Consider the following 52,904-nt stretch of genomic DNA (forward strand, 5'->3'; position numbering starts at 1 on the left):
AGGAATTTCAGCCGCGCCGGCGTCGCATAGAAGAGATCGTTGACCTCCACGCGGGTGCCATGCGCGAGCGCGGCGGGCATGATCTCGGACTTCTCACCGCCCTCGACGGTAAGCGCCCAGGCATGCGGCTCGTTGGCATGCCGCGTGGTGATCGAGAGGCGCGCCACGGAGCCGATCGAGGGCAGCGCCTCGCCGCGGAAGCCGAGGGTACGGATCTGCAGAAGGTCCTCATCGTCGAGCTTGGAGGTGGCATGTCGCTCGACAGCGAGCGCCAGGTCCCTCCGGGTCATCCCGCTGCCGTCGTCGGTGATGCCAATCCGCCGCCGCCCGCCGGCATCGGTGAAGACGTCGATCCGGCTCGCGCCGGCATCGATGGCGTTCTCGACGAGTTCCTTGACCACGCTGGCCGGACGTTCGACCACCTCGCCGGCCGCGATGCGGTTGACGACCTGCTCTGGAAGCTGACGGACGGGCATGGAGCGACTCGAGGGGAGCGTTCGGGCGCTCAATTTAGCCCCGCCTGCGCGCAATTGCATGGGGCAAGTCCCGGATGCCCACATCCCGGTTGCTCCGGAACAGGCCCCTCAATCGTTCAAGCGACCGCCGCGTCCGGCCTTGACGTCGCTGCGACGCTTCTTGCCGTCCAGCCGGCGCTGTTTGGACGCGTAAGTCGGTCGCGTCGCGCGACGCGGTGTCGGCCGGATCATCGCCTCGGTCAGGATCGCAACGAGCCGGTCGACGGCGTCCTGCCGATTGCGCTCCTGGGTGCGGAAGCGCTGGGCGTGGATCACAATCACGCCGTCCTTGGTCATGCGCTGGCCGGCGACACGGGCGAGCCGGACCGCTGCATCTTCAGGGATGGTCAGCTTGCGCGTGTCGAAGCGCAACTGGGCAGAGGTGGAGACCTTGTTGACGTTCTGCCCGCCCGGGCCGGAGGCGCGGACAAAGCCGATCTCGATGTCGTCCTCGTCGATGACGAGATCGCGGGATATCCGCAGCATGATGGCACCATTGATGATCTCAGGACATATCGCGGAACGTCCATGTTCGGCAATGGTACTCTGGAAACGCAAATGGCCGGGCGAACCCGGCCATTTCAGGAAACGTGAGGTGACGTCAGTTCGACTTGGTAGCCGGTGCCGCGGCCGGCTGCGCGGCAGCCTGGGGCGCGCGGCCGACGACGACGGTCAGGAGGCCCTGGCTCCAGAGCCGCTTGGCGGCGGCCTTGGCGTCGTCGAGCGTCACCGCGTCGACAATGGCGTTGCGCTTCTCGATATAGTCGATCGGCAGCTTGTCCTGTTGATATTGCAGCAGCGCCTGTGCGAGCTTGGAGGAGGTATCCAACGCAAGCATCTGCGAGCCCTTGAGATAGGACTTGGCCTCGTCGAGCTCTTGCTGGGTCGGGCCCTCGTCGGCGATGCGACGCACTTCCTTCTCGATCGCGTCGATGGTGTCGCCGGCACGGTCCGCGCGGGTACCGGTGTTGCCGATGAAGACTGCCGAATGCTCCATCCAGAGCAGCGATTCGAACACGGAATAAGCAAGCCCGCGCTTCTCGCGGACCTCGCGATAGAGCCGCGAGGACAGGCCGCCGCCACCGAGGATGTGGTTGACGACATAGGCCGCCATGAAATTCGGATCGTCGCGCATCACGCCCGGTCCGCCGAAGGTGATGACGGTCTGCGGCACGTCGAGCGGCACGAAGGCGCGCTGCGGGGGCTTTGCGGCCTCGATGTCGGGGACCGGCACGAGATTGGCCTTGGCAGGCAAGGCACCAAACGTGTGATCGAGCAGCATGCCGAGCGTGGCCGGATCGACGTCGCCGACCACCGCTATCTTCAGCGTATCCTTGGCGAGGACGCGCCCGACATAATCCTTCATGTCGGCGACCGTGATCGTCGGCACGCTCTCGAGCGTCCCGTTGGTCTGCCGTCCATAGGGGTGATCGCCGAACGCCATCTCCAGGAATTTTTTGCTCGCAAGCGAGGTCGGGTTGGTGGTGTCGCGGCGCAGGCCCGAGATGACCTGCGAGCGGATGCGCTCGACGTCAACAGGGTCGAAATGCGGCGAGGTCAGTGAGGATCGCAACAGGTCGAAGGCTTCGTCCTTGTTGTCGCGCAGCATGCGCAAGCTGCCGCGGAAGGTGTCGCGGGTCGCGCTGAAGGAGAGCTCGATGGCACGGCGGTCGAGCCGCTCATGGAACGTCTTGGAATCGAGGTCGCCGGAGCCCTCGTCGAGAAGGTCGCCGACAAGATTGGCGACACCCGGCTTCTCCTTGGGATCCTGTGCGGAGCCACCCGCAAAGGAATATTCCATGGCGATCAGCGGCACGGTCGCGTCCTGGACGAACCACGCCTCGATGCCGCCGGGCGAGACCAGATGCTGGATCTTCGCAGCGGCCTGCGACGGCGAGATCGCGCCGAGAGCGAGTGCCGCACCGGTGACGAACGACAACACGAAATGGCGTGCGCGAAGGAAAGAATGGGTCACGAACGCTTCTCCTCGCGCTTGGCAGCGGTGCTGGTGTCCTTGATCAGATAGCCGGTCACCGAGCGCTTTTTCTCCAGCCATTTTTGCGCAGCTCCGCGGACCTGCTCGGCGGTGACGGCGCGAATGCGGTCGGGCCAGCTTCTGATATCCTCGATCGACAGGCCCGTGGTGAGTGCGCCGCCATACCAGCGCGCCAGCACGGCCTGGTTGTCCTGGGCGTAGATCGCTTCCGCAATCAGCTGGGTCTTGACCCGCTCGAGATCCTCGGCACGGATCGGATTCTGCGCAATATCGGCGATGACGCCATCGATCACTTGCTCGACCTCGGCAAAGCTGACACCCGACTTCGGCGAAGCCGAGATCGCGAACTGGGTCGGGTCGAGCGAGATGCTGGAATAGCTGGCGCTGGCGGAGACCGCGAGCGGCTTGTCGACGACGAGCGCGCGGTAGAGATAGGAGTTGCTGCCGCTCCCCATCAACTGCGCCAGGACGTCGAGCGCGGCACTCTCGCCGGCCGCGGCGGTGGTCGCCGAGGGCACCAGATAATAGCGGCGCAGGCTCGGCTGCTCGACGCGCGGGTCGGACAGCGTGACGGTGCGCGGCGCGACCGGTTCCGGCTCCTGCGGGCGGATGCGACGTGCAGGGATCGCCGGCTGCGACGGGATCGGGCCGAAATCGCGCTCGACCAGCGGGCGTACGTCGGCAGCCTCGACGTCGCCGGCGATTACCAGGATCGCGTTGTTCGGTGCGTAGAAGCGACGGTAGAAGGCGAGCGCGTCCTCGCGATTGAGCTTTTCGATCTCCTGATGCCAGCCGATCACCGGCCGGCCGTAGGGATGATTGAGATAGAGCGCGGCCATGATCTGTTCGTTGAGGCGCGCGTCGGGGCTGTTTGCGACGCGCATGTTGTACTCTTCGAGCACGACATCGCGTTCGGGCAGCACGTTCTCGTCCTTGAGGATCAGGCCGGTCATGCGATCGGCCTCAAACTCCATCATGGTCGGGAGCTGTTCTTTCGGGACGCGCTGGTAGTAGTCGGTGTAATCGACCGACGTCGAGGCATTCTCGTTGCCGCCGACGCGGAGCACGGTCTTGGAGAATTCGCCGATCGGATGTTTCTCGGTACCCTTGAACATGAGATGTTCGAGGAAGTGCGCGAGACCGGATTTGCCCGGCGTCTCGTCGGCCGAGCCCACCTTGTACCAGATCATCTCCGTGACAACGGGCGTGCGATGGTCCGGGATCACCACGACCTGGAGGCCGTTGCTGAGCGTGAAGCTGGCGGGCGGCGCGGACGTGACCGTCGTCTGGGCGAATGCGCTGCCGACCTCGAGGGCTGATGTCGAGAGGAGCGCGGCGAAGAGGCAGGCAATCGATCGGTGTGAGGACATCACGATCCTTGTGAAAGCCCGAACCCTCAAGTCCGGGCGTGAAAGCACGGCATGCTACACCGCGCGGCTTTGAGCTTCGGGTCACGAAGCAGAGAACGCCGTCGAGTTGTACTTAAGAATAAGTCATCTGCCGCATCCGGCCGACACCGGACGTTGCGGCGGTACACGCCTGCTTGCGACGGACAGGGAGCTTATTGCTCCTTTTCCTTCCCCGACATGACGTCGAAATAGGTCTTGCGTGTGGTATCTTCTCCGGAACCATAGGCATAGTTCGACGAAGGTGTCTGATATCCCGGCGGCGGCTCGACCAGCGATTGGCGCGGTGGCTCGCTGACGAACGGCTTGGACTCGGGCTTGCTACCCTTGAACATGTTCCACAGACCGCCGGTGTAACCGAGCTGGGCCGGGCTGAGTGTCGGGTTGGTGCCGTTGGTACCCGGCTGGACCGGGTCATTGCTGGCCTGCTGCGGGGCCGTCTTGTGGGCGTCCAACTCGGCTGGCGACAGCGGCCGCGCATCTTTCAGATATTGCGCGGCCTTGTTGCCCGCCTTCTTGCGCGCGGCGATGGCCTCCTTGCGGCGCTTCTCGTCGGGATCCTTCGGCCAGTTCGGTGCGTTCGCGGCGTCGGCACTGGCGGGCGGCGGCAGGTCGAGGCTCGGGTGGCACCACCAGCGGCGAGCGCTCGCGGTACTCGATGCCCTTCTTCTCCATGCCCTTGGCGCCGAGGCCCGACATCAAATTGTCGATGAGCTTCTCTTCGAAGGTCATGTCGTCGTCATCGTCATCGTCGCCGGCGCGGACCGGGCCCGCGGACATGACGAGACCAATGCCAAGTGCGACGGCTGACAATTTCAGCGCCAGCCAAAGTCCCCGCCGGGAGTCTCGACCCATCGAACCGCTGGTCTCGGAGCTGCGCATTCCTGTACCTGTTCCATATTGTGGCAGTCTTGAACCGTGCAAATGTTGGAGTAGCACGTCTTGTCGCGCCTCGCGCGACCGCCGCTCGCCAAGCAAGGTTCCGCCTCCGTTCCGTATCGACCGGGATCAGGGCGCTTTTGCGGCGGGTACCCCCAAGAAGGAATCATACAACAGGGCCGTCACACCAGCAACGATAGCCACGTCCGCGACGTTGAAGACGTACCAATCATAGGTATTTCCGGCGATTTCGATGTGGAACAGGGCGAAGTCGACCACCGCGCCGTAGGCCACGCGGTCGATGCCGTTGCCGATGGCGCCGCCGATGATCAGGCCCAGCGCGACCGTGGCGAGCCGGGTCTGCGACCGCGCCATCCAGATCGCCAGTGCAATCACCGCGACGACCTTCACTGCCATCAGTGCGATCTGTGCCGCATGGCTGTCGTTCTGCAGCCAGCCGAAGCTGATCCCGATATTCCAGGCCAGCACAAGGTCGAAGAAGGGGGTCACCTTCACCACGCCCTTGCGGGCGAGGTCGAAGCCGTTCAGCAGCCAGAGCTTCGAGGCCTGATCGGCCAGGAGGGTCAGCACGGCCGCGATGATGCCGGCGCGGAGCGGGGTCATGGCCGTTCGATCAGATGCTCGAGCCCAACGCTTTCCATTCGCGCAACGCCTGGGCATCGCGCGGAGTGACGTCGGGGTATTCAGCGTCCTCACCGACCATGGGCGAGATCTTCCAGGAGCGGGCGCATTTGGTGCCGACGGCCTTCTCCACTACGACCGCGACCCCCGGTACCCCGTCGAGACGGAACGCATCGGCCGGCGCCTCGCCCTCGCGCACCTCGTAATTCGAGGTGATGCAGATCTCGGCGAGATCGGTGTCGAACAACGTCGCCAGCACGTCGCGGTCGGCGACATAGATCACCGGCGAGGCCTCGAGCGAGGAGCCGATGTTCTTGGCGGCGCGTTCAAGCTCCAGCGCGCCGGTGACGACGCGGCGGACATTGCGGATGGTTTCCCATTTCGCGGCGAGGGTCTCGTCGCGTAGCTTATCGAGACCTTCCGGGAACAGCGTCAAATGCACCGACGCTTCCGCATCCGGCCTGTACATCCGCCAAGCTTCTTCCGCAGTGAAGCTCAGGACCGGCGCCAGCCATTTCAGGATTGAATTGCACAGCAGGTCGATCGTGGTCAGCGCCGCTTTGCGTGTCGCCGATGACGGTGGATCGCAATAGAGGGTGTCCTTGCGGATATCGAAGTAGAACGCCGAGAGTTCGCTGTTCATGAAGGCGGACAGCGTCGCGACCACGCTCTTGAAGTCGAACGTCTCGTAGGCCTTGCGGACAAGTTCGGCGCGAATGGCGAGTTCGTGCAGCATCAGCCGCTCGAGCTCGGGCATCGCGGCAGGCGCGACGGCCTCGGTCGGCTTGTAGTGATGAAGCGTGCCGAGCATCCAGCGCACGGTGTTGCGCAGCTTGCGGTAGGTCTCGACGGTGTTTTTCAGGATTTCGGGGCCGATGCGCTGGTCGTCGGTGTAGTCGCAGGACGCAACCCAAAGCCGCAGGATGTCGGCGCCGGATTCCTTGATGACGGACTGCGGTTCAATGGTGTTGCCGAGCGACTTCGACATCTTGCGGCCGTCCTCGGCCTGGGTGAAGCCGTGGGTCAGCACGATGTCGTAGGGCGCGCGGCCGCGCGTGCCGCAGCTCTCCAGCAACGAAGAGTGGAACCAGCCGCGATGCTGGTCCGAGCCTTCGAGATACATCACGGTATCGGTGCCGCCGTCGACCTTGCGTTTGATGCCGGCCAAGCCGGGAAATTGCACGGGGTCTTCGAGCACGAAGGCGTGGGTCGAGCCGGAATCGAACCAGACATCGAGAATGTCGTCGACCTTTTGCCAATCCTCGCCAGCACGCGGTCCAAGGAAGCGTTCGCGGGCACCTGTCGCATACCAGGCGTCCGCGCCTTCCTTCGCGAAGGCGTCGCCGATGCGGGTGTTGACGGCCTCATCCTGCAGGACCTCGGCCGAGCCGTCGCCCTTTTCGCGGACGAACACGGCGATCGGCACGCCCCAGGCGCGCTGGCGTGAGATCACCCAGTCGGGCCGGGCCTCGATCATGCCGTTGATGCGGTTCTCTCCCGACGGTGGCACCCACTGCGTCACCGAGATCGCGTGCAGTGCGCGGGCGCGCAGCGTGTCGCCGGACTTGGTCTTGCCGTTTGCGGCAATATCCTTGTCCATCGCGATGAACCATTGTGGCGTGTTGCGGAAGATCACCGGCTTCTTCGAGCGCCATGAGTGCGGATATTGGTGCTTGAGCCGGCCGCGCGCGAGCAACTTGCCGTTCTCCACGAGCGCCTTGATCACGGCCTCGTTGGCGTCGCCCTTCTCGCCCTTGTCGTTGATGACGCGCTTGCCCGTGAAGCCGGGTGCCTGGTCGGTATAGGCGCCGTTCTCGTCGACGGTATAGGGAATCGCGGTGTTGATGCCGCGGGCGTCGAGCTCCCGCGTATTCGCCATCCAGACGTCGAAGTCCTCACGGCCGTGACTGGGCGCGGTGTGCACGAAACCGGTGCCGGTGTCGTCGGTGACGTGGTCGCCGGACAGCAGCGGCACGATGAAGTCGTAGCCACCGGCGAGCCCCTTGAGCGGATGGGCGCATTCGATTGCGTCCATGGTGTCGCCTGGGATGTCGCGAACCTTCTCGAAAGCGGCCACGCGCGCCTGCTTGAACACCTCTTCAGCGAGCGCGTCGGCCAGGATCAGGAGATCGCCGGTCTTGGCCCAATTGTCCGCGGGCGCGTCGGTCACCTTGTAGAGGCCGTAGCCGATCTTCGGCGAGAACGAGATGGCGCGGTTGCCGGGCAGGGTCCAGGGTGTGGTGGTCCAGATCACGACGCTTGCTGTAGCGAGCGCGCCATGCGCGGGCGAGGTGACAGGGAATTTCACCCAGACCATGTCGGACGTGTAGTCCTCGTACTCGACTTCGGCCTCGGCGAGCGCAGTCTTTTCGATCACGCTCCACATCACCGGCTTGGACCCGCGATACAGCGTGCCGTTGGCCGCGAACTTCATCAGCTCGCGCGCGATCTGGGCTTCGGCCGGATAGTTCATGGTGGCGTAAGGATGAGCCCAGTCGCCGATCACGCCGAGACGCTTGAATTCCTCGCGCTGCACGTTGAGCCAGTGCGTGGCGTAGGCGCGGCACTCCTTCCGGAAATCGATCATCGCGGCGCTGTCGCGGAAGTCGGGCTTCTGCTTGCCCTTCTTGCGATAGTTCTCCTCCTCGACTTTCCATTCGATCGGCAGGCCGTGGCAGTCCCAGCCGGGCACATAGTTGGAATCGAAGCCGAGCATCTGCTGGCTCTTGGTGACGAGATCCTTGAGGATCTTGTTCAGCGCCGTGCCGATATGGATGTTGCCGTTGGCATAGGGCGGCCCGTCGTGCAGCACGAACTTGGCCCGGCCTTTCGCGCGGTCTCGCAGCTTTTCGTAGAGGCCGATCTCGTACCAGCGCTTGAGGATCTCCGGTTCGCGCTGGGGCAGGCCGGCACGCATCGGGAATTCGGTCTGCGGCAGGAACAGGGTCTTCGAATAGTCTTTGGCTTCGGACTTTGGGGACTTTTGCGGCTTTTCGGACATGAGGTTGACTGGCTCGGAATGGCGCGGGAACGGATGGCGATGCGGAATCGCGGGGTGAAACGACGAAATCCCGGTCTTGCGCCGAGCCTTGAGGCTCAGGCGGAAGCCGGGCTGCTAATCCCTATGATGCGCCGCGCAAACATGGGCTCTCCATAGCAGCCGAGCGGGGGAAGCGCAAAGGTCCGGCGGGCGGGCTTTGGGCCGCCCTTAATCGACGGTCCCGAGCCGCGGAAATGCGTCCGGGGCGGCCCCCAGCATCGCGCGGGCTCGGGCGGAATCGTCGTCCATCTGGCGGATCAGGGTGTCGATATCGTCGAACTTCAGCTCCTCGCGGATGAAGCCGATAAAGGCGCAGTCGAGAGCCTGCCCGTACAGGTCACCCCGGAAGTCGAACAGGAAGATTTCCAGCAGCGGCGCGCCGTTATCGAAGGTCGGGCGGCGACCGAAGCTCGCCACCCCGTTCAGGCGCTCAGGCCCGCGGCCGACCCGCACGGCGTAGATGCCGTGCTTCAGGCCGCAATTGGCATCGAGCCGGATGTTGGCGGTGGGATAGCCGAGGTCGCGGCCGCGTTTCTCGCCGTGGATGACCTCGCCGGTGATGAACCAGGGCGCGCCCAGCATGGTGGTGGCCTCGTCGACCTGCCCCTCGGCGAGCGCAATCCGGATGGCGCTGGAGGAGACCGGGCGCTCGTCGATGTCGACATGCGGCTGCACGTCGACCTCGATGCCGAGCCGGGGCGCGTCGTTGACCAGAAGGCTCGGTGAACCGACCCGTCCCTTGCCGAAATGGAAGTCGTATCCGACCGCAATCCCGCTGACGCCGAGACGTTCGATCAGGTCGTGGTGAATGAAATCCTGCGCGCTGGTCCCGGCGCGGGCCTTGTCGAAGGTCATGACCACGGCGCCGGCCAGTCCGGTCCCGGCCAGCAGCCGCAGCTTGGCCCGCTCGTCGGTCAGGCGAAATTGCGGGGTGTTGGGGCTGAAAAACCGGCGTGGATGCGGCTCGAAGGTCAGCGCCAGCGCAGGGCGGCCATGCGCCCGGCCCATTTCCAGGGCAGCGGTAATGACGGCCCGGTGGCCGAGATGGACCCCGTCGAAATTGCCCATGGCCACCACGGCCCCCTTGGGGATCGCGGATTCCGGCGTGGTATCGCGGATAACGGTAAATTGCGGGGCCATCAGGGGAATTCTCGAGCCGGCGGGACCGGCCGGGACCGTGGCTTGAGCCGGCCGATGAAGTCAAGCTGCAGAGGGCCGTCGCCTGGAACATGATTTCCGATCCGTCGCGGGCCGCCGCAGTTAACGCGCTGTTTAACGCCTTGGTGCTAGTGCTTGGGAGATGGAACTGAGGGCCCGGCCTGTCAGGTCCGATTTTGAATAGTCCTGGGTATGCGTTGGGGGAGTCGAGATGGCGGTTGATTTGTCGATGTCGGTTCTGGTGGTCGACGACTACAGCACCATGATCCGTATCATCAGGAATCTCCTGAAGCAGCTTGGCTTCGAGAATATCGACGATGCCAGCGACGGTTCGGCGGCGCTGAACAAGATGCGCGGCAAGAAGTACGGGCTCGTGATCTCCGATTGGAACATGGAGCCGATGACGGGTTACGACCTGCTGCGCGAAGTGCGGGCAGATCCCAACCTCGCCACCACGCCCTTCATCATGATCACGGCGGAATCCAAGACCGAGAACGTGATCGCGGCCAAGAAGGCCGGCGTGAACAACTACATCGTCAAGCCGTTCAACGCGGCGACGCTGAAGACCAAGATCGAGGCGGTTTTCCCTGATATGGCGAGCGCGTAAGCGCGCTTGACGCCATCAGCTGAATTTGAAAAGCCCGGGCTCGTCCCGGGCTTTTCCGCGCTGGAACGGTGACGGCCCGGCCGTTACCACTTCAATTCGCGCATCAGCGCCTTCGGCGGGTGGCCGAACAATTCCGTCACCGACTTCGGATCGAGCTGGTCGAGGCCCTCGAACTCCTCGGCATGAATGCCGCGCGTGACAAACAGGCAGTCGATGCCGAATTCGCGCGCGCCGGTCAGGTCGGTGCGGACGGAATCGCCGATCGCCAGCACTTTCTTGCGGTCGATCGGGTGCCCCTGGCGTTCGCCGGCGAGCGCCATCGCGCGTTCATAGATCGGCCGGTGGGGTTTGCCGTAGAAGATCACCTCGCCGCCGAGCTCGCGGTACAGCTCGGCAATCGCGCCGGCGCAATAGATCAGCCGGTCGCCGCGCTCCACCACGATGTCCGGGTTGGCGCAGACCAGTGTCAGCTGGCGCTCGCGGGCCTTCAGCATCATGCCGCGATAGTCTTCCGCAGTCTCGGTCTCGTCGTCATAGAGGCCGGTGCAGACGATGTAGTCGGCTTCTTCCAGTGGCGCAGTCGTCGCCCCGAGGCCGCGATAGATCGAGTTGTCGCGCTCGGGGCCGAGCCAGAACATCTTGCGGCCGGGATGCTCGGCGACATAGAGCCGCGTCAAATCGCCGGAGGAGACGATCGCGTCGTAGGTCTCGTCGGCGACGCCCAGCTTGCGCAATTGCCGCTGCACGGAGTCAGCCGGGCGCGGCGCATTGGTGATCAGGATCACCGTGCCGCCGCGGCTGCGATAGGTGTGCAGCGCCTCGCAGGCCTCCGGGAACGATTCCAGACCGTTATGGACGACGCCCCAGATGTCGCTGAGCACGACATCGACCCCGGCCACAAGCTCGCGCAGGCTCTGTGCGAAGTGCAGCGTGGTCATGATGCGCGCGGCCGATCAGATGCGGCGCGCGAGGGCTGCGTTGCCGGTGACGCGCGATGATGGCGGAGCGGCGGGCGTCGCAGCTGAAGCTGCGCTTGGGCTTGAAGTACCGGAGCCATTGGATCCCTGAATATCCTGCGCCTGGTTCGGCGCCGCTCCGCCGGTAGCAGATGCCCCCTCGGGCCGCAATGGCCGGGGTGGCGCGAACAGAAAGCCCTGGCCGAACCGCACGTCATAGTCGAGCAGATCGACCACTGCGCGCTCTCCCTCGATCCGCTCCGCGATCAAATCGATGCCGAAACGGCCGAGCAGGTCGGACAGGTCGGAGGGATGGATGTCCGAGCTCGAGGCTTGCCTGGGGTCAAGCAGGAGCGATGCCGGGACCTTGATGAAGCGCACGCCGCGATCGGCGAGCTCGCGCGGCTCGATCCTGAGGTCCGTGACATGGTCGATCGAAAAGCGGAAGCCGCGCTGCGCGAGGGCCGCGAGACTTTCGGTCTCGGCGGGGCCGAGGCCGCGGAAGGTCGCCTGCTTGAACTCCAGCACCAGCGACGGCGCCAGCGCCCGGTTGGCCTCGAGGAAATCCAGGCATTGCGCGAAGGTGGTGGAATTGCCGAGCGTCGAGGCCGCGACGTTGCAGAACACACCGACATCCTTGTTGCGCACCATCAGCCGGCGCAACACCTGGACACAGCGCAGCAACACCATGTTGTCGATGCGTCCGATCAGTCCGGAGGCTTCGGCGATGCTGATGAACTCTTCCGCCGCAATCAGCTGGTCGCGCTCGTCGCGGAGCCTGGTCACCGCCTCGTAGAAGCGGACCTTGCGCTGCGGCAGCGTCACCATCGGCTGGAGAAAGATGTCGATGCGGTTCTCGTCGATGGCGTTGCGCAGCGTCGCCAGCATCTGGGTCTGGTTACGGCCGTTGACGGTCTGAACGGCATTGGCTGGCCTGGTCTGGACCGCCGGCGGCGTCGGCCGGGGTGGCGGTGCCGCAAGCGGCGGAGGAGCGGCCGGCCGCTCCTCGAAGGGCGTGATCTGGTCGACGGGGGCTTCGCGCTCCAGCCGGGCGACCGGAGCGGGCGCGGGCGCCGGCGCTTGACCGGCCAGCATGTCCTCATGGGTCGATACCGTGGCGGCAAGCTGCCTGACCAGTCCACCGAGCTCGTTGATTTCGCCGATCACCGACTGGACACGATCGGAGTTGGTCGAATTGGACGAGGCGATGCGGCCTTCGATCGCGGCGAGCCGGCGCCCGAACTCGGCCACCTGGCGGGCAAGGTCGGCGGTGCCCCGCGACAGGTCGGCGATCTGCCCGCCGACGTCGCTGCGGTCGCGGAGCCGCATCGAGACTGCATTGTAGAGGATCAGGAAGGTCAGGGCAGTCAGCGCCACGATCGCGGATTCGGTTCCGTTGATGCCGGCGACCGAGTAGAGGACGAGCCCGAGCGAGGCTGCGACCAGAACCATGCAGAAGGCGATGAAGATCGTCGAAATACGAATCATGCCGCGCGCTACGCCTCAAGAGCTGATTGCCTCACCCGGGAAAACACGGGTCGCAATTCGCACCCGTCGCGCCTCATGCTCCCCCAAGCATGCATGACCTTAACATCATTGTTGATTCGAGGGGATAGCAGCCGCGGGCTCGCGTGGAGGTCGTCAGGACGGTGCGGCGGCGCCGACCGTGTCGGCCGAAACTGCCTCGCGGCTACCGAGAGGCCTGGGGCGTCCTGTGGTCGTGTCGCGCAGGGTCTGCCGTTCGATCTCCGAGTTCAGCTCGGCGCCGAACATGATCACGATCGCCGACATCCACATCCACGTCATCAAGCCGATCGCGGCGCCCAGCGAGCCGTAGGTGGCGCTGTAATTGGCGAAGGCCGAGAGATACCAGGACAGCAGCGCCGAGCCGGCGATCCAGAGCAGGGCGGCGGTCACGGCGCCGACACTCAGCCATTGCCAGCGCGGTTGGTCGCGGCTGGGTGCGAAGCGGTAGAGGATGGCAAGCGCCACCAGCAGGATGACGAGCAGCAGCGGCCAGCGGGCGAGCGCGACGATCAGCTTGCTCTCCGGCGCAAGGCCGAGATGATCGAGCGCAAGCGGGAAGGCGACGACGGCGGCCACCATCAGCAGCAGCGCGACGATGCCACCGACCGTGAAGCAGAGTGTAATCAGGTTGAGCTTGATGAAGCCGCGCTTCTCGCGCTCCTCATAAGCGACGTTGAGGGCGTCGAAGATCGCTTTAACCCCGGCATTGGCGCTCCAGATTGCGAGCGCAAGACCGAACAGGAAGGTGGCGCCAAGCGCCGTGTTGCCTTTCGATACGACGCGTCCGACCTGCTCCTGGACGATCTGGAAGGTGCCTTCGGGCAGCATCATCGCGAGCTTCTGGAGATTGTCAGTGATGGTCGCGGGATTGGCGAACAGGCCGTAGGATGAAACCAGTGCAGTCACGGCGGGAAAGATCGCGAGCAGCCCGAAGAAGACGACCCCACCGGCGGTCGCCAGCAGGCGATCGTCGCCGATGCGCTGATAGGTACGCCAGAAAATATCCTTCCAGCCCGCCCAGGGAATGGCGAACGGACTTTTCGACCGGCGCCCGTGCCCGGGCTGCGTCGCTGCGCCCGCCGGGCTCGTTTCAGGCGAATGTCCTTCGCTGTTGCGCTGGTCTTGAGGAGGCCGCGGCCGGATCAAGCCGGAATCCTGAAAGTAGCGTTCTGCGCTCAACACGAACACGGCTGTGGCGGCGACCAGGAGCCAGCTGTCGAGCTGCTGCTCGGTGTGCCGCGCACGCATGTCAGGCGTCCAATCCGTGGCGGGAGCGCCTTCGGCGCGCTGCCGTGACGCCCAACAGCCCGACGGCCGCGAGCATCAAGCCGAGTTGCACGGGGCGGTTGGCAAGAACTGTCGCAGTCCTGCCGTCCCGGCTGCGTTCTCCCGGCGCCAGCGGTACCAGAGGGATTGTCGTCGCGACCTCTTTCACGGCCTGCTTGACCGTTCCACGCGGGATCCGCGGCGTGGCGATCGCCACGCGCATCCGACTTGCAAGCGGCACGATCGGCTTGGTCCGGCGATGGATTTGAGCCATGGCCACTCCGGCACAGGCTGCGGCGAGCACCAGGAGCACCGCCGCCACGGCCCCAAAGCCCCAGAATTGTCCGTAACTGATAGCGATCCAGCGATACAGCGCGATCAGGCCGACAAAGAAGGTTGCGACCAAGAACAGCCCGGCCACCGCGAACAGCCCGGCCGCGACCGCGTAGGACGTGATCCGTCCAGTGGTCTGACTGGTGCGGTCACGCAGGTAAGATCGGGCCGCGCGCTTGAGATGGTTGATTTTCAGCGCCATACCGGCGCGCAGCAATTCGCCCGATGGCGCGAGCATGTGGACATCCTCCGACAGCGAAACATTCGTCGGGGGTGAACGTGGCGGAATTTGACTTGTTCCGGAGCGCTCGCTCGATCAGCCGAGATCGGCGGCCGCGATCCAGAATACCTCGCCCTCGGAATCTTCCGTGTCGAGCCAGAGCAGGGGCAGTTCCGGAAAGGCCTCGTCGACCAGCTCGCGGCCGCGGCCGATCTCGCAAAGCAGGCCGCCGTCCGGCGTCAGGTGATCGGGCGCGTCGCGCAGGATGCGCCTGATGACATCGAGACCGTCGGGGCCACCGTCGAAGGCAAGTCTGGGCTCGGCCCGGCATTCCGGCGGCAATGCCGCCATGCCTTCGGCGTCGACGTAAGGCGGGTTGGTGATGATCAGATCATATTTGTTGCCGCCGAGCGGCGCGAACAGATCACCGCGGTGCAGCGTGATCCGTTCATCCAGCCCATGTTCCCCGACATTGCGCGTGGCGACCTCGAGCGCCCCCTTGGAGACATCGACCGCGTCGACCTCGGCATTGGGGAAATGATACGCGGCGAGGATCGCGAGGCACCCTGAACCGGTGCAGAGATCGAGCACGCGCGCGACGGAGCTCGGATCGTCGATGAGCGAGCCGACCTCGCCGTCGCCGCCGAAATGGGAATCGAGCAGCTCGCCGATGAAGGAACGCGGAACGATGACGCGCTCGTCGACATAGAAAGGCAGGCCGCGCATGTAGATCTTGTTGACGAGATAGGCCGTCGGTTTGCGGGTGGTGATGCGCTGATGGACCAGATCGAGCAGGGCCCTGCCCTCCGCTACGGTGACGCGAGCTTGGGCAAAGCTCTCGAATTGCTCGGGATGCAGATGCAGCGCCTCGCAGACCAGGAAGATCGCCTCGGCGACCGGATCGGTCGTGCCATGGGCAAAGGCGAGTTTCGCTTCCACGAAACGGCTCACCGCATAGCGGACGAAATCGAGCAGCGAGACGAGCTCGCCGGGGCCGACCTTGGCGAGTTTGGGCGCGGCGCGGCCGCGCATGGGCTTCTTGGATGCTCTTGCCATCAGGATTTGGTCCAGCGTGCGGCGGCCTCGTCGTCACGCGCATGGGCCTCGACCCAGCCGGTGCCGGTGGCGCTCTCTTCCTTTTTCCAGAACGGGGCGCTGGTCTTGAGATAATCCATCAGGAACTCGGCCGCCTCGAATGCCGCCCGGCGGTGTTGCGAGGCGGTGAGCACCAGCACGATGTTCTGGCCGGGCACGAACCGCCCCACGCGATGGATGACGGTGACGCCGTTCAGCGGCCAGCGCGACAAGGCTTCGTCGACATGGCGCTTGATCTCTTCTTCCGCCATGCCGGGATAATGCTCGAGCGTGAGCGCGGCGATGTCAGAGCTATCCTCGTCGGCGCGGCAGATGCCGGAGAAGCTGACGACCGCGCCGATATCGGTGCGGCTATGGGTCAGGACCGCGATCTCGCGCGCGATGTCGAAATCGTCTTCCTGGATGCGGATGGCGACGGGGCAGCTGGCGACGGAAGAGGTCATGGCCTAGCCGCCGGTCATCGGCGGAAAGAATGCGATCTCGCGCGCGCCGGCGATGGCAGCGTCCGCCTTGACGTGGGCATGGTCGATCGCGGTGCGGATCACCTTCGGCTTCTCGAAGGCATAAGCGTAAGCCTCGCTCTGGCCCGACAGCCAGGTGATCAGCTCCGCGACGGTGCGCACCGTCGCGGGCGGCTCGATGGTCTCTTCGGCCTTGCCGACACGCTCGCGTACCCACGCGAAATACTTCACCTTCATCCTTCATCCTCCTTGATGAGGTGATGGATGCCGGCGCGGAAATAATCGTAGCCGGTGTACATGGTCAGGATTGCCGAGGCCCACAGCAGGATGAGGCCGATCAGCGAGACCACGGGGAGCACCTCGTCACCGGCGGGACCTGCGAGCAGGAAGCCGATGGCGACGAGCTGCACCGTCGTCTTCCACTTGGCGAGCTTGGTGACGGGCACGCTGACGCGGAGCGCCGCGAGGTATTCGCGCAGGCCCGAGACCAGGATCTCGCGGCAAAGGATCACGATGGCGGCCCATAGCGACCAGCCGTGGATGATGCCATCGGCCGCCAGCATCAGCAGGCAGGAGGCCACCAGCAGCTTGTCGGCTATCGGGTCGAGCATCCGGCCGAACGCCGATTGCTGATTCCAGATCCGCGCGTAATAGCCGTCGAGATAATCCGTCACCCCGGCGCCGATGAAGATGGCGACCGCGACCCAGCGCAGCCACAGCGGGTAGTCCATGATCGACTGCGCATAGATGCATCCGACCACGACCGGGATCGCGGCGATCCGGCCATAGGTCAGGATGTTCGGGAGGGACATCGCGCGGCTGGTCGTCCCTCGTGTCGTGGCGATGTTCATCCGTCCTACCAATACCGCTCAAGCCCGAAGGTCAACCGTCCGCGCCCAAATGGGGCACGGCATGCGACGACCATATGACTACGGCCCCTTTAGTTCACCCCGGCTGGGGATGGAAATAGTCGAATATCCTGCGGGCGCTTTCGGCGCTGACCCCAGGAACCTTGCCGAGATCGGCGATCGAGGCCCGTTCGATCTCCTTCAGGGTTCCGAAATGATGCAGCAAGGCACGTTTACGTGACGGGCCGATGCCCGCAATCTCCTGCAAGCCGGCCTCGCGGATGTCTTTCTTGCGCAACTTGCGGTGCGAGCCGATGACGAAGCGGTGGGCCTCGTCCCGCAGGCGCTGGATGAAATAGAGCACAGGGTCGCGCGGCTCCAGCTTGATCGCCTCGCGCTCGGGCATGAACAGGGTTTCGCGGCCGGCATCGCGGTCGGGACCCTTGGCGACCGACATCAGCGACACCTGGGTCAGCCCGAGATTTGCAAAGATCTCCCTGACGGCATTCAGTTGGCCGCGGCCGCCGTCGATGATCACGAGGTCGGGCCATTGCGGGAAATCGTCGTCCCTGGCCTTGTTGGCCGCGCCCTCGTCGGGCGGCTTGATCAGGCGCCTGAAGCGGCGCTCCAGCACCTCGCGCATCATGGCGAAGTCGTCGCCCGGCGTGATCCCTTCCGACTTGATGTTGAACTTGCGGTATTGGTTTTTGACGAACCCGTCGGGGCCGGCGACGATCATGGCACCCACCGCATTGGTGCCCTGGATGTGGCTGTTGTCGTAGACCTCGATGCGCTTGGGCGCGTGCGGCAGGCTCAGTGTCGTGGCGATGGCATCGAGCAGGCGGCTCTGGGTCGCGGTATCGGCGAGCTTGCGGCCAAGCGCTTCGCGCGCATTGGTCAGGGCGTGGGCGACGAGCTCTTTCTTCTCGCCGCGCTTGGGCGTGATGACCTCGACCTTGTGGCCCGCCTTGATCGCCAGCGCGTTGGCGAGAAGCTCCATCTCGTCGATCTCGTGCGAGAGCAGAATGGTCTTCGGCGGCGGCTTGTCGTCGTAGAACTGGGCGAGGAACGAGCCAAGCACCTCTTCCGGCGTATAGGTCTTCTCCGCGCGCGGGAAATAGGCGCGATTGCCCCAATTCTGTCCGGTGCGGAAGAAGAACACCTCGACGCAGGAGAAGCCGCCCTCCTGGTGGATGGCGAACACGTCGGCTTCCTCGACCGTCCGTGGATTGATGCCCTGCTGTGACTGGATCGCTGACAATGCCGCGAGGCGATCACGATAGAGCGCCGCGCGCTCGAATTCGAGCTCGCCGGAGGCCTTCTCCATCTCGCCGGCAAGCTCCTGCTTCACCGCATGGCTCTTGCCGGACAGGAAGTCGGTCGCCTCGCGCACCAGCGTCCCATAGCCTCCGAAGTCGATCTCGCGCGTGCAGGGGCCGGCGCAGCGGCGGATCTGGTGGAGCAGGCAGGGCCGGGTGCGGCTCTCGAAAAAGGAGTCCGTGCAGGAGCGGATCAGGAATGCGCGCTGCAAGGCCGTGATGGTGCGGTTGACGGCGCCGGCGGAGGCGAACGGGCCGAAATAGCGCCCGGCCCTGGTCTGCGCGCCGCGATGCTTCAAAATTTGCGGCGCCCAATGGTCGCCGGTGATCAGGATGTAGGGAAACGACTTGTCGTCGCGCAGCTGCACGTTGAAGCGCGGCCGCAGCTGCTTGATGAGGTTGGCTTCCAGCAGCAGCGCTTCGGTTTCGGTCGCGGTCGAGACGATCTCCACGGTCACCGTGGCCGCGATCATGCGCAGGATGCGCGCCGGTAGCGGCGCGCTCTGGCGCGCGTAGTTGGACAAGCGCTTTTTGACGTTCTTGGCCTTGCCGACATAGAGGACGTCGGCGTTCGCACTGAGCATGCGATAGACGCCGGGCGAGGTCGGCGCGAGCCGCACCGCGCGCTCGATCGCCTCATGACCCGTCGCCAGCGGCTCTTCGCCGATCGCGCCGCTCTCTTCCAGGATGTCAGGCAGCCGCGCATCGTCCTCGTCATCGCCGCCGGCGGTGGCGGGATCGAGGTCCGGGGGGGCCACCTCTTGGGCTGGGGCCTTGGTCGGAGCGGCCTGCTGCGAGGTGCGCGCGCGGGCGTCGTCCGGCTTGTCGGTGGAATCGTGAACCATGGAGCGAATTTAAGCGCTGGGGGGATCGATTTGAAGTTCCGGCCGGGCTGCCGCGCACAGGAAGGCGCGCAGTTCCCGGTAACGCTTCCTTAAGTCTGTTAACAGCGCGGTAACGGGTCTTAACAGGCCTTTAACTTAAAACTCTCGATAAATCCTACGCGAAAAAGTGGTGGTTCCGTAACCATGCAGCCTGGCTCCGTGCGGGCGGCGCGGGCCTCGCACCCGGTTACGGCAGTTGCGTTGGAGTGTGTGATGAAGGGGCTCATTGTGGGCGCAGCCGCATTGGTTGCAGCCGGCTGGACAGCTTCGGCCGCGGCCGCCGATCTCAGTTACGGGCAGCGTGCGCCCTATACCGTCAATCAGCCACTCAACGCATATAGCTGGGCCGGCCCGTATCTCGGCGCCAATCTCGGCTATGAATGGGGCTCGGTCGACAACAATCCCGCAAAGCCATCCGGATTCGTCGGCGGGGTGCAGGCCGGCTACAATTTCCAGAACGGCCCGTGGGTGTTTGGCGTCGAGGGCGACATCCAGGCCGCCGGTGCCGATGATACCTTCGCACCGTGGAAGTTTTCCAATCCCTGGTTCGGCACGCTGCGCGGACGCGCGGGCTATGCCTTCAGCAACGTGCTGGTCTACGGCACTGCCGGTCTCGCTTTCGGCGAGCTGCGCGCGCAGACCTTCGGCTGGACGGAGTCGCACACGACGGCCGGCTGGACTGCCGGGGTCGGCGCGGAAGTTGGCCTCGCGCCGAACTGGAGCGCGAAGCTCGAATATCTCTATGTCGATCTGTCGACCAGCCAGTTCGCAATTACAGGCGTGTCAAACGGCTACAGCGCCAGCATCGTGCGCGCAGGCGTCAACTATCACTTCTGATAGCGAAATAAGAAAATACCGGACCACAACCTCCCGGCCGCTTGCGGCCGGGACTTTTTTTTGCGCCAGCTTTGTTGGAGCAGGTGCCTTACGAAAGGATCACGAGATTGACCGCTTTCGGGCCCTTCCCCTTCTTGTCCGGTTCAACTTCGAACGTGATACGCTGTCCTTCGGCAAGGTCCTTCAGTCCCGCCCGCTCCACAGCAGTGATGTGAACGAAGACGTCGCGACCGCCGTCGTCCGGCTTGATAAAGCCGTAGCCGCGCTCGCCATTGAAGAACTTGACCGTTCCCGTATTGGCCATCGGGAAACTCCCCCTCATTGCTCCTCCGTCGCAAGCAGACACGCGTCGCGACATGACCGGGCATTACGAAGCCCGGGAGAGCTGGCCATCCTTGGGCAGACCCATCGGTCCGTCCGGATCTTTCTTAGGGCCTTCACTCCGCCGCAACCATTCGCGGAAGCGGAACGTAAAGCCAGTCACAGAAACAGCATAATACGGTTCTTTGCAGATTGACTACCGCTCCTGCATATTTTTCCCAAAGATCACGGTGCCTTACGTCGTGGGTACCTCCTAATTTACGCCTTGGGTACCTCTAATCGGAATCTGGCAGCTCCGCCTTGGCCGAGCGGCATTTCCAATTCGGGCAGAATCGTCTTGAGCTCGCTTTGCAGCGTGTACGGCGGATTGACGATCAGGAGCCCGGTCGAGGTGAGGGCGGCGCCGTCGGCCTGCGGCGCGACGCTGAATTCGAGGCGGAGACATTTCCCGGGAGTCTTTGCGGCAGCTGCGGTGCGAGCCACGAGTTGCGCCAGCGTGTCGGTGGCGCGCCGGCTCTTGGCGGGATACCAGATTACATAGATACCGGTCGGCCATTTCGCGAAGGCGGTGGAGAAGGCCTCGCCCAGCCGCTGGAACTCGTCTTTGGCCTCGAAGGGCGGATCGATCAGCACGAGCCCGCGCCGCTCCTTCGGCGGGACGAAAGCCGGCAGCGCCATCCAGCCGTCGAGATCGACCACGCGCGCCTGTTCGTCGCGCCGCAACGCGTCGATCAGCGTCTTGCGCGCCTTCGGCTCGAGCTCGCAGGCCACCAGCCGGTCCTGCGGCCGCATCAGCGCGCGCGCGATCAGCGGCGAGCCCGGGTAAGCCTTGAGCTCGCCCTTCGGGTTGAAGGCCCGGACGATGTCCGTGTACGGCTTGGTCAGCGCGACGCTCTCGTTCGAGAGGCGCGCCTGCATCAGTCGCGCGACGCCGGTCAGCCACTCGCCGCTGCGGCGCGCCTCGTCGCTGTCGAGATCATAGAGCCCGGCACCCGCATGGGTGTCGATGACGCGGAAGGCGGCTGGCTTGTCCTGCAGATAGGTCAGGATGCGTGCCAGCACGATGTGCTTGATGACGTCGGCAAAATTCCCGGCATGAAAGGCGTGGCGATAGTTCATGCAAGAGCACTACGCCACGCGGCGGCTTGAGCAAAGAGGCAAGCGCGAGTGTCCCGGACGCGTGGCAGCGTGCAACGCTGCTGCGCAGAGCCGGCTCCCAGGGGCTTGGGATTTCCCATGCAGCGCGGCCCGGCTCTGCAGCGCATCGTCGAAGAGAAACTGCGCTGCGTCGGGGCACGAATGCCTGATCTAACCGCCCCTGATCGGCGGCATCGTCACCTGGTCGCGGCGGCAGGAGCGGCGTTCGAGCTCCTCGCAGGCGCGGAACTGCAGGTCCTTGCTGAGGCAGATGCGGACTTCGGACAGCCGCGTCCGGTTGCAGGTGATCGAGATGGCCGCATTGCTCAAACCGGGATTGGCCTTGATGAAGGCTTCTTCCACCTCGCCAGGCGCCACCGTCTTGGCCTCCGACAGCTCGAGATATTCGGCCGGGATCTTGATCGCGGCGCGCGCCTTGCGAATGGTCTCGAAATAGGTGCGGTCGGTGAGCCCTGAGCAGGTGCCGTGCTTGTCCCATTCATTGAAGATCAATCCTGGCGCCGGCATCAAATCGAGCATCGAAGAGACGATGCTGCGGTTCAGCCGCGGCGACGGCCGCTGGCAATATTCCGGAAAGCCGCTCTCATATTGCGGCCAGAGCCCGTGAACCACGAAGGAATAAGGCCGTCCCTCGCACTGAATGTTGGAGCGCCCGCCGCCGCGGCCGCGCTCGGCCGCTTCCTCGCAGAAGGACGGCGACCACGACAGCGACAGCACGTAGAAGTCGAATTCACCGGGTGTGTTCTGTCGCTTGTCCTGCGCCTTTGCACCGTCGGCGAGCGAGATCAGCCCGGCGGCAAGGGTCAGGGGGAGGGTCAGCGAAATCACGAGACGGAAGAACGAATGCAATCTAAAATGAAACATGGTGACGCCCCTCAACTAGACTGTGCAGAAGCCTAGCAGGCAACGAGAACATTTCAAGAACAAAATTCCGGCGCCGGATGATCCCGTGGCTCGATGAGCCCGAATCAGGGCCTTCGGCTCAGGGCTTGGCTGCGCGGCAGGACGGGTTGTACGCCCAGTTGCGGTCGAGCCCGACCACGCACCATTCGACGCCCTGACCATATCCGGCAAAGCCGCCATCCTCGATGATCGAGAAGTGCACCCTGCGCACCTTGCCGTCAGTCAGCATGGCCTCGCCGGTGCAGAAGCGGCGCGGAATGTTGTCCGAAGCCCAGGGCCGGAAAGCGGTCTCGTGAACGTTGGCGAAGCCCGTGATTTGCAAGGGCGAATTCCAGAACGAGCTTTCCTTCTCCCAGAACTGGCTCGAGATCGTCGGCAGCGCCTTGTCGCATTCGGCGACATTGCCGTCATAGCGCGGCCCGCTCAGCCAGAAATTCAGCTCCAGCGGATTGGCGGCCTTGGCCTCGGTGAGCGACAGCGCCCCGAACACGAGGCCGAGAACGGCGGCAAAGCGAAGCGATTTCGGGGAGGTCGAGGCGCGCATGGGCAATCCAGACAGCATGATCTGCGAAGGTCAGACGGTGCCGCGAAGGGCGGGGGAGGTCAAGTGCAGCGCGGCAACACTCGGGCAGGAGTTGATCACAACGTCGCATTCGACAGGCCTTCGGTTCTTTCCACCGCCGCGCCGGCAACGTAAACTGCCGGCAATCAATTGGAGTGACGGGAATGCGAATCATTGCGGCCGCGGGCCTTCTTGCCTTGGGTATGATGGCGAGCCAGTCGGCGCGCGCCGACATCCTCCCGGTGCCGCCTTTCAAGGGCAACGACACCGGCGGCATCATCGCTTATTCGATGGCGACCCAGGTCGATGCGCGCCAGGTCGCGGTCGATCACTGCGCGCAGTACGGCAAGGTGGTGAAATTCCTCGCGGTGCAGGCCTATCAGGGCGGTTACATCTCGTTCGCCTGTCGTTGGGTGCCCTACGGCGCCGCCGATCGGCCGATCCGCACCCTCTACTGAGGCGTTTCGGAACGGCGAGCCTCGACATCTCAGCCGGGAGTTCTGCCATGACGCGCAAGCTTGCTTTGCTCGGATCAGTCGCTTGTCTCGTGCTGTCGGCGGGCAGCGCCGTCGCTGACGACCTGCCGGTGCGCAAGGCAGGCCTCTGGGAAATGAAAATGGTCAGGACCGGCTCTGCGATGCCGGAAATGACCATGCAGCATTGCACCGATGAGGCTGTCGACAAGGAGATGAGCAACAACATCTCGCCGATGGCCAAGCAGGTCTGCTCCAAGCAAGACGTCAAGAAGACGGCCACCGGCTATGTCAGCGATTCCGAGTGCAGCGTCGCCGGCATGTCCACGACCTCGCACGCCGAGATCACAGGCGACTTCAATTCGGCCTACACGGTGAAGACCTCGTCACATGCGCAGGGCGGTGCCGCCGGTACCGCAGGGCGCGACACCACCATGACGCTGGAGGCCAAATGGCTTGGCGCATGCAAGGCGGACCAGAAGCCCGGCGACATCGTGATGCCCGGCGGGTTCAAGATGAACGTGCGCGACGTCGACAAGCTGAAGGCGCTGCTGCCGAAGCAGTAGTCCCGGAAACCCGGTGCGCTCCTCGCCGCGTTCTTACTGGGATGCGACGGGCTTCGCTCGTGCTGAGCGAGGTGCGAAAGCTACACCGGTATCCGGACGCTCGCCCTCAATCCGCCCATCGGGCTGTCGCCCAGCGTGATGTCGCCGCCATGCAAGCGGGCGATGTCGCGGGCGATCGCGAGGCCTAAGCCCGTGCCGCCTTCGTCCTGGTTGCGGGCATTGTCGAGCCGCAGGAACGGCTTGAACACTTCCTCGCGCAAATGCACCGGGATACCCGGGCCGTCGTCGTCGACCGTCACAGTCAGATAGCGGTGATCGCGCTGGCCGGAGATGGCGATGGCCTTGCCATAGCGCGCGGCATTGGTGACGAGGTTGGCGAGGCAGCGCTTGAACGAGGCCGGCTTCACCGTCACCACGGGCAGGCCGCTGAATGTCACGGTCGCGGCATGGCCGTGGCGTTCGGCGTCGCTGCGCAGCTCCTCGAGCGCCTGCACCATGTCGGTCGGCTGCGACTGCTCGCCGGAATCGCCCCGGGCAAAGGCGAGGTAATCCTCCAGCATCATCGACATCTCGTCGACGTCCTTGCGCATGCCCTCGAGTTCGGGGTTGTCGCCGATCAGCGCCAGCTCGAGCTTGAAACGGGTGAGAATGGTGCGCAGATCGTGGCTGACGCCGGCGAGCATCGCGGTGCGCTGCTCCATCGCGCGTTCGATCCGCGACTTCATCTCGAGGAAGGCGCCCGCCGCGCGCCGCACTTCCCGCGCGCCGCGCGGCCTGAAGTTCGGCGCCTCGCGGCCCTTGCCGAAGCTTTCCGCTGCATCCGCAAGCCGCAGGATCGGCTTGATCTGGTTGCGCAGGAACAGCACCGACACGATCAGCAGGATCGACGACGTGCCGACCATCCAGAACAGGAAGATCTCCGAGTTCGAGGCATACGCGGCGCTGCGCTGCGCGAACACGCGCATCACGGCATCGTCGAGCTGGATGCGGATCTCGACGAGGTTGGAGCGGCCGACCGTGTCGATCCAGAACGAGCGTCCGATCTGGCGGCCCAGCTGCACCGACAGCGTCTGGTCGAGCAGCGAGAAGAACGGTTTTGGTCCGGGCGGCGGCATGTCGCCAGGCGGCAGGAAATCGACGGTGAGCTGCAGGCGCTGCAGGGCGATGCGGCGAATCTGCTCGCGGTCCTTGTCCTGTGGATAGCCCTTGTAGATGTCGATCAGCGCGGCGATGTCCTGCACCACGGCGGCCGAGAGGCGGCGCGTCACCGTGTTCCAGTGCCGCTCCATGAACACGAAGGCGACGACCGATTGCAGGATCACCATCGGCACGATCATGATGAGCAGGGCGCGCGCATAGAGGCCGGTCGGCATCCAGCCCTTGAATGCGTTGCCCATCCAGCCGTTGGCGCGCGAAACACGGCCGGCGGCGCTCTTCAGAAGCGTCAGGCCGGTATCGATCGTGCTCATCGGTCCTGCTTCACTCAAGGTCTACGGCGAGGCCACGAGCCGGTAGCCGATGCCGCGCACCGCCTGCAGGAACAGCGGATTGGCGGGATCGGTCTCGATCTTGCGCCTGAGGCGATTGATCTGGACGTCGACGGCGCGCTCGTTGACGCTGCCGTTGCCGGTCAGCGCGCTGCGCGGCACGGTCTCGCCCGGCGTCTCCGAGAGAATCCGCAGCATCTCGCGCTCGCGATCGGTGAGATGGATGACCTCCTCGCCCTGGCGCAATTCGCCGCGATCGAGATGATAGACGTAGGGACCGAACGCGATCTTCTCTACCGCCGCGGCCTGGACCGGCGGCGCGGCGCGTTTGAGGATGTTGTTGATGCGCAGCGCCAGCTCGCGCGGCTCGAACGGCTTTGCGACGTAATCGTCGGCGCCGATCTGGAGGCCCTCGATACGGGCCTCGGCCTCATGCCGCGCCGTCAGCATCACGATCGGCACCGAGGAGGATGTGCGGATGAACCGGGCGAGATCGAAGCCGGTCTCGCCGGGCATCATGACGTCGAGGATCAACAAGTCGAAATGCAGTCCCAGCAGCTTCGCGCGGGCATCGCCGGCACTCGCCGCGGTGGTGACGCGATAGCCTTCGGCCGAGAGAAAGCGCGACAGGAGATCGCGGATGCGGCGATCGTCGTCGACCAGCAGCAGATGCGGGGCGTCGTCGGCCGGTCGTGCCGGCGGGCGGGCGAGCGTGGCAGCGAGCGGCACGGTCACTCCTTTGAGGCTTGATTGGTGGCGAAGATCGTCTCCAGCACCTTGTCCGGATCGTCGCGGTCGATCATGGCACGCAGGAAGCGCTTGACGGTCTCGGCATCATCAGGCGCCATCTCGGCGAGCGCCTTGGTGATCCGCGTGGTCTGGAGCCCGGCGAGCTTCTGCACCAGCGCCTCGCCCTTCGGCGTCGCATAGAGCAGCCGCTGGCGTCGGTCATTGTCGCCGGTCTTCTGCACGATGTAGCCCTCGTCCAGCAGCTGCTTGAGCACGCGGCCGAGCGACTGTTTTGTGATGCGCAGGACGTCGAGAAGGTCGGCGACCTTGAGGCCCGGGTAGCGGTAGACGAAATGCATGACCCGGTGATGGGCCCGGCCGAAGCCAAAAGCCTCCAGCTCCTGGTCGGGATCGCCGACGAAATCGCGATAGGCGAAGAACAGCAGCTCGATGATATCCCAGCGCAAATTGCCTCCTTCGCCTGCCGCCGGCCGTGGCTCGGCAGTGTCTTGAGAGGGAGTCGCGAAATTTATGTCAGGCATATTGACGTATCTTGGGTTCAATGTTACAAAACGATTGGCCCGCACGAAATTTTAGATCGTTTCGCGTCGGGTAGCATTTCCAGGATCGGCCGGAGTGTGCCCGACAGGCGGTGACGGCCGAAGCAGATCTACCGTGCGATTGTCGAGCGGCATTTCGGCAAAACATACTGGACTTCCGCCTTCCGCAAAAGCATGTCCTCGGAAGACATGCTGGTCACGGAAACCGGCCGTAACAAGGCTGGCGGAGGTTCGGCCAGAAACCTAATGAGCCAGCCGGGCCCGAAAACGGGCAGGCGGGCGCGAGAAACAGCGCCGCCACCGGCAGCGGGAGGCAAGGACATGAGCATGAAATTCGACATCCAGCCCGCATCCAATCCGACGCCCGAGAAGGACAGGATCGCCAAGCTGGTGGACCCCGGCTTCGGGCGCGTGTTCACCGATCACATGGCGGTGGTCCGCTACAACCAGTCCAAGGGCGGCTGGTATGAGGCGAAGATCGAGGCGCGTGCCAACTTCCAGATCGATCCCGCCGGCGCGGTCCTGCACTACGCGCAGGAAATCTTTGAAGGCCTCAAGGCCTACAAGCGCGACGACGGCGGCGTGAACCTGTTCCGTCCCGACGCCAATGCGCGCCGCTTCAAGGACTCCGCCGACCGCATGGCGATGGCTCAGATACCCGAGGACGTCTTCATCGAGGCGGTCGAGCAGGTCGTGCGTATCGACCGCGCCTGGATGCCGGGCGGCGAGGGCAGCCTTTATCTGCGTCCCTTCATGATCGCGAGCGAGACTTTCCTCGGCGTCAAGCCGTCGTCCGAATACATCTTTGCGGTGATCGCCTCACCCGTCGGCTCCTATTTCAAGGGCGGCCCCGCGCCGGTCTCGATCTGGGTGTCCGAGAATTACACGCGCGCGGCCGTCGGCGGCACCGGCGCCGTCAAGTGCGGCGGCAATTATGCGGCCAGCCTGCGCGCGCAGGCCGAAGCGATCCAGCACGGCTGCGATCAGGTCGTGTTCCTCGATGCGGTCGAGCGCCGCTACGTCGAGGAGCTCGGCGGCATGAACGTTTTCTTCGTGTTCGACGATGGCTCGCTGTCGACGCCGCCGCTCGGCACCATCCTGCCCGGCATCACCCGCGACTCCATCATCGCGCTCGCCCGCGATGCCGGCAAGACCGTGCGCGAGGAGCCGTATTCGCTCGACCAGTGGCGCAAGGATGCAGCGAGCGGCAGGCTCAAGGAAGCGTTTGCCTGCGGCACTGCCGCCGTGATCTCGCCGATCGGCAGGGTGCGCTCGGTCAGCGGCGATTTCGAGATCTCGGGCGGCGCCGCGGGCCCCGTCGCCATGGGCCTGCGCAAGCAGCTCGTCGACATCCAGTACGGCCGCACCAACGATCCCCACAACTGGATCCGCAAGGTGATTTGATCTCTCGTGTCCCGGACGCGCGAAGCGCGAGCCGGGACCAGAATGCCGGTTGCTGGAGCCCGGATCAGCAGCGCATCACGCCGCCGGGAGGCGACGCTGTGCAGCATCCGGGGAGGCCATCAGCCGGCAGTTGCCGCATCGCGCGTCGGCTGGTAAACGCGCGCATGGCCGAAAAACCCAAAAAACCGCAGAAGCTGAAGGCGCGCTTGCCGCGCGGGCTTGAGGATCGCGACCCCTCAGCGATCCGGGCGACGCGCGAGATGGTCGAGAAGATCCGCGCCGTCTACGAGCTCTACGGGTTCGAGCCGGTGGAGACGCCGGCGATGGAATACACCGATGCGCTCGGCAAGTTCCTGCCCGATCAGGACCGTCCGAACGAGGGCGTGTTCTCGTTCCAGGACGATGACGAGCAGTGGATTTCGCTGCGCTACGACCTGACCGCGCCGCTCGCCCGCTATGTCGGCGAGCGCTACGGCACCGATGGCCTGGTTTTGCCCTATCGCAGCTATCGTGTCGGTTACGTCTTCCGCAACGAGAAGCCAGGCCCCGGCCGCTTCCGCCAGTTCATGCAGTTCGATGCCGACACGGTCGGCTCGGCGACCCCGGCGGCGGATGCCGAGATCTGCATGATGGCAGCCGACACGATGGAAGCGCTCGGCATCGCGCGCGGCCAATACGTGGTGAAGGTCAACAATCGAAAAGTGCTCGACGGCGTGCTCGAGGCCATCGGGCTCGCGGGTGAGGACAATGCGGCACGCCGCCTGACCGTGCTTCGCGCGATCGACAAGCTCGACAAGTTTTCCGCCGATGAAGTCCGCAAGCTGCTCGGCCCCGGACGATGGGACGGTGGCGAGGAAGGCAAGGGCGACTTCACCAAGGGTGCCGATCTCAGCGCGGCGGAGGCTGACGTCGTTCTCGCCGTCACCAAGCCGCGCGAGGATTGGAAAGAAGCCATCGCCGCGGCGGAAACCTACCTCGCCAAGAGCGAGATCGGTCAGGCCGGCGTGAGCGAGCTGGAAGAGATTGCGAAGCTTGTCACAGCGTCCGGTTACGGAGCCGACCGCATCAAGATCGATCCGTCCGTCGTGCGCGGCCTCGAATATTACACCGGCCCCGTCTACGAGGTCGAACTGCTGCTCGAGACCAAGGACGAGAAGGGCCGCCCTGTGCGCTTCGGGTCGGTCGGTGGTGGCGGTCGTTATGATGGCCTCGTCTCGCGTTTTCGCGGCGAGCCGGTGCCGGCGACCGGCTTCTCGATCGGCGTGTCGCGCCTGCAGGCCGCGCTGACGCTGCTCGGCAAGCTCGACACGCGCCCTGAAGTCGGTCCCGTCGTCGTGACCGTCTTCGACCGCGACCGTGTCGCCGACTATCAGAAGATGGTCGCGAGCTTGCGCGCGGCCGGGATTCGCGCCGAGCTCTATCTCGGCAATCCCAAGAACATGGGCAACCAGCTCAAATATGCCGACCGCCGCAATTCGCCTTGCGTGATCATACAGGGCTCGGATGAAAAGGCGCGCGGCGAGCTGCAGATCAAGGATCTGGTCGAGGGCGCGAAGGCCGCGGCCGCGATCGCTTCCAACCAGGAATGGCGCGAGACGCGCCCCGCGCAGTTTTCGTGCAGCGAAGCGGACCTCGTCGTGAAGGTGCGCGAGGTGCTGGCGCGCCATGACGTGAGCTGGGGCTAGCCATTCGTTTCGATCGTCGTGCCCGGGCTTGTCCCGGGCACCCACGTCTTGTTTGATGGCGAAGTCCGTGGATGGCCGGGACAAGCCCGGCCATGACGGAGAGGCGAGAGGAGAAATGATATGCCTGAGATTACCGTCAGCATGGCCGAAGGCCGCACCGACGAGCAGAAGGCCGGCATGATGCGCGACATCACACAGGCGCTGGTGAAGAATCTCGGCGTCGACGCCGATGCCGTCGTCATCCAGATCAACGAAGCCCCGCTCCGCCACAAGATGAAGGGCGGCAAGACCTTCGTGGAACGCGCGGCGGCTGCGAAGAAGTGACGCGTTAGCCTCATTCCGGGGCAGCCCGCGAGGGCTGAACCCGGACTCTCGATCCGCAATTTCTGGTTCCGGGTTCGCGCGTCGCGCGCCCCGGAACGACGAGCGAGCACCATGGACGCACGTGATTTCATCAAGGTCGGCATGAGCGCCGAGCGCACGCTGGTGGTCCCGGTGGAACGCACGGTCGGGCATTTCGTGCCTGATATGCCGATGGTCTATGCGACCCCGATGATGATCCTGGAGATGGAGATGACGGCGGGCGATGCGATCCGCCCTGCGCTTCAGGCGGGCTGGGTCACCGTCGGCACCGAAGTCGACATCCGCCATCTCGCGGCCGCCCTCGTCGGCGCCACGGTCCGGACCACCGCGAAAGTGATCGCCGTCGAGCGCCGGGTCATCCGCTTCGACGTTGAAGCGTTCGAGGGCGCGCGCAAGCTCGGCGAGGGACGTCACGCGCGCGGGCTTGTGAATGTCGAGATGTTCAACAAGCGGCTCGGCGCGTAATCTCTACTTCGCCAGTTCCCTCGATCGCTTCGTCGCTGCCGCAATCGCGCGGATCATGAGGTCGCGCAGGCCCGGCTCGCCCATCAGGACGCCGAGGGCCGCCGCGGTAGTGCCGCCGGGCGAGGTGACGTTCTGGCGCAAGGTGCTGGAGGGAAGGTCCGACTGATGCAACAGCTCACCGGAGCCCGCCACGGTTTCGCGCGCGAGCTTGGTCGCGAGCGCTTCGGGCAATCCCGCCTCGACGCCGGCACGCGCGAGCTCTTCGGCGAGCAGGAATACATAGGCCGGCCCCGAACCGGACACGGCGGTCACCGCATCCATCAGGCCTTCATCCTCGACCCATTCGACCGAGCCGGTGGCGCGCAGCAACGCATCGGCCACCCTGCGCTGTGAGGTGCTGACATTCTTCGCGGCGACGGCCACCGTGATGCCGCGCCCGATCGCGGCCGGCGTGTTCGGCATCGCGCGCACGACCGCCCCGCCGCAGACCTCCTCGAGCGAAGCGATCGTGGTTCCCGCCATGATCGAGACGACGGAGGTCTTCTCCGAAACAAACGATTTCAGCCCGGCGCCGGCCTCGCGGAACATTTGCGGCTTCACCGCGACGACCATCGTCTCGACGGTGCCTGCTGTCTTCATGTCGGGATTGACCGCAACGCCCTTGGCAGCCAGCGCGGTGATCCCGGGCGAAACGTGCGGATCGATCACCGCAACGCGCCGTGGATCGAGCCCGCCCGCCAGCCAGCCGGTCAGCATCGCGCCGCCCATCTTGCCGGCGCCGGCGAGCAGGATGGTGCCGGTGATGTCTTGGAGTGTGTTGTTTGCCATCGCTGCCGCCAAATCCGCCGTCCTGGCGAAAGCCAGGGCGCATGACCCACGAGGAGGTTTTAGTGGATGGCGGCCGGAGCAACAAGCATCGCGGGCGACCGAGAGACCTTGCGGTATCGCTCCTGGCTTTCGCCAGGACGACGGGTGAGAGGAAGCTATCCGTCCCCCGCCGTATCGGACGCGGGCCTTACGCCTCGCCCACCGTATCGAACATCGCCGCGTCCATGGCCTGCGCCGTGGTCTTGCCCGCCCACACCACGAACTGGAACGCCGGGAAGTAGCGTTCGCAGGCATGGATGGCGCCGGCGAGCATGGCTTCGCATTGCGCGGCCGAGGCCGTGAGACCGCCGGGCAGCACCAGCGCCTGACGGTGCATGATCATGCCGGTGTTGGTCCAGAGGTCGAAATGGCCGATCCACAATTGCTCGTTGACGGCCGCAACCAATCGCTGCACCTCGCCGCGCCGCGCGACCGGAATCTTCATGTCGAATGCGCAGGCCAGATGCAGCGCTTCGATCTCGCCCATCCACGTGAAAGAGATCTGGTAGTCGGTCCATTGTCCCTTCGAGACAATGGTCAGTTCGTCTTCGCCGGAGCGTTCGAACGGCCAGTTGTTGCTGGCAGCGATATCCTCGACCACCGCGAGGGGATGGCTTTTGGAATCGATAGTGCCTTCGAGCAGGGACATGCCGTCTCGACCTCTTGCCTTCTTGTTGTCTTTAGATACGCACGCGGTTGGTCCGGCGCGCGCTTCCTTAACCTGGTTAAGGGCAATCTCTTCGGAGTCGCTTTCAGCGATCCTCGGACCAGCGCGGGCTTGTCGCGGATCAACTGATGTGATTTGCGGAATCTGCGCAACTGGGTCGCGAGTCCGTCCACAAGCCAGGACTCGTTCGTCCACAGCTCATCTCGGACACAATTATTAATTTGAGAACAAACCGGAATCGGATCGAGCCGGCCGCCGGCTCAATCGTTAATTCCGCCCTGCGGGGGCCGTCTCGCTCCAGCGGAATGGGACCATGCGGCTTTTTGGGTCGGAACAGGCTTGCTGTGGCCGCGGACCGGCGTCATATTTCCGGTCAGGTCGTTCATCCCGAACGGCCGATGTTCTCAGGGCGGGGTGAAAGTCCCCACCGGCGGTAAGGGCCGAAAGGCCCAAGCCCGCGAGCGCCTTCCCCAAGGTTTTGGCTGAGGGGAAGGGTCAGCAGATTCGGTGCAACTCCGAAGCCGACGGTTAAAGTCCGGATGAAAGAGAACGGTCGGTGGCAGACGCATCGCAGGATGCGGCTGTCTGTCGTTCCGTGTGCCCTGATTCTGGTCCTGAAGAGGAAAGCCATGAATCAGATGCTGCAAGATCCCCAAACCGAAACCTCCCAAGCACAACCGCCGGTTCCAGTGACCGAGCATCCCCGCTTCGCAAAACCACAGCGGGTGGCCTTCGTGCAGGCCTGCTGGCACCGCGACGTGGTCGCGGAAGCCCGCATTGCCTTCTTGAAGGAGGCCGAGGCACGCCATCTCACCCACGTCGACGTGTTCGAGGTGCCGGGCTCGTTCGAGATCCCGCTGCATGCGCAGGTCCTCGCCAAGACGCGGCGCTACACCGCCATCGTCGCAGCGGGCCTCGTCGTTGACGGCGGCATCTATCGTCACGAGTTCGTCGCCGACACCGTGATCAAGGCGCTGATGGACGTGCAGCTGCGCACCGAGGTGCCGGTGTTCTCCGCCGTGCTGACGCCGCAGCAATTCCACGAGACCGAGGTGCACTACGATTTCTTCCGCAGGCACTTCACGATCAAGGGCATCGAGGTCGCAGCCGCCTGTGCGGAGACGTTGCACGGCCTGGAGCGGCTGCGCGGCCAGGTCGCGGCGGGGATTGTATAGCAGTCGCAAAGACTCGCGCTCCTCTTCCTGAGGAGCGCGTAGCTCACCCCAGCGACACCCCGGCCTTGGCGCGGCTGATCCCGAGGGTCAGGATTCGATGTAGCAGCTCCTTGTATTTCAGCCCGTCATGTTGAGCCGCTGTAGCGAACTCCTGGCTCTTGGCGATCTCGGGGTTGGGGTTGGCTTCGATGAAATACGGCGTGCCGTCGGCAGCGAGGCGGAAATCGATGCGCGCGTAGCCGTCGAGGCCAAGCGCCCGGTAGATGCGTTTCGCGGCACGCTGGATGCGCGCGGTGACTTCGGGCGCGAGATCCTTCGCCGGTCCGTCGACGATGCCGACGCGCTCCTGATAGTCGGTGTCGTGCTTGGCTTTTTCGGTGGCGATATGGCGTGAACTGCGCCCGCCCATGCTGCCGAACTTCAATTCCCAGACCGGCAGCACGCGCAGCCGGTTGTTGCCGAGCACGCCGACATAGAGCTCGCGGCCTTCGATGAACTGTTCGGCGATGGCGGCCGTTTCGCTCCGATCATGGATGAAGGCGACGCGCTCCGCGAGCTTTTCGTCGGTATCGACGATGGAGGCCTGCGAGATGCCGGCAGATCCATCCATGTTGAGGCTCTTGACGATCAGCGGCAACGCAAGATGCTTTGGCCGCTTGACCTTGCGCCGCATCGGGAAAACGGCGAAGGCCGGGACCGCGATCCGGCGGTGATGGACCAGCGTCTTGGACAGGTCCTTGCCGCGCGCCAGGATCAGGCCACGCGGGTTGCACCCGGTATAGGGGACCTTCATCAGCTCGAGATAGCTGGCGATGTGCTGATCGTAGGCGACGTTGTAGTGGAATTCCTCCAGCAGCGTGAACACCACGTGCGGCTTGAACTCCTCGATTGCTTCGCGGACCGGCCTGATTTCCTCCTGCGCGCCGAGTGCGCGGACCTCATGGCCGGCCGCGCGCAAGGTGCTGACGACGTCGTATTCCGTTTTCCAGTTGTTGATCTCCCGCGCCGTGTAGCCGTCGGAGGAGTCCGGGGGCACGAAGTCCGGATGCATCAGCACGAGAACACGGAGTCGTCTCATAGCGCGATCCATTTGCGCCGAGACGGGCCGAACAGTGCGTGCATCGTCTTGGCGGTCACGAGGACGGTGAAATCGAGAACGAGCTTCTGTTCGGGGCCCACCGCGCGCAAGTCGAGCTCGCGGCAGCGGGAGATCATGTCGTCGAGCACGGCATCGAGGGTGAGCTGGTTCTCGCCGGTCCATCGCGCGACCAATTGCCTGATCCGGCCACGGTGCCGCCGGATCAGGCTCGATGCGGGCCGGGACCGATGATGCCGTGGATCGGCGGAAAACAGCCGGGACAGGTCGCGATCGTAGGTCTTCGGCGGCGTGAAGGCGTAGAAGGCCTGCTTCTTCTTGTAGTGGTCTTCCAGCGTCTGGCTGAGCTGGCCCAACGGATCGACGCGTTCTCGCGTGGTGATGACAGGTCGCTTTCCCGCGATCTCGCCCATCAGCTCGTCGACATATTCAAGCTTTCTCAGCGCCGGCCAGCCGGCATATCGCGTCCGCCAGTTCGAGCGCGGTCGCAACCACACCGCAAACGTTTCGGCGAAATCCTCGTCCGGGTGGCTCTGCGCGTACCAGAGCCTGAGGTGCTGGACGTAACGCCGGCTCGCCGGGTTGGGCCGATAATAGCGTGGATAGTGCTTCGAAGACGGTCCGAACAGCTGCTGCCAGCGCCGCCGGCGCTGCAACTGGAAGCCGTGCTGCACGGCATGGCCGGCCTCGTGACGAAGGATGGCCATGCACTCGCGCCAGGTGCCGCCCTCGACGTCGAACATCATCTTCTTCTCGAGCTTCATCAGGCGCGGATGGGCGAGATAGAACGGAATCGCGATTCCGGGCACGTCACCCGGGCTGAACCATTCGCTCGAGATCCATGTATGCGGCCGCAGCCGGATGCCGCGCTCTTCCATCTCCTCGTGCAGCGCGGCGACGCAATCCGCGAGCCAGGTGCCTTCGACCTTAACTTTCAGGCTGGAGAGGCGCTGCTTGAGCAGCTCGTCATCCGACAGCTTTTCCCAAGCGAGTTTCCGGCGCGGCATCAGGTATCCAGAGGGGATGACTCAATGTCACGATGATGTCATGGGTAGCCGCCGGCAACAACCCGCGGGGGCGGCGCGCCAGGGTTCGATGCCGTAGGCTGGGTTACGCCGAGCAGATGCGCTTTGCGCATCTCCACGCCTGACCCACCCTACGAAGTCAGCGTGATCAGTCGAACAGGCTCGAGACCGACTCTTCCGCCGCGGTGCGCGCGATGGCGTCGGAGATCAGGCTGGCGATCGGCAGCGTGCGGATGTTCGGCGCCTTGGTCACCGCTTCCGTGGCCAGGATCGAATCGGTGATGACGAGCTCTTTCAGCTTCGAACCGGCGATGCGGGCGGCCGCGCCGCCGGAGAGCACGCCGTGGGTGATGTAGGCGTAGACCTCCTTGGCGCCCTTGGCGATCAGCGCGTCGGCTGCGTTCACCAGCGTGCCGCCGGAATCGACGATGTCGTCGACCAGGATGCAACTGTAGCCGGAGACGTCGCCGATCACGTTCATGACCTCCGACTCACCCGGTCGTTCGCGGCGTTTGTCGACGATCGCGAGCGGGGTGTTGATGCGCTTGGCGAGGCCGCGGGCGCGGGCCACGCCGCCGACGTCGGGCGAGACCACCATCACCTTGCCGAGGTCGAAACGTTCGCGGATGTCACGCACCATCACGGGCGCGGCGAACAAATTGTCGGTCGGGATATCGAAGAAGCCCTGGATCTGTCCGGCGTGCAGGTCGAGCGTCATGACGCGGTCGACGCCGGCATGGGTGATCAGATTGGCAACGAGCTTGGCCGAGATTGGCGTGCGCGAGCCGGAGCGGCGGTCCTGCCTGGCATAGCCGAAATAGGGGATCACGGCGGTGATGCGGCGCGCCGATGAGCGGCGCAGCGCGTCGGTGATGATCAGTAGCTCCATCAGATTGTCGTTCGCCGGAAACGAGGTCGACTGGATGATGAAGGCATCCGAGCCGCGGATGTTCTCCTGGACCTCGACGAAGATCTCCATGTCGGCGAAGCGCCGCACCACCGCTTTGGTCAGCGGCACATCGAGGCCCTGCGCGATGGCTAGCGCGAGAGCCGGATTGGAGTTGCCGGCGACAAGCTTGATGGAGCCGTTCTTGGCCGACATGGACGCTTCCTCCCGCGCTTTGCTGGATACGACGTTCAACATCAGAAAATACCCACTGGCAGCACGGTTACGACGGGCGAGGAAATATCAGGCGAGAGGCCGCAATGGCAACCCGGGATGCTACGTTTTCCCTCTGAAAACCCTGAGTCGGGCCAACAGCTTGGCGGTAAACCGGGCCCGTGGTTTAGCGGTGGTTATTGCTGGGCATAACTGAGCGCTCCGGCCGGCATCGCCGGCGCCGCAGCCTCCGGCGTGACGCTGGCCACGGCAGGTCCGCGCAGGTCCGGAACCGAACCTGGCGCATCGGTCGGCGCACCATTGATCATATTGGAAAGTCCGCTGAATCCGGCTTGGGCGATCTTCCGCAGCACCAGATCGTCGGCAGCCTGCCAGGGGTCGCGGCCGCCCTTGGCTGTGGTTGGTTCCTCGCCGGACAGCCGTAGCGCACGCTGCTGGTTGGCGTCGTAGACGTCCCAGACCCAGGCGATCACGGTCCTGCCGCGCACCACCTGGGCGGAGAGGTAGCTGCGCACGTGGTAGGCGGCCGTCCCCTCGCGGGAAACGATCGAGAGACTGCGCAGCTTGGATTCGCTGTCGAGCACGCCGACCATGCGGTCGAACACCTGCGGCGGCGGTCCGTCAATGGACTCGAATGCCACCGTCGCGCCGGAGCCGGCGCTCGGCGTCGCCATCGCGTAGGAGTTGGCGGGCGCGTTGCCGCCGGCACAGCCGGCCAGCACAGTCGCTGCCGTCAGCAGCACGACCGCCAGCACGCGCGAGCCCGCATGGCGCAAGTTGGATGACGCTTCCCTCATTGAGGGCAGCGATATCGTTAAAATCGATTAAGGTCTAGGGCAGAGGCGCCACAGACCACTGTCATTCCCCGGCGCGCCTCTCGGCGCGAGCCTGGAATCCGTTTCGCCGCGTCAACTGCTGAGCGATGGATTCCGGGTTCTCGCTTCGCGAGCACCGGAATGACACAGTGTGTTGCTCTTGTGTTCACCCTTCCAGCGCGATCGCGTGGACGTGGCGGCCGTAGTCCGACTCTTTGCGATGCACCGAACGGCGATAGCTGAAGAAGCGTTCGTCCGCGTAGGTATCGAGACCGAGGTCGTCGATCATCAGAATGCCGGCGGCTTCCAGCCGCCTGCGGATGAAGCCGGCGAGATCGAACATCGCGTGGCCCTCGCGCACCGACGGGATGAAGAATGCAGCATTCTCGGCATCCGCCTCGATGAAGCGTTCAATGAACTCGTTGCCGACCTCATAGCTGTCCTGCCGGATCAAGGGACCGATCGCGGCGATGATGCCGCTGCGCGAGGCGCCGAGTTTCTCCATCGTCGCAATCGTGGACTCGAGCACGCCGGTCAGCGCGCCTTTCCAGCCGGCATGTGCGCCGCCGATCACGCGGGCATCGGGGTCGACGAACAGCACCGGGCCGCAATCGGCGGTGGAGACGCCGAGCGCGATGCCCGGCGTTCGTGTCACCAGCGCATCACCCTTCGGCCGCGGTCCGCTCGGCCATGGCGCGTCGGCAACGAGCACGTCGGGGGAGTGGATCTGGTGCAGGCTGAGGAAGCGGTCGGCTGCGACGCCGACATGCTCGGCCATACGGCGGCGGTTCTCTGCAACCAGGGCCTGATCGTCGTAGGAGCCGAGCCCGCCGTTCAGCGCGGCATAGATCCCACTGGAGACGCCCCCTTCACGCGTGAAGAAGGAATGGCGCAGGCCGGGCACCGCCGACAGCAGCGACGACGTGACGGTCATCAATTGCCTCCGCCCGGTTCCAGATCGCTGAGGCCGGCAAGGCCCGTCAGCCGCGGCTCGGAGACGCCGAGCACCTTGAACATCGCGCCCATGCCGCCGCGCCCGGTGTCGGTCAGCCGCTTCAGCGCCACCGAAATGTCGGTGGCGACTTCAGGCGTCGCCTTCTGCATCAGCGCCGCCGCGCGGGTGTCGATACCGATGCGCTTGAGGAAGTCACCTTGCGTCACCGGCCCGTGCACGCGCGCGCCGACGTCTTCGGCCGCCCGCGCCAGCGCCTGAAAGTCGACATGGGCGGTGACGTCGGCCTGGCCGGGAGCCTTCAGCGGATCGGTGAAGCTATGACGCGCGATCGCCTGGAAAGTGTCGCCGGCATCGCTGCGCAGATGGCCGTAGTCGATGATCAGCGCCGCGCCGTCCTGGTCGCGCACGCGCATGGCGAGCTTCATGATCTCCGTATCGGGCCGCCATTCGAACACTGCGCCGACCGGCGCCGCCCGCACAAGGGGCGGCAGCAGCACGTCGAAGCGCGGCGTCGGCTCGGATGCGGCGCCGAACTGGAGCTTGCCGTTCGGATCGATCTCGATCACGCGCTCATGCCAGCCGTCTTCGCGCTTCACCATCTGGTGGATCGGCAGCACGTCGAAATATTCGTTGGCGAGAATGACTGCCGGTCCTTCAGGCACCTCGTCGATAGTGTCGTGCCAGGAGACATTGTTGCGTACGCCCGACAAGGTCGCCTGCTGCCGCTCGCGCAGGACCGGATTGACCTCGACCAGATGAATGCGGAGCCCCTGATAGAGCGGTGGGAGCACGCGCAGTGCGCGCAACGCGTCGGCCATCATCGTGCCGCGGCCGGGACCGATCTCGATGAGTCGCAGGGATTGCGGCGAGCCCATCTGTTTCCAGACCGAGGCCGTCCACAACCCCAGCAGTTCGCCGAACATCTGACTGACTTCGGGCGAAGTGGTGAAGTCGCCTTCGCGCCCGAGCGGATCGCGCGAGACGTAATAGCCGTAGCGCGGATGCATCAGGCACGCTTCCATGTATCGCCAGACCGGCATGGGGCCTGACGATTTGATCAATGCCTTGATCTCGTTGAGCAGGGGCTGTTCGGTCACGTGTCTTCTCGAAATGAATTAACGAACGGCTTCGGTGGCCCTCGGCGCGCCGCGCCTGAGAGCCAATACAATAAGTATGCTGCCGACAATAAGCATCGGGATCGACAACAGCATACCCATGGTTAATCCGCCCCAGAGATAACCGAGCTGAACGTCGGGCTCGCGGAAATGCTCGCCGATGATCCGCGCCAGGCCATAGACCAGGATGAAGGCACCGAGGATCATGCCGGGACGCTTCAAGGCCCCCCTTCGGATCATCACCGCGAGCACGACGAACAGCAGGACGCCCTCCATTCCCGCTTCGTAAAGCTGGCTCGGATGGCGCGGCACATCACCGCCGGTCGGAAAGACCATGGCCCAGGGCAGACTCGGGTCGGCTGCGCGGCCCCACAGCTCCCCGTTGATGAAGTTGGTCAGTCGCACCAGGAAAATTCCGATCGGCGCAACGCCGCAGGTGATGTCGCCGAGCGACAGGATCGAGATGCCATTCTTCCGGGCGAACCATATCACCGCCACGACGCAGCCGAGAAAGCCGCCGTGGAACGACATGCCGCCTTCCCACAATTTGAAGATGGCCGCCGGATGCTCGGTGAAGAACGGCAGATTGTAGAACAGCACGTAACCGGTGCGGCCGCCGAGAATGATGCCGAGCGTCACCCACAGGATGAAATCGTCGATCTGCGTCAGGCTGATCGGCGATGCGCCGGCCCATAGCCTGTCCTTCTTGATCAGTGAACGTGCATACAGCCAGCCGAACGTGATCCCGCAGATATAGCCGAGCGCGTACCAGCGGATCGCGAACGGCCCGATCGCGACCGCGATCGGGTTGAAGGACGGGAAGTCGATGAGCAGAGGGGGCATCGCGCCTGCTATTGCTGGACGAGATTGCGGCGATAGAGCGCCAGCAGCCGCTCCCAATGCCGCTCGGCGGCGTCGCGGTCGTAGACCGGGCGCTTGGGGAAGGCGAAGCCGTGATGCGTGCCGGGATAGACCTCGACCTCGGCTTTCGCGCCGCTCATGCCCTGCTTGACCTTCTCGATAATCTCCGGCGGCGCGTAGATATCGGTCTCGGCGCAGGCGAAATACAGCTCAGCCTTGGTCTTGCTGGCCGCGAGATGCGGGCTGTCATCCTGGTCGGTCGCGAGCTGCACACCGTAGATCGAGGCGGCGGCCTTGACGCTTTCAGGGAAGTGCGTGGCGGTGTTGATGGCGTAGCGTCCGCTCATGCAGTAACCGACGGTGCCGACAATTTTGCTGTTCGCAGCCGTCTGACCCTCGGCATAGGTGAGCAGCGCGCGCGTGTCGTCCATGATCATGGGAATGGTCAGTGAGCCCATCAGCGCGAACATGCGCTTGCGCTCCGGCGCGTCCGGGTCGGCCGGCAGCGCGCCGAGCTCCATCACGCCGGAGCGGTAATAGAGGTTCGGCAGCATCACGTAATAGCCGGAGGTCGCGAGCCGGCGGGCCATGTCGCGCAGCTCTTCGCGGATCGCCGGCGCGTCCATATAGAACAGGATCACCGGGAACGGTCCGCCGCGTTCGGGATGGACGATGAAGGTCGCGGTGTGGCCGTCCCTGGTGGGGATTGCGATCTGCTGCTCGATCATGTCTTGCGTTCCGCGTTGTGATTCCCGTTATGCCGGGACGTTGAATACGATTGCAAGGAAACCGGGGCATGACAAGGATACCGCGGCGCGGCCCTTGAACCTGTCACCGCGGATTGCCATTGTCTTTCCACGTGTTCGCGCAAAGTTTATCGGGGCCGCCACCAGATCGATAAGCGACCGATACAGGAGACCGACATGACCCAGACCACCAACCGGTTTTTCGACGAGATCGGCCGCATGATGAACGATGCCGCCGGTGCGGCTCAGGGCGTCAAGCGCGAGTTCGACACTGTCATGCGCAACCAGGCTGAAAAATTCCTGCGCGACATGGACCTGGTCAAGCGCGAGGAGTTCGAGGCGGTCAAGGACATGGCCCGCCTGGCGCGCGAGGAGAACGAGACCCTGAAGGCACGCATCGCGGCGCTGGAGGCCAAGCTCGGCGGGGCCACCGGCTGAGGTCGTCATGCCCGGGCTTGTCCCGGGCATCCACGTCTATCCTCCCACCTCGCAACTCCTGGATGGCCGGGCCAAGCCCGGCCATGACAGTGTTCCGGGCCAGACCGGCCCCCGCAAAAAATCCCCGCATTTCCTTGTCATTTCCGCATCTTCCGGGTAAAAGCCCGCCACGTTCACGGCCCCCGCACCCCTGGAGGCTTGCTGTGGACCATGCCATGGGCCGCGCTGCGGCCCATTAACTTTTGCAAAAACAAGGACTTAGACTATGGCGACGACCGTCAAGGAATTGAAGGCGACCGCACGTCCGAAGAGCGGCAAGGGGGCCGCCCGGGCTGAGCGTCGCGCCGGCAGAGTGCCCGGAGTGATCTATGGTAACAACCAGCCCCCCGTCACGATCTCGATCGAAGATCGCGAACTGCGCCAGCGCATTCTGGCCGGCCGGTTCCTGACCACGCTGGTCGACATCGACCTCGAGGGCAAGAAGCATCGCGTGATTCCGCGCGACTACCACCTCGATCCGGTCAGGGACTTCCCGATCCATGTCGACTTCATGCGGCTCGGCGAAGGCGCTACCATTCGCATCAGCGTTCCCTTGCATGTCGTGAAGGCGGAAGGTTCGCCCGGCGTGAAGCGCGGCGGCACCGTCAACATCGTTGCCCACGCGATCGAGCTCGAATGCGGCGTCGAGAGCATCCCGCAGTACATCGAGGCCGACGTCGGCTCGCTCGAAATCGGTCACTCGCTGCATCTGTCTGACATCAAGCTGCCGGCTGGCGTGAAGGCGCTGACCCGCGAGGACGCGACCCTGGTCACCATCGTGCCGCCGTCCGGCTACGCCGAAGAGCAGAAGGCCGCTGCTGCGGCTGCTGCCGGTGGCGCGGCTCCCGGCGCGGCGGCTGCTCCGGCAGCTGGCGCTGCGGCTCCGGCTGCGGGGGCTGCTGCGCCCGCGGCTGCTGCCAAGGCTCCCGCCGGCGGCGACAAGAAGAAGTAATCTCTCAAAAGAGCCGGCGCGTGATCTCCGATCGCGCTCCGGCTGAGGGGCGCGCCGCGTCATGCGACTCTTTGTTGGGCTCGGCAATCCCGGCGCGAAATACGCACGTAACCGGCACAATATCGGCTTCATGGCCGTCGACGAGATTGCGCGGCGTCATGGTTTCGCACCATGGCGCCGTCGCTTTCAGGGTGAGACTTCGGAAGGCACGCTCGGCACTGAGCGCGTGATCCTGCTCAAGCCCACGACCTACATGAACGAGTCCGGCCGCAGCGTTCAGGAAGCGGCGAGCTTCTTCAAGATCGCGCCCGGCGACACCACGGTGTTTCACGACGAGCTCGAGCTGCCGCCGGGCAAGGTGCGGGTGAAGATCGGCGGCGGCATCGCCGGCCACAATGGCCTGCGCTCGATCTCGGCGCATATCGGCAACGAGTATCGCCGTGTCAGGCTCGGCATCGGTCATCCCGGCGTCAAGGAGATGGTGCACGGCCATGTCCTGTCGGACTTCGCCAAGGCCGACAACGACTGGGTGACGACGCTCTGCGACGCGGTGGCCGAGCACGCCGCACTGATCGCCAAGGGCACGGACGCGACCTTCGCCAACAGGGTGCATCTGGCGATGCAGGCGAAGGGATTTTTGACCAAGGACGAAAACGGCAAGGAATAACGCTCGTGGGATTCAAATGCGGAATCGTCGGATTGCCCAATGTCGGCAAGTCGACCTTGTTCAATGCGTTGACCGAGACGGCTGCGGCGCAGGCCGCGAACTATCCGTTCTGCACCATCGAGCCCAACGTCGGCGAGGTCGCCGTGCCCGATCCGCGGCTCGACAAGCTGTCGGCGATCGCCAAATCGGCGCAGATCATTCCGACCCGCCTGACCTTCGTCGACATCGCCGGCCTCGTGCGCGGCGCTTCGAAGGGTGAGGGTCTCGGCAACCAGTTCCTGGCCAACATCCGCGAGGTCGACGCCATCGCGCATGTGGTGCGTTGCTTTGAGGATTCCGACATCACACATGTCGAGGGCAAGATCGCCCCGCTCGCCGACATCGAGACCATCGAGACCGAGTTGATGCTCGCCGACCTCGACAGCCTCGAGAAGCGCGTCGACAACCTGACCAAAAAGGCCAAGGGCAACGACAAGGACGCCAAGGAGCAGCTCGACCTCGTCAACCGCACGCTGGTGCTGCTGCGCGACGGCAAGCCCGCGCGGCTCGTGGAGCGCAAGGCGGAGGAGGAGCGTGCTTTCGGCATGCTCGGCTTGCTGTCGTCCAAGCCCGTGCTCTATGTCTGCAACGTGGAGGAAGGCTCGGCTGCGACCGGCAATTCGTTCTCCAAGGCTGTGCAGGAGCAGGCGGCGAAGGAAGGCGCCGTGGCCGTCGTGATCTCCGCCAAGATCGAATCCGAAATCGCGACCATCTCGCGCGACGAGCGCACCGACTTCCTGGAGACGCTGGGTCTGGAAGAAGCCGGCCTCGATCGCCTGATCCGCGCCGGCTACACGCTGCTCGATCTCATCACCTATTTCACTGTCGGCCCTAAGGAAGCGCGGGCCTGGACCATCTATCGTGGCACCAAGGCGCCGGGCGCCGCCGGTGTCATCCACACCGATTTCGAGAAGGGCTTCATTCGCGCCGAGACCATTGCCTATTCGGACTATATCGCCTTCAACGGTGAAGCTGGCGCCCGCGATGCCGGCAAGCTCCGCCTGGAAGGCAAGGAATACGTCGTCGCCGACGGCGACGTGATGCACTTCCGGTTCAATACGTAAGGCGCGAAGCGGGGTGCCTCACCGCATCCCGCCGCCCTGATCCCTGATCGCGCCGAGATGCTCGTTGATGCGAAACACGATCAGGATCAATTCCGCGGCGATGCGCGAGAACACGATGCCGACGACGACGCCCGCGATCGATTCCAGCACGACGAGGAACCCGGCAAACGGGCTGATTGCCATCGCGGTGAGGCCGGCAAAGATTCCGGAGAGCCCGAACAGGCAGATCACGCCGATCACCAGCCAGTAGAAGGTCTTGATGATCGTCGGCGTGATGAAGCGGTCCCATTGAAACAGGTCGCTGAATGAAAACATCTCTCTCCCCCGTGCCAGATCGCGCCCCCCGGCCGCGCCAACAGACGATGAGACAGGTCTGACCCTATTCGCTGAATGTAGCACGAGCCATGCGGACCGGCCGGTTGAGATTGCCGCAAAGTGCGGCCACAATCTGTCCTTCCCGCAAAGCTTTTCCGAGATGACCCTGACATTCGAAGATTTCCCGCCCGGCCGCTATGGAACGTTCGGCCCGCGCCACGTCAGCCGCGACGAGATTTTGGCGTTTGCCGCCGAGTTCGATCCGCAGCCGATGCACCTCGATGACGAGGCTGCCGGCAAAAGCATGCTGCGCGGCCTCTCCGGCTCCGGCTGGCACCTCTGCTCGCTGATGATGCGGATGATGGCCGACGGGTTCATTACCCGTGCCGCGTCGCTCGGATCTCCCGGGGTCGATGAAGTGCGTTGGCTGTCGCCACTCAGACCGGGCGACGACCTGACACTGGATGTTGACGTGCTCGAGGCGCGTACCTCGAAGAGCCGTCCGAATCTCGGCATCGTCAAGTTCAAATGCACGGTGCGCAACGGCAGGGGCGAAGCGCTCGGCGAGATGGTCTCGCCGATCCTGATCGAACGGCGCGCGGGAGCGGTCTGATGCGGTTCTTCGAAGAGATCGAGATCGGGCAGCGTCGCGACATCGGCAGCTATAAATTCACTGCGGAATCCATCAAGGCCTTCGCCGCCAAGTTCGATCCGCAGCGCTTCCATCTCGACGAGGAGGAGGGCAAGAATTCGCTATTTGGTGGGCTCGCGGCGTCCGGCTGGCATGTCGGCTCGGCCTGCATGAGCCTGCTTGTCGCCGACGGCCAGCGTCAGGCGCGGGAAGCCGCAGCACGCGGCGAGGAGGTCGCAGTGTGGGGCCCGTCACCGGGCTTTCGCGATCTGCGCTGGATCAGGCCGGTGCTGTCAGGCGATACCGTGAGTTACGCAAATGTCGTCATCGACAAGCGCAGCTCCGCCTCGCGCCCTGGGTGGGGCATTCTGACTGCCCGCACCACCGGCACCAACCAGCGCGGCGAGGAGGTGTATTCCATCACCGCCAGCGCGTTCGTGCCGATGCGGAAGGGCGGTTAGACCAGTTCCAGAATGAACGACAAAAACAGCGCGCGAGTGTTGCCCGCGCGCTATGGACGCGATTCCGGGTGGCTGCCATAAGCCTCCCCAAGATGGCTGGCGCTCGCAAAGCGGCTGCCGGAACCATCGAGTTGCTAACCAATTATGAACCTGTCGCTGTCTATTTGAACGAACTGGGCAGAGTACAGGGGACGAGAACAATGGCAGACCGCGGCGCACTCAAGCTGGTCGGATTCATCTTCGCTACCACGACCCTGGCCGTGATGCTGGTGGCCGGGATGGTGGTGAAGGGTTACGCCGACGGCGCCTACACCCTGGAAGCCTCGACGGTCGAAGCGAGCCGTTAAGGCCTCGTTAACTTCTGGGAGCCGCGACGCGGCCTTCGCCTTCAGCGGCTGTAGACGAGCGCCAAGATCCCGATTGCAACAGCCAGCAGCCCGACAAAGCGCAGCATGATGGTCCCGAACTGGTTCGGCGCGGGCCGCAACGGTATCGGGTCCGTGTTATCGGGCCGAATGCTTTCCATCTGAGATGTCCCCGAGGCCCGGCCGTCGGCGGCACGGGCACCAAGGCATTGGTCGCCGGAGCGGGGCGGACGGTTCACGGTTGAGCACGAACTCTATCCGGAATCAAAACCGCCGCGTCCCTTCCGGAACGCGGCGGCTGGTGATGCCGGGGTCGGCGCGATCAGCTGTTGCGCAGGCCGTCGGCGGCGCGCTTCCACTGAGCGACGTTGTCGGCGATCATGCGGGTCGACTTCATCGCGGCTTGGCTCAGCTGGGCGTAGCCGGAGATCTCGCGCTGGACGCGCTGGCCTTCGGCGTGGAGCAGGTCGCGCAGGCTTTCGAGCTCGGAGATCAGATTCTCGATCTCGGCAAGCGAGGTGCCGGCGACGCGCTGGATCAGCGAGTTGACGTTGGTGACGGTTGCTTCCGCGCTGGGATCGAGCGGCGGCGAATCCGTGGCCGTGGTGGTCGCGGCGGGCCGGCGCAGATAGGCGATATCGTTGCGGACGAAATCGCGGATGCCGGCTTCGACTTCCGTCACGGCGGCGAGGTTGCTGTCGACCGTCTCGGTCTCGGTGGTCTCGGTCTTTTCCGGACGCATGGCGTTCATCGTTATTCCCCTGTTCGCGTTGAGCGCAGCGCGAGTGTCCCCCGCACGACGATGTGTGTCAGGCCGGCGCATCTGGGCGTCGGATTTTGACCGCAACGGGGCCGAGATGCGGCAAGGCCGGACCATTCGGGGGCTTTGCCGTGGCGCATGGTTACGAGAGTCTAAAGAAGGCTCACCAGCTCTTCTTGAATCCGGCCGTCACGCTCTTGCTGATCGCGCCTTGCGAGGTCTCGCCGACCGAGCCGGAGACGGTGACGTTGTCGAACAGCTTCTGCTCGGCGCCGACCTTGCGCAGCCATTTGTCGTCGTTGGTCGACATGGTCTGGCCGGCAGTGATGCTGGTGCCGGTGTCGGTGAGGGTCACCTTGGCAGACTGGTCGGTCTCGTAATTGATGTGCCCGCCGACGCCGGGCAGCGCCGCGGTGCCCTGCTGGTTGACGCTGTAGCCGTTCTGCAGCGTCAGCGACGTATCGCCCGACAGCGGCAGCGATTTGGTCAGCGACGCCGCGAGCTTGCTCTGCTCGGTGCCGGGATCGACGCGCGCTTCCACCGCGGTCTTGTCCCAGACGACGCCGGCGCCCGGCGCGGTGGCGGCGGCCCAGGCGCTGCCGGAGGATTGCGGCAGGTTGCCGCCATTGGCGGCCTTCTCCGCCAGCAGCTCCGACATCGTGGTCGGCTCTTTCGTCACGGTCATGTCGGCGCCGATGCGGGTGTCCCAGAACGGCGACACCGACTGCTTCACCGTGACGGCCGAGGAGCCGTTGGCATTGACGTTGGTCGACCAATTCATGCCGCTGGCGGCGGCGGCCTTCGCGCGCTTCTTGGCGGCAATGATGTCGTTGAGCGTGCCGGCGTCGATGGCGAGCTGGCTCCAGTCGAGCTTGTCGACGTCGATCCCCTTGAGCACGTCGGCGTCGTTGACGTCAGGGGCCGTCTCGGCGAGCTCGGCCTCCTCGTCATCAGGCGTGACCGCACCGGGGGCGGGGGAGAAGGGCGGAATGATCTGCGCCTGGGCCGTCAGCATCGAGCCAAAAATGAACGCGGCCGCCAGCGGCAGCCTGATCCGGCCTAAACCTGTCGAGAATTCCATTGCCTTGCCCGCGAGCCCAGTTCGCGCGGAAGATGCGGAACTATCGTTGCGAAATTGTGGCGTTCAGAATAGCGAACCAACGGGCCGCGCGAAAGGCGCGCGCCCGACGACGAGCTTGTCCACGACGCCGTCCGGCGGGGCTGGAGGCCATGACGAAGTCGCGGTAGCATCAATCGACCGGTCCCGCATTGCGGAGCCCGTTGGTGTCCCGCTCAGCCGACGCCGGTCATCCTTGGCAGATGAATGGCGCGGCCGAGTGCCTGCTCGACCAGATCGAACGTATCGACCAGCACCCGCATGCTGACGAGCCTGTCAGCCCTGAACTGGGCGAACTGCGCCACGCGCAAGCTGATCGGCTTGTCGGAATCGAGGGCCGTCAGCGAATAGCGCAGCATCGAGGAGGCGGAATCGATGCCCAGCATAATGCTCTCGCGGTCGAAGCGGCGGACGCGGAAATTGTCGGCGAGCTGGCGGATGACCTGGAGCACGGCCGCCTTGCCCTGGCGCGCGCCCAGGAACGGAAACATGTCGATCGGACCGTAGATCGCCCACTCGACGTCCTCGTCGATCAGGGTCTCGATATCCTCGAAATGCCGGTCGTTGATCGCGCGGTGCAACGCACGCGAGAAACGCCAGAGACTGTGCTCCGTCATTTTGGGGCGTCCTGAAACTGGCTTGCAGAAAAACGGAAAACAACCCCGTGCACAGCAAGGTGCCGAAGGGCCGGTCAATTCATTCGTATACGAACAAATACGGGATTTCTGGAAAAACTCAAATCACGTTTTTGCAATGCGCAAGTGAGCGCGAAATGTGAGATTTACAATAGAACCCCGCAATTTTACCGGTCCCGGCCACGGGCCGGCTCGGTCGCGGACCCCGGCTCAACCGCGATGACGTCGTCGCGCATGGCCAGCAGGGCGAACAGCACCCCGCCGCCGATCCCGCCGATGGCGGCCCCCACCGGCATGAAGGTGAAAAACACCAGCATGCCGCTATAGCCTTCGAAACGCGTCGTATGCGCGATCTGGACCCAGGCGAGCCCGGCCCCGATGCCGAGCGCGGCTCCGCCCAATGCACCCAGGAACAGTCCCAACATTGCAAGCAACGCGACTTTCATCGGCACCGATCCCCAGCCGGCGTTCACAACGTCCCCTGATCAGTCGAAGGAGAGGCGAGGGAGGTTCAAGCCCGCGACAGTGCTCACTCCCCGTGCCGACCTGGCCTTCGCCGGGATGACGGCGGACATCTTGACGCCGTGCATGTGAGCGCGTCTCGCCACGCGGCGAGTGCGGGAACCCAGCGCGTTTGTGTTCGTTGAGACGCCGGACACCGCAGGAGATAATCATGAAATCCCCGCTCATCGCGATCACCGCCGCGCTCCTCATGCTGGGTGCGAGCTCCGCCGCCAATGCCAAGGGCTGCATCAAGGGCGCCATCGTCGGCGGCGTGGCCGGCCATTATGCCGGCCATCACGGCATGCTCGGCGCCGCCGCCGGCTGCCTCTACGGCCGTCACCACGCCAAGGAGCAGGAGAAGCAGCAGCAACAGAGCCAGATGAACGGGCAGGGCAAGCTGTAAGCGCCTCTTGCTCTCCGACAAATCACTGAATGATGCACCCAACCTGCTGCATCGCGTCGGCTCGCGATGACCGGGCTGATACTGTCCGTGATGGCGGTGAGTGCGCGGTGAGGACACCCACCACTCATCGACCAAACGAGCACCTACCTCTTCTTCCACCCACCCCGTCGCCCCGGCGCACCACCGGTCGACTTCGGTGCCGGCCCGAACTCCGGACCGGACTGCCTTGAGTCCGTCGGCTGGATGATGCGGCTCGTGCTGCCGAATGGTTTTGAGGGCAGCGACTGGTTTTCCCGATAGGGCAGCGATTCCGGGCCGTGCATCTCGTCGAGATGCGGCTTGTGCACTTTCGAGCCGCTGCCGCCGCCGCTGGCTTTCAGCGCGGAGCTCACGGTCTTTTTCTTCATGGCGCTGACCGGCAGGTTCGCGGCATCGCCATACTTCCTGGTGCCGGCATAGGCGCCGGCCTTGACCTGCACGGTGCGCTGCTTGGCGGTGGGGTCGTCGACGACGGCGAGCTCGGTGGCGCGCAGGCGCTTGACCTCGTCGCGGAGGCGGGCGGCTTCCTCGAAGTTCAGATCGGCGGCGGCCTCGCGCATGCGCGTCTCGAGATCGGCGAGCACGGCTTCGAAATTGTGGCCGATCGAGATGACGTCGTCGGTCATGTCGTGGCCGCCGATCTCGACCAGCACGTGGTCGCGCTCGTAGACCGAGTTGAGGATGTCGCCGATCTGCTTCTTCACGCTCTCCGGCGTGATGCCGTTGGCATTGTTGTACTCGACCTGCTTCTCGCGGCGACGGTTGGTCTCGGCGATGGCGCGCTCCATCGAGCCGGTCATCTGGTCGGCATAGAGGATCACCTTGCCGTCGACGTTGCGCGCGGCGCGGCCGATGGTCTGGATCAGCGAGGTCTCGCTGCGCAGGAAGCCTTCCTTGTCGGCGTCGAGAATCGCGACCAGCGCGCATTCGGGGATGTCGAGGCCTTCGCGCAACAGGTTGATGCCGACCAGCGCGTCGAACGCGCCCAAGCGAAGGTCGCGGATGATCTCGATGCGCTCGATCGTGTCGATATCGGAGTGCATGTAGCGGACACGTATGCCCTGCTCGTGCAGATATTCGGTGAGGTCCTCCGCCATGCGTTTTGTGAGAACCGTGATCAGCGAACGGTAGCCGGCCTGCGCGGTGGCGCGCACTTCGCCGACGAGATCGTCGACCTGGGTGCGGGCGGGGCGGATGTCGACGGGCGGGTCGATCAGCCCGGTCGGGCGGATGACCTGCTCGACGAACACGCCGCCGCTCTCGTTCAGTTCCCAGCTGCCCGGGGTCGCCGATACCGCGACCGTCTGCGGCCGCATCATGTCCCATTCCTCGAAGCGCAGCGGGCGGTTGTCCATGCATGACGGCAGGCGGAAACCGTATTCGGCCAGTGTCGCCTTGCGGCGGAAGTCGCCGCGGAACATGCCGCCGATCTGCGGCACGGTGACGTGGCTTTCGTCGGCGAACACCAGCGCGTTGTCGGGGACGTATTCGAACAGCGTCGGCGGCGGCTCGCCGGGCAGCCGCCCGGTGAGATAGCGCGAATAATTCTCGATGCCGGCGCAGCTTCCCGTCGCCTCCATCATCTCGAGATCGAAGGTGGTGCGCTGCTCCAGCCGCTGCGCCTCCAGCAGGCGTCCCTGGCTGTTGAGCTGGTCGAGCCGCTGCTTCAGTTCAGATTTGATCGACTTGATCGCCTGCACCAGCGTCGGGCGCGGCGTCACATAGTGCGAGTTGGCGTACATCTTGATGAATTCGAGCTCGTCCTGCTTGTGGCCGGTGAGCGGATCGAACTCCTCGATACTCTCGATGGTGTCGCCGAACAGGTTCACGCGCCAGGCGCGGTCTTCATAGTGCGCCGGGAAGATGTCGATGACGTCGCCGCGCACGCGAAACGTGCCGCGGGTAAAGTCGGCCTGCGTGCGCTTGTACTGCAGCGCGACGAGGTCGGCGATGAGCTGGCGCTGGTCGATGCGCTCGCCCTTCTTCAGCGCGAAGGTCATCGCGGTGTAGGTTTCGACCGAACCGATACCGTAGATGCAGGACACCGACGCGACGATGATGACGTCGTCGCGTTCGAGCAGCGCGCGCGTCGCCGAATGGCGCATGCGATCGATCTGCTCGTTGATCGAGGAGTCCTTCTCTATGTAGGTGTCCGTGCGCGGCACATACGCTTCCGGCTGGTAGTAGTCGTAATAGCTGACGAAGTACTCGACCGCGTTGTCGGGGAAGAAACTCTTGAACTCGCCGTAGAGCTGGGCGGCGAGCGTCTTGTTCGGCGCGAGGATGATCGCGGGCCGTTGCGTCGCCTCGATCACCTTGGCCATGGTGTAGGTCTTGCCCGAGCCGGTGACGCCGAGCAGCACCTGCGAACGTTCGTTGCGCTGGATGCCCTCGACAAGCTCGGCGATCGCGGTCGGCTGGTCGCCGCGCGGCTCGTATGGAGATTTGATCTCGAAACGGACGCCGCCTTCCGACTTTTCCGGGCGCGGCGGCCGGTGCGGGGTCCACACTTTGGTGGAGCCGTCGTCCTTGCGGAACTCGGGCCGGCCCTCGCGGATCAGCGATTCCAGTGCGTCGGCCGTCGCCTTGACGCCGAGCGCCTCCATCTTGCTGCGTGGTGGACGCGCGAGTGCCTCGGCATCGTCCTCTTCGGTGGGCAGGCCGAGTTGACGCGCCAGTTCCGGATCGAGCGTTGGGATCGTGGCCGCGGTTCCGTAATTGGCCTGCGGCGCCTCGCCTAGACCTTCGGTCGAGGCGCGGGCGCCTGCCGGCTGCGGATTGGGCCGCAGCGGCATCGGCCGCGTCGAATCCTGCGGAAACTCCTTCGGCGTCGACGCGCGGGCCCGATGCGCCGCGGCCTCGCCCCCGGCGCGGCGATCGCGCGAATTATCCGGCGGCGGCTGCAGCCCGGTACCCGATCCCAGCCCGGCATCGCCGCGATTGATTGCGGGATTGAGCAATTCGGCCAGGGCCGGCCCGATCGGCTGCACATCGGGCCGATGTGCCTTCGAATTCGGTGCTTTGGCTTTCGGAGATTTCGGGGGAGCAGGTTTCTTCGCCATGCTCCGAATATGGGACGAGTCCGCCCCTCAGAAAAGAGCGAATGCCCGTTCCGTGCGCAGGCTGCTGACAGCAGGTTGGCAGCAGGCCTTGTTCAGTGATCCCTGTTACGTGACCGCTGGCGATTAAGCCACCGGCAGCGGCCCGTCGCCGTCGCCGACCGTCAGGCGCGGCTTGAGGATATCGAGATGGATCCCGCCGCAATCGATGCAGCGCATGGTCCAGTACTCGCATCCGGCGCGGCCGCCGATCACACGGAGCACCGTGAGATCGCCATCGCATTCCGGGCATATCGCCAGCACCTTGCG

The 52,904-nt window shown here is 64.6% G+C and carries 58 protein-coding genes, 1 pseudogene and 1 riboswitch (2 of these 60 running past the window's edge); of the genes and pseudogenes, 17 read left to right on the forward strand and 42 right to left on the reverse strand.

Annotated features, from left to right (window positions below; translation table 11 throughout):
- The 8 genes and pseudogenes from mutL to ACVWZ4_RS17075 all read right to left on the reverse strand — a co-directional run.
- Positions 1 to 476 carry the 5' end (the start) of a DNA mismatch repair endonuclease MutL gene (mutL, locus tag ACVWZ4_RS17040; RefSeq protein WP_456740796.1) on the reverse strand. 1,339 nt of this gene lie to the left of the window's left edge, so only the first 476 of its 1,815 coding nucleotides appear in the window; it begins with the start codon at positions 474 to 476; its stop codon lies off the left edge, out of view.
- A gap of 108 nt (positions 477 to 584) precedes the next feature.
- Entirely contained in the window at positions 585 to 1,001 is a 417-nt protein-coding gene (gene arfB / locus ACVWZ4_RS17045) for an alternative ribosome rescue aminoacyl-tRNA hydrolase ArfB (RefSeq protein ID WP_456699655.1), read from the reverse strand.
- 115 nt (positions 1,002 to 1,116) lie between these two features.
- Positions 1,117 to 2,490, reverse strand: coding sequence for a M16 family metallopeptidase (locus ACVWZ4_RS17050; protein ID WP_456740797.1), 1,374 nt, complete (start codon positions 2,488 to 2,490; stop codon positions 1,117 to 1,119).
- On the reverse strand, positions 2,487 to 3,881 hold the full coding sequence (locus ACVWZ4_RS17055; protein WP_456699653.1) for a M16 family metallopeptidase: 1,395 nt from the start codon (positions 3,879 to 3,881) through the stop codon (positions 2,487 to 2,489). Before ACVWZ4_RS17055 ends, ACVWZ4_RS17050 begins: the two co-directional genes overlap by 4 nt.
- Positions 3,882 to 4,072: 191 nt before the next feature.
- A pseudogene (locus tag ACVWZ4_RS17060) lies at positions 4,073 to 4,799 on the reverse strand (hypothetical protein).
- 126 nt (positions 4,800 to 4,925) lie between these two features.
- Positions 4,926 to 5,420 (reverse strand): signal peptidase II, encoded by a 495-nt coding sequence (lspA, locus tag ACVWZ4_RS17065; RefSeq protein ID WP_456740798.1) that lies wholly within the window; start codon positions 5,418 to 5,420, stop codon positions 4,926 to 4,928.
- Between the two features lie 10 nt (positions 5,421 to 5,430).
- Positions 5,431 to 8,439 carry an isoleucine--tRNA ligase gene (ileS, locus tag ACVWZ4_RS17070; protein ID WP_456740799.1) on the reverse strand — a complete coding sequence of 1,003 codons (3,009 nt, stop codon included), beginning with the start codon at positions 8,437 to 8,439 and terminating at the stop codon, positions 5,431 to 5,433.
- Positions 8,440 to 8,646: 207 nt separating this feature from the next.
- Positions 8,647 to 9,618 (reverse strand): bifunctional riboflavin kinase/FAD synthetase, encoded by a 972-nt coding sequence (locus ACVWZ4_RS17075; RefSeq protein WP_456740800.1) that lies wholly within the window; start codon positions 9,616 to 9,618, stop codon positions 8,647 to 8,649.
- Between the two features lie 229 nt (positions 9,619 to 9,847).
- On the opposite strand from ACVWZ4_RS17075, the gene ACVWZ4_RS17080 reads away from it, so the two are divergent.
- Positions 9,848 to 10,243, forward strand: a complete 396-nt coding sequence (locus tag ACVWZ4_RS17080; RefSeq protein WP_007596883.1) for a response regulator — start codon at positions 9,848 to 9,850, stop codon at positions 10,241 to 10,243.
- Positions 10,244 to 10,326: 83 nt separating this feature from the next.
- Here ACVWZ4_RS17080 and ACVWZ4_RS17085 read toward each other — a convergent pair whose 3' ends face one another.
- From ACVWZ4_RS17085 to uvrC, 9 genes are all read right to left on the reverse strand, one after another.
- The gene (locus tag ACVWZ4_RS17085) at positions 10,327 to 11,181 is read right to left on the reverse strand and encodes a TIGR01459 family HAD-type hydrolase (protein WP_456699648.1); all 855 of its coding nucleotides are present in this window, start codon (positions 11,179 to 11,181) and stop codon (positions 10,327 to 10,329) included.
- A gap of 15 nt (positions 11,182 to 11,196) precedes the next feature.
- Positions 11,197 to 12,687: an EAL domain-containing protein gene (locus ACVWZ4_RS17090; RefSeq protein WP_456790273.1), complete on the reverse strand. Its 1,491-nt coding sequence runs from the start codon at positions 12,685 to 12,687 to the stop codon at positions 11,197 to 11,199.
- Positions 12,688 to 12,840: 153 nt separating this feature from the next.
- A complete protein-coding gene (locus ACVWZ4_RS17095; RefSeq protein ID WP_456737274.1) occupies positions 12,841 to 13,974 on the reverse strand; it encodes a YihY/virulence factor BrkB family protein in 1,134 nt (377 codons plus the stop codon).
- A 1-nt stretch (position 13,975) separates the two neighbouring features.
- Positions 13,976 to 14,563, reverse strand: coding sequence for a phage holin family protein (locus ACVWZ4_RS17100; protein WP_456699645.1), 588 nt, complete (start codon positions 14,561 to 14,563; stop codon positions 13,976 to 13,978).
- Positions 14,564 to 14,641: 78 nt separating this feature from the next.
- Positions 14,642 to 15,601 (reverse strand): 50S ribosomal protein L3 N(5)-glutamine methyltransferase, encoded by a 960-nt coding sequence (gene prmB, locus ACVWZ4_RS17105; protein WP_456737275.1) that lies wholly within the window; start codon positions 15,599 to 15,601, stop codon positions 14,642 to 14,644.
- On the reverse strand, positions 15,601 to 16,083 hold the full coding sequence (locus ACVWZ4_RS17110) for a molybdenum cofactor biosynthesis protein MoaE (protein ID WP_456737276.1): 483 nt from the start codon (positions 16,081 to 16,083) through the stop codon (positions 15,601 to 15,603). Before ACVWZ4_RS17110 ends, prmB begins: the two co-directional genes overlap by 1 nt.
- Positions 16,084 to 16,086: 3 nt before the next feature.
- Positions 16,087 to 16,338: a molybdopterin converting factor subunit 1 gene (moaD, locus tag ACVWZ4_RS17115; RefSeq protein WP_456737277.1), complete on the reverse strand. Its 252-nt coding sequence runs from the start codon at positions 16,336 to 16,338 to the stop codon at positions 16,087 to 16,089.
- Positions 16,335 to 16,952: a CDP-diacylglycerol--glycerol-3-phosphate 3-phosphatidyltransferase gene (gene pgsA, locus ACVWZ4_RS17120; protein WP_456699641.1), complete on the reverse strand. Its 618-nt coding sequence runs from the start codon at positions 16,950 to 16,952 to the stop codon at positions 16,335 to 16,337. Before pgsA ends, moaD begins: the two co-directional genes overlap by 4 nt.
- Positions 16,953 to 17,046: 94 nt before the next feature.
- Entirely contained in the window at positions 17,047 to 19,113 is a 2,067-nt protein-coding gene (uvrC, locus tag ACVWZ4_RS17125) for an excinuclease ABC subunit UvrC (RefSeq protein ID WP_456740802.1), read from the reverse strand.
- Between the two features lie 252 nt (positions 19,114 to 19,365).
- Here uvrC and ACVWZ4_RS17130 point away from each other — a divergent pair, with 252 nt between their 5' ends.
- The gene (locus tag ACVWZ4_RS17130) at positions 19,366 to 19,989 is read left to right on the forward strand and encodes an outer membrane protein (RefSeq protein WP_456699639.1); all 624 of its coding nucleotides are present in this window, start codon (positions 19,366 to 19,368) and stop codon (positions 19,987 to 19,989) included.
- 88 nt (positions 19,990 to 20,077) lie between these two features.
- Here ACVWZ4_RS17130 and ACVWZ4_RS17135 read toward each other — a convergent pair whose 3' ends face one another.
- The 4 genes from ACVWZ4_RS17135 to ACVWZ4_RS17150 all read right to left on the reverse strand — a co-directional run bounded on the left by ACVWZ4_RS17135 (position 20,078) and on the right by ACVWZ4_RS17150 (position 22,915).
- Entirely contained in the window at positions 20,078 to 20,293 is a 216-nt protein-coding gene (locus ACVWZ4_RS17135) for a cold-shock protein (RefSeq protein ID WP_027534220.1), read from the reverse strand.
- Between the two features lie 275 nt (positions 20,294 to 20,568).
- The gene (locus tag ACVWZ4_RS17140; protein ID WP_456740803.1) at positions 20,569 to 21,429 is read right to left on the reverse strand and encodes a 23S rRNA (adenine(2030)-N(6))-methyltransferase RlmJ; all 861 of its coding nucleotides are present in this window, start codon (positions 21,427 to 21,429) and stop codon (positions 20,569 to 20,571) included.
- A gap of 189 nt (positions 21,430 to 21,618) precedes the next feature.
- Entirely contained in the window at positions 21,619 to 22,332 is a 714-nt protein-coding gene (locus ACVWZ4_RS17145) for a ribonuclease T2 family protein (protein WP_456740804.1), read from the reverse strand.
- A gap of 118 nt (positions 22,333 to 22,450) precedes the next feature.
- Entirely contained in the window at positions 22,451 to 22,915 is a 465-nt protein-coding gene (locus tag ACVWZ4_RS17150; RefSeq protein WP_456740805.1) for a hypothetical protein, read from the reverse strand.
- Positions 22,916 to 23,097: 182 nt separating this feature from the next.
- On the opposite strand from ACVWZ4_RS17150, the gene ACVWZ4_RS17155 reads away from it, so the two are divergent.
- Together ACVWZ4_RS17155 and ACVWZ4_RS17160 are read left to right on the forward strand one after the other, a co-directional pair.
- Positions 23,098 to 23,391, forward strand: a complete 294-nt coding sequence (locus tag ACVWZ4_RS17155) for a hypothetical protein (RefSeq protein WP_456699635.1) — start codon at positions 23,098 to 23,100, stop codon at positions 23,389 to 23,391.
- Positions 23,392 to 23,438: 47 nt separating this feature from the next.
- Positions 23,439 to 23,972 carry a DUF3617 domain-containing protein gene (locus tag ACVWZ4_RS17160; RefSeq protein WP_456699634.1) on the forward strand — a complete coding sequence of 178 codons (534 nt, stop codon included), beginning with the start codon at positions 23,439 to 23,441 and terminating at the stop codon, positions 23,970 to 23,972.
- Positions 23,973 to 24,052: 80 nt separating this feature from the next.
- On the opposite strand, the gene ACVWZ4_RS17165 is transcribed toward ACVWZ4_RS17160, so the two are convergent.
- The 3 genes from ACVWZ4_RS17165 to ACVWZ4_RS17175 are packed head-to-tail and all read right to left on the reverse strand — an operon-like array spanning position 24,053 to position 26,730.
- The gene (locus ACVWZ4_RS17165) at positions 24,053 to 25,441 is read right to left on the reverse strand and encodes an ATP-binding protein (RefSeq protein ID WP_092230097.1); all 1,389 of its coding nucleotides are present in this window, start codon (positions 25,439 to 25,441) and stop codon (positions 24,053 to 24,055) included.
- Positions 25,442 to 25,462: 21 nt separating this feature from the next.
- Entirely contained in the window at positions 25,463 to 26,194 is a 732-nt protein-coding gene (locus ACVWZ4_RS17170; protein WP_456699633.1) for a response regulator, read from the reverse strand.
- Positions 26,191 to 26,730, reverse strand: coding sequence for a MarR family winged helix-turn-helix transcriptional regulator (locus tag ACVWZ4_RS17175; RefSeq protein ID WP_456699632.1), 540 nt, complete (start codon positions 26,728 to 26,730; stop codon positions 26,191 to 26,193). The genes ACVWZ4_RS17170 and ACVWZ4_RS17175 overlap by 4 nt, the downstream gene beginning before the upstream one ends.
- Before the next feature lie 339 nt (positions 26,731 to 27,069).
- Here ACVWZ4_RS17175 and ACVWZ4_RS17180 point away from each other — a divergent pair, with 339 nt between their 5' ends.
- The 4 genes from ACVWZ4_RS17180 (at position 27,070) to ACVWZ4_RS17195 (ending at position 30,665) form a co-directional block, all read left to right on the forward strand.
- Entirely contained in the window at positions 27,070 to 28,152 is a 1,083-nt protein-coding gene (locus ACVWZ4_RS17180; RefSeq protein ID WP_456737282.1) for a branched-chain amino acid aminotransferase, read from the forward strand.
- A 164-nt stretch (positions 28,153 to 28,316) separates the two neighbouring features.
- Positions 28,317 to 29,837, forward strand: coding sequence for a histidine--tRNA ligase (gene hisS, locus ACVWZ4_RS17185; RefSeq protein WP_456740807.1), 1,521 nt, complete (start codon positions 28,317 to 28,319; stop codon positions 29,835 to 29,837).
- A 120-nt stretch (positions 29,838 to 29,957) separates the two neighbouring features.
- Positions 29,958 to 30,161, forward strand: a complete 204-nt coding sequence (locus tag ACVWZ4_RS17190; RefSeq protein WP_008144861.1) for a tautomerase family protein — start codon at positions 29,958 to 29,960, stop codon at positions 30,159 to 30,161.
- A gap of 111 nt (positions 30,162 to 30,272) precedes the next feature.
- Positions 30,273 to 30,665, forward strand: coding sequence for a thioesterase family protein (locus ACVWZ4_RS17195; protein ID WP_456699629.1), 393 nt, complete (start codon positions 30,273 to 30,275; stop codon positions 30,663 to 30,665).
- A 3-nt stretch (positions 30,666 to 30,668) separates the two neighbouring features.
- Here ACVWZ4_RS17195 and proC read toward each other — a convergent pair whose 3' ends face one another.
- Positions 30,669 to 31,493: a pyrroline-5-carboxylate reductase gene (proC, locus tag ACVWZ4_RS17200; protein WP_456699628.1), complete on the reverse strand. Its 825-nt coding sequence runs from the start codon at positions 31,491 to 31,493 to the stop codon at positions 30,669 to 30,671.
- A 187-nt stretch (positions 31,494 to 31,680) separates the two neighbouring features.
- Positions 31,681 to 32,181: a YbjN domain-containing protein gene (locus tag ACVWZ4_RS17205; RefSeq protein ID WP_456699627.1), complete on the reverse strand. Its 501-nt coding sequence runs from the start codon at positions 32,179 to 32,181 to the stop codon at positions 31,681 to 31,683.
- Positions 32,182 to 32,595: 414 nt separating this feature from the next.
- Positions 32,596 to 32,754, forward strand: a riboswitch (FMN riboswitch).
- A 74-nt stretch (positions 32,755 to 32,828) separates the two neighbouring features.
- On the opposite strand from ACVWZ4_RS17205, the gene ACVWZ4_RS17210 reads away from it, so the two are divergent.
- Positions 32,829 to 33,374, forward strand: coding sequence for a 6,7-dimethyl-8-ribityllumazine synthase (locus ACVWZ4_RS17210; protein ID WP_456699626.1), 546 nt, complete (start codon positions 32,829 to 32,831; stop codon positions 33,372 to 33,374).
- 43 nt (positions 33,375 to 33,417) lie between these two features.
- Here the strand turns inward: ACVWZ4_RS17210 and ACVWZ4_RS17215 are convergent, their stop codons facing one another.
- The 8 genes from ACVWZ4_RS17215 to ACVWZ4_RS17250 form a co-directional block, all read right to left on the reverse strand.
- The gene (locus tag ACVWZ4_RS17215; protein WP_456699625.1) at positions 33,418 to 34,452 is read right to left on the reverse strand and encodes a D-alanine--D-alanine ligase family protein; all 1,035 of its coding nucleotides are present in this window, start codon (positions 34,450 to 34,452) and stop codon (positions 33,418 to 33,420) included.
- Positions 34,449 to 35,477 (reverse strand): putative zinc-binding metallopeptidase, encoded by a 1,029-nt coding sequence (locus ACVWZ4_RS17220; RefSeq protein ID WP_456737287.1) that lies wholly within the window; start codon positions 35,475 to 35,477, stop codon positions 34,449 to 34,451. Before ACVWZ4_RS17220 ends, ACVWZ4_RS17215 begins: the two co-directional genes overlap by 4 nt.
- Before the next feature lie 166 nt (positions 35,478 to 35,643).
- Complete coding sequence (locus ACVWZ4_RS17225; RefSeq protein ID WP_456699623.1) at positions 35,644 to 36,597, reverse strand: ribose-phosphate pyrophosphokinase; 954 nt, start codon at positions 36,595 to 36,597, stop codon at positions 35,644 to 35,646.
- Positions 36,598 to 36,791: 194 nt separating this feature from the next.
- Positions 36,792 to 37,412, reverse strand: coding sequence for a hypothetical protein (locus tag ACVWZ4_RS17230; RefSeq protein ID WP_456699622.1), 621 nt, complete (start codon positions 37,410 to 37,412; stop codon positions 36,792 to 36,794).
- Between the two features lie 184 nt (positions 37,413 to 37,596).
- Positions 37,597 to 38,364, reverse strand: coding sequence for a peptidoglycan editing factor PgeF (pgeF, locus tag ACVWZ4_RS17235; protein ID WP_456740809.1), 768 nt, complete (start codon positions 38,362 to 38,364; stop codon positions 37,597 to 37,599).
- Entirely contained in the window at positions 38,364 to 39,482 is a 1,119-nt protein-coding gene (locus tag ACVWZ4_RS17240) for a class I SAM-dependent methyltransferase (RefSeq protein WP_456738824.1), read from the reverse strand. The genes pgeF and ACVWZ4_RS17240 overlap by 1 nt, the downstream gene beginning before the upstream one ends.
- 18 nt (positions 39,483 to 39,500) lie before the next feature.
- Entirely contained in the window at positions 39,501 to 40,343 is an 843-nt protein-coding gene (gene lgt, locus ACVWZ4_RS17245) for a prolipoprotein diacylglyceryl transferase (RefSeq protein WP_456699619.1), read from the reverse strand.
- Between the two features lie 8 nt (positions 40,344 to 40,351).
- Positions 40,352 to 41,089, reverse strand: a complete 738-nt coding sequence (locus tag ACVWZ4_RS17250) for a dienelactone hydrolase family protein (RefSeq protein WP_456699618.1) — start codon at positions 41,087 to 41,089, stop codon at positions 40,352 to 40,354.
- 195 nt (positions 41,090 to 41,284) lie between these two features.
- Between ACVWZ4_RS17250 and ACVWZ4_RS17255 the strand changes: the two genes are divergently transcribed.
- The 4 genes from ACVWZ4_RS17255 (at position 41,285) to ychF (ending at position 44,306) form a co-directional block, all read left to right on the forward strand.
- A complete protein-coding gene (locus tag ACVWZ4_RS17255) occupies positions 41,285 to 41,545 on the forward strand; it encodes an accessory factor UbiK family protein (protein WP_456699617.1) in 261 nt (86 codons plus the stop codon).
- Positions 41,546 to 41,810: 265 nt separating this feature from the next.
- On the forward strand, positions 41,811 to 42,536 hold the full coding sequence (locus ACVWZ4_RS17260; RefSeq protein WP_456699616.1) for a 50S ribosomal protein L25/general stress protein Ctc: 726 nt from the start codon (positions 41,811 to 41,813) through the stop codon (positions 42,534 to 42,536).
- 61 nt (positions 42,537 to 42,597) lie between these two features.
- Entirely contained in the window at positions 42,598 to 43,203 is a 606-nt protein-coding gene (gene pth, locus ACVWZ4_RS17265) for an aminoacyl-tRNA hydrolase (protein WP_456699615.1), read from the forward strand.
- Between the two features lie 5 nt (positions 43,204 to 43,208).
- Positions 43,209 to 44,306, forward strand: a complete 1,098-nt coding sequence (ychF, locus tag ACVWZ4_RS17270; RefSeq protein WP_456699614.1) for a redox-regulated ATPase YchF — start codon at positions 43,209 to 43,211, stop codon at positions 44,304 to 44,306.
- An 18-nt stretch (positions 44,307 to 44,324) separates the two neighbouring features.
- Here ychF and ACVWZ4_RS17275 read toward each other — a convergent pair whose 3' ends face one another.
- A complete protein-coding gene (locus ACVWZ4_RS17275) occupies positions 44,325 to 44,621 on the reverse strand; it encodes a DUF4282 domain-containing protein (protein WP_456699613.1) in 297 nt (98 codons plus the stop codon).
- Positions 44,622 to 44,781: 160 nt separating this feature from the next.
- On the opposite strand from ACVWZ4_RS17275, the gene ACVWZ4_RS17280 reads away from it, so the two are divergent.
- The 3 genes from ACVWZ4_RS17280 (at position 44,782) to ACVWZ4_RS17290 (ending at position 46,060) form a co-directional block, all read left to right on the forward strand.
- Entirely contained in the window at positions 44,782 to 45,234 is a 453-nt protein-coding gene (locus ACVWZ4_RS17280; protein WP_456699612.1) for a MaoC family dehydratase, read from the forward strand.
- Positions 45,234 to 45,713, forward strand: a complete 480-nt coding sequence (locus ACVWZ4_RS17285) for a MaoC family dehydratase (protein ID WP_456699611.1) — start codon at positions 45,234 to 45,236, stop codon at positions 45,711 to 45,713. Before ACVWZ4_RS17280 ends, ACVWZ4_RS17285 begins: the two co-directional genes overlap by 1 nt.
- A gap of 200 nt (positions 45,714 to 45,913) precedes the next feature.
- The gene (locus ACVWZ4_RS17290) at positions 45,914 to 46,060 is read left to right on the forward strand and encodes a hypothetical protein (protein ID WP_456699610.1); all 147 of its coding nucleotides are present in this window, start codon (positions 45,914 to 45,916) and stop codon (positions 46,058 to 46,060) included.
- Between the two features lie 41 nt (positions 46,061 to 46,101).
- Here ACVWZ4_RS17290 and ACVWZ4_RS17295 read toward each other — a convergent pair whose 3' ends face one another.
- From ACVWZ4_RS17295 to ACVWZ4_RS17315, 5 genes are all read right to left on the reverse strand, one after another.
- Complete coding sequence (locus tag ACVWZ4_RS17295) at positions 46,102 to 46,239, reverse strand: hypothetical protein (protein WP_456699609.1); 138 nt, start codon at positions 46,237 to 46,239, stop codon at positions 46,102 to 46,104.
- 161 nt (positions 46,240 to 46,400) lie between these two features.
- The gene (locus tag ACVWZ4_RS17300) at positions 46,401 to 46,829 is read right to left on the reverse strand and encodes a hypothetical protein (protein WP_092230134.1); all 429 of its coding nucleotides are present in this window, start codon (positions 46,827 to 46,829) and stop codon (positions 46,401 to 46,403) included.
- Between the two features lie 172 nt (positions 46,830 to 47,001).
- Entirely contained in the window at positions 47,002 to 47,919 is a 918-nt protein-coding gene (locus ACVWZ4_RS17305) for a hypothetical protein (RefSeq protein WP_456740810.1), read from the reverse strand.
- Positions 47,920 to 48,131: 212 nt separating this feature from the next.
- Positions 48,132 to 48,572, reverse strand: coding sequence for a nuclear transport factor 2 family protein (locus ACVWZ4_RS17310; protein WP_456737293.1), 441 nt, complete (start codon positions 48,570 to 48,572; stop codon positions 48,132 to 48,134).
- 185 nt (positions 48,573 to 48,757) lie between these two features.
- Positions 48,758 to 49,036, reverse strand: coding sequence for a hypothetical protein (locus ACVWZ4_RS17315; RefSeq protein ID WP_456740812.1), 279 nt, complete (start codon positions 49,034 to 49,036; stop codon positions 48,758 to 48,760).
- A 227-nt stretch (positions 49,037 to 49,263) separates the two neighbouring features.
- Between ACVWZ4_RS17315 and ACVWZ4_RS17320 the strand changes: the two genes are divergently transcribed.
- Entirely contained in the window at positions 49,264 to 49,497 is a 234-nt protein-coding gene (locus ACVWZ4_RS17320) for a hypothetical protein (protein ID WP_456740813.1), read from the forward strand.
- 143 nt (positions 49,498 to 49,640) lie between these two features.
- On the opposite strand, the gene uvrB is transcribed toward ACVWZ4_RS17320, so the two are convergent.
- Entirely contained in the window at positions 49,641 to 52,598 is a 2,958-nt protein-coding gene (gene uvrB, locus ACVWZ4_RS17325) for an excinuclease ABC subunit UvrB (protein ID WP_456738823.1), read from the reverse strand.
- Positions 52,599 to 52,721: 123 nt separating this feature from the next.
- Positions 52,722 to 52,904, reverse strand: the 3' portion of a protein-coding gene (locus ACVWZ4_RS17330; RefSeq protein WP_456699603.1) for a hypothetical protein. It continues 48 nt past the right edge of the window; 183 of the gene's 231 nt are visible here — the last part of the coding sequence; its start codon lies off the right edge, out of view; it ends in the stop codon at positions 52,722 to 52,724.

Source organism: Bradyrhizobium sp. USDA 4472, from assembly GCF_054058595.1.

What these genes read in the sequence shown, in the direction of transcription:
- arfB (WP_456699655.1), bottom strand. Translation starts at nt 1,001, where the DNA reads ATGCTGCGGATATCCCGCGATCTCGTCATCGACGAGGACGACATCGAG.
- ACVWZ4_RS17055 (WP_456699653.1), bottom strand. Translation starts at nt 3,881, where the DNA reads ATGTCCTCACACCGATCGATTGCCTGCCTCTTCGCCGCGCTCCTCTCG.
- lspA (WP_456740798.1), bottom strand. Translation starts at nt 5,420, where the DNA reads ATGACCCCGCTCCGCGCCGGCATCATCGCGGCCGTGCTGACCCTCCTG.
- ileS (WP_456740799.1), bottom strand. Translation starts at nt 8,439, where the DNA reads ATGTCCGAAAAGCCGCAAAAGTCCCCAAAGTCCGAAGCCAAAGACTAT.
- ACVWZ4_RS17075 (WP_456740800.1), bottom strand. Translation starts at nt 9,618, where the DNA reads ATGGCCCCGCAATTTACCGTTATCCGCGATACCACGCCGGAATCCGCG.
- ACVWZ4_RS17080 (WP_007596883.1), top strand. Translation starts at nt 9,848, where the DNA reads ATGGCGGTTGATTTGTCGATGTCGGTTCTGGTGGTCGACGACTACAGC.
- ACVWZ4_RS17085 (WP_456699648.1), bottom strand. Translation starts at nt 11,181, where the DNA reads ATGACCACGCTGCACTTCGCACAGAGCCTGCGCGAGCTTGTGGCCGGG.
- ACVWZ4_RS17090 (WP_456790273.1), bottom strand. Translation starts at nt 12,687, where the DNA reads ATGATTCGTATTTCGACGATCTTCATCGCCTTCTGCATGGTTCTGGTC.
- ACVWZ4_RS17095 (WP_456737274.1), bottom strand. Translation starts at nt 13,974, where the DNA reads ATGCGTGCGCGGCACACCGAGCAGCAGCTCGACAGCTGGCTCCTGGTC.
- ACVWZ4_RS17100 (WP_456699645.1), bottom strand. Translation starts at nt 14,563, where the DNA reads ATGCTCGCGCCATCGGGCGAATTGCTGCGCGCCGGTATGGCGCTGAAA.
- prmB (WP_456737275.1), bottom strand. Translation starts at nt 15,601, where the DNA reads ATGGCAAGAGCATCCAAGAAGCCCATGCGCGGCCGCGCCGCGCCCAAA.
- ACVWZ4_RS17110 (WP_456737276.1), bottom strand. Translation starts at nt 16,083, where the DNA reads ATGACCTCTTCCGTCGCCAGCTGCCCCGTCGCCATCCGCATCCAGGAA.
- moaD (WP_456737277.1), bottom strand. Translation starts at nt 16,338, where the DNA reads ATGAAGGTGAAGTATTTCGCGTGGGTACGCGAGCGTGTCGGCAAGGCC.
- pgsA (WP_456699641.1), bottom strand. Translation starts at nt 16,952, where the DNA reads ATGAACATCGCCACGACACGAGGGACGACCAGCCGCGCGATGTCCCTC.
- uvrC (WP_456740802.1), bottom strand. Translation starts at nt 19,113, where the DNA reads ATGGTTCACGATTCCACCGACAAGCCGGACGACGCCCGCGCGCGCACC.
- ACVWZ4_RS17130 (WP_456699639.1), top strand. Translation starts at nt 19,366, where the DNA reads ATGAAGGGGCTCATTGTGGGCGCAGCCGCATTGGTTGCAGCCGGCTGG.
- ACVWZ4_RS17135 (WP_027534220.1), bottom strand. Translation starts at nt 20,293, where the DNA reads ATGGCCAATACGGGAACGGTCAAGTTCTTCAATGGCGAGCGCGGCTAC.
- ACVWZ4_RS17140 (WP_456740803.1), bottom strand. Translation starts at nt 21,429, where the DNA reads ATGAACTATCGCCACGCCTTTCATGCCGGGAATTTTGCCGACGTCATC.
- ACVWZ4_RS17145 (WP_456740804.1), bottom strand. Translation starts at nt 22,332, where the DNA reads ATGTTTCATTTTAGATTGCATTCGTTCTTCCGTCTCGTGATTTCGCTG.
- ACVWZ4_RS17150 (WP_456740805.1), bottom strand. Translation starts at nt 22,915, where the DNA reads ATGCGCGCCTCGACCTCCCCGAAATCGCTTCGCTTTGCCGCCGTTCTC.
- ACVWZ4_RS17155 (WP_456699635.1), top strand. Translation starts at nt 23,098, where the DNA reads ATGCGAATCATTGCGGCCGCGGGCCTTCTTGCCTTGGGTATGATGGCG.
- ACVWZ4_RS17160 (WP_456699634.1), top strand. Translation starts at nt 23,439, where the DNA reads ATGACGCGCAAGCTTGCTTTGCTCGGATCAGTCGCTTGTCTCGTGCTG.
- ACVWZ4_RS17165 (WP_092230097.1), bottom strand. Translation starts at nt 25,441, where the DNA reads ATGAGCACGATCGATACCGGCCTGACGCTTCTGAAGAGCGCCGCCGGC.
- ACVWZ4_RS17175 (WP_456699632.1), bottom strand. Translation starts at nt 26,730, where the DNA reads ATGCCTGACATAAATTTCGCGACTCCCTCTCAAGACACTGCCGAGCCA.
- ACVWZ4_RS17180 (WP_456737282.1), top strand. Translation starts at nt 27,070, where the DNA reads ATGAGCATGAAATTCGACATCCAGCCCGCATCCAATCCGACGCCCGAG.
- hisS (WP_456740807.1), top strand. Translation starts at nt 28,317, where the DNA reads ATGGCCGAAAAACCCAAAAAACCGCAGAAGCTGAAGGCGCGCTTGCCG.
- ACVWZ4_RS17190 (WP_008144861.1), top strand. Translation starts at nt 29,958, where the DNA reads ATGCCTGAGATTACCGTCAGCATGGCCGAAGGCCGCACCGACGAGCAG.
- ACVWZ4_RS17195 (WP_456699629.1), top strand. Translation starts at nt 30,273, where the DNA reads ATGGACGCACGTGATTTCATCAAGGTCGGCATGAGCGCCGAGCGCACG.
- proC (WP_456699628.1), bottom strand. Translation starts at nt 31,493, where the DNA reads ATGGCAAACAACACACTCCAAGACATCACCGGCACCATCCTGCTCGCC.
- ACVWZ4_RS17205 (WP_456699627.1), bottom strand. Translation starts at nt 32,181, where the DNA reads ATGTCCCTGCTCGAAGGCACTATCGATTCCAAAAGCCATCCCCTCGCG.
- ACVWZ4_RS17210 (WP_456699626.1), top strand. Translation starts at nt 32,829, where the DNA reads ATGAATCAGATGCTGCAAGATCCCCAAACCGAAACCTCCCAAGCACAA.
- ACVWZ4_RS17215 (WP_456699625.1), bottom strand. Translation starts at nt 34,452, where the DNA reads ATGAGACGACTCCGTGTTCTCGTGCTGATGCATCCGGACTTCGTGCCC.
- ACVWZ4_RS17220 (WP_456737287.1), bottom strand. Translation starts at nt 35,477, where the DNA reads ATGCCGCGCCGGAAACTCGCTTGGGAAAAGCTGTCGGATGACGAGCTG.
- ACVWZ4_RS17225 (WP_456699623.1), bottom strand. Translation starts at nt 36,597, where the DNA reads ATGTCGGCCAAGAACGGCTCCATCAAGCTTGTCGCCGGCAACTCCAAT.
- ACVWZ4_RS17230 (WP_456699622.1), bottom strand. Translation starts at nt 37,412, where the DNA reads ATGAGGGAAGCGTCATCCAACTTGCGCCATGCGGGCTCGCGCGTGCTG.
- pgeF (WP_456740809.1), bottom strand. Translation starts at nt 38,364, where the DNA reads ATGACCGTCACGTCGTCGCTGCTGTCGGCGGTGCCCGGCCTGCGCCAT.
- lgt (WP_456699619.1), bottom strand. Translation starts at nt 40,343, where the DNA reads ATGCCCCCTCTGCTCATCGACTTCCCGTCCTTCAACCCGATCGCGGTC.
- ACVWZ4_RS17250 (WP_456699618.1), bottom strand. Translation starts at nt 41,089, where the DNA reads ATGATCGAGCAGCAGATCGCAATCCCCACCAGGGACGGCCACACCGCG.
- ACVWZ4_RS17255 (WP_456699617.1), top strand. Translation starts at nt 41,285, where the DNA reads ATGACCCAGACCACCAACCGGTTTTTCGACGAGATCGGCCGCATGATG.
- ACVWZ4_RS17260 (WP_456699616.1), top strand. Translation starts at nt 41,811, where the DNA reads ATGGCGACGACCGTCAAGGAATTGAAGGCGACCGCACGTCCGAAGAGC.
- pth (WP_456699615.1), top strand. Translation starts at nt 42,598, where the DNA reads ATGCGACTCTTTGTTGGGCTCGGCAATCCCGGCGCGAAATACGCACGT.
- ACVWZ4_RS17275 (WP_456699613.1), bottom strand. Translation starts at nt 44,621, where the DNA reads ATGTTTTCATTCAGCGACCTGTTTCAATGGGACCGCTTCATCACGCCG.
- ACVWZ4_RS17280 (WP_456699612.1), top strand. Translation starts at nt 44,782, where the DNA reads ATGACCCTGACATTCGAAGATTTCCCGCCCGGCCGCTATGGAACGTTC.
- ACVWZ4_RS17285 (WP_456699611.1), top strand. Translation starts at nt 45,234, where the DNA reads ATGCGGTTCTTCGAAGAGATCGAGATCGGGCAGCGTCGCGACATCGGC.
- ACVWZ4_RS17290 (WP_456699610.1), top strand. Translation starts at nt 45,914, where the DNA reads ATGGCAGACCGCGGCGCACTCAAGCTGGTCGGATTCATCTTCGCTACC.
- ACVWZ4_RS17295 (WP_456699609.1), bottom strand. Translation starts at nt 46,239, where the DNA reads ATGGAAAGCATTCGGCCCGATAACACGGACCCGATACCGTTGCGGCCC.
- ACVWZ4_RS17300 (WP_092230134.1), bottom strand. Translation starts at nt 46,829, where the DNA reads ATGAACGCCATGCGTCCGGAAAAGACCGAGACCACCGAGACCGAGACG.
- ACVWZ4_RS17305 (WP_456740810.1), bottom strand. Translation starts at nt 47,919, where the DNA reads ATGGAATTCTCGACAGGTTTAGGCCGGATCAGGCTGCCGCTGGCGGCC.
- ACVWZ4_RS17310 (WP_456737293.1), bottom strand. Translation starts at nt 48,572, where the DNA reads ATGACGGAGCACAGTCTCTGGCGTTTCTCGCGTGCGTTGCACCGCGCG.
- ACVWZ4_RS17315 (WP_456740812.1), bottom strand. Translation starts at nt 49,036, where the DNA reads ATGAAAGTCGCGTTGCTTGCAATGTTGGGACTGTTCCTGGGTGCATTG.
- ACVWZ4_RS17320 (WP_456740813.1), top strand. Translation starts at nt 49,264, where the DNA reads ATGAAATCCCCGCTCATCGCGATCACCGCCGCGCTCCTCATGCTGGGT.
- uvrB (WP_456738823.1), bottom strand. Translation starts at nt 52,598, where the DNA reads ATGGCGAAGAAACCTGCTCCCCCGAAATCTCCGAAAGCCAAAGCACCG.